Annotated in this window: 63 protein-coding genes, 1 tRNA gene and 4 pseudogenes (1 of these 68 running past the window's edge); 51 read left to right on the forward strand and 17 right to left on the reverse strand. The window is 44.8% G+C overall.

What is annotated here, in order from left to right:
- The first annotated feature begins 154 nt into the window (after positions 1–154).
- Positions 155–1,066 (forward strand): radical SAM protein, encoded by a 912-nt coding sequence (locus AB5916_RS08915; protein ID WP_368190392.1) that lies wholly within the window; start codon positions 155–157, stop codon positions 1,064–1,066.
- A gap of 268 nt (positions 1,067–1,334) precedes the next feature.
- On the opposite strand, the pseudogene AB5916_RS08920 reads toward AB5916_RS08915, so the two are convergent.
- The 11 genes and pseudogenes from AB5916_RS08920 to AB5916_RS08970 all read right to left on the reverse strand — a co-directional run bounded on the left by AB5916_RS08920 (position 1,335) and on the right by AB5916_RS08970 (position 11,037).
- Positions 1,335–2,773, reverse strand: a pseudogene (locus tag AB5916_RS08920) (TrkH family potassium uptake protein).
- A 15-nt stretch (positions 2,774–2,788) separates the two neighbouring features.
- Positions 2,789–4,147 (reverse strand): Trk system potassium transporter TrkA, encoded by a 1,359-nt coding sequence (gene trkA / locus AB5916_RS08925; protein ID WP_158421554.1) that lies wholly within the window; start codon positions 4,145–4,147, stop codon positions 2,789–2,791.
- Between the two features lie 210 nt (positions 4,148–4,357).
- A pseudogene (locus AB5916_RS08930) lies at positions 4,358–4,883 on the reverse strand (manganese catalase family protein).
- On the reverse strand, positions 4,840–6,408 hold the full coding sequence (locus tag AB5916_RS08935; RefSeq protein ID WP_368190394.1) for a recombinase family protein: 1,569 nt from the start codon (positions 6,406–6,408) through the stop codon (positions 4,840–4,842). The pseudogene AB5916_RS08930 and the gene AB5916_RS08935 overlap by 44 nt, the downstream one beginning before the upstream one ends.
- A 176-nt stretch (positions 6,409–6,584) precedes the next feature.
- Entirely contained in the window at positions 6,585–7,598 is a 1,014-nt protein-coding gene (locus AB5916_RS08940) for an Abi family protein (RefSeq protein WP_368190396.1), read from the reverse strand.
- Positions 7,599–7,708: 110 nt separating this feature from the next.
- Positions 7,709–8,107 (reverse strand): hypothetical protein, encoded by a 399-nt coding sequence (locus AB5916_RS08945; protein ID WP_368190397.1) that lies wholly within the window; start codon positions 8,105–8,107, stop codon positions 7,709–7,711.
- Between the two features lie 109 nt (positions 8,108–8,216).
- A complete protein-coding gene (locus AB5916_RS08950; RefSeq protein ID WP_368190399.1) occupies positions 8,217–8,777 on the reverse strand; it encodes a Uma2 family endonuclease in 561 nt (186 codons plus the stop codon).
- Entirely contained in the window at positions 8,777–9,679 is a 903-nt protein-coding gene (locus AB5916_RS08955; protein ID WP_368190531.1) for a restriction endonuclease, read from the reverse strand. The genes AB5916_RS08950 and AB5916_RS08955 overlap by 1 nt, the downstream gene beginning before the upstream one ends.
- Positions 9,680–9,825: 146 nt before the next feature.
- A pseudogene (locus AB5916_RS08960) lies at positions 9,826–10,023 on the reverse strand (DNA translocase FtsK); the annotation flags it as partial.
- 169 nt (positions 10,024–10,192) lie between these two features.
- The gene (locus AB5916_RS08965; RefSeq protein ID WP_368190400.1) at positions 10,193–10,612 is read right to left on the reverse strand and encodes an ImmA/IrrE family metallo-endopeptidase; all 420 of its coding nucleotides are present in this window, start codon (positions 10,610–10,612) and stop codon (positions 10,193–10,195) included.
- Positions 10,613–10,617: 5 nt separating this feature from the next.
- On the reverse strand, positions 10,618–11,037 hold the full coding sequence (locus AB5916_RS08970; protein ID WP_368190401.1) for a helix-turn-helix domain-containing protein: 420 nt from the start codon (positions 11,035–11,037) through the stop codon (positions 10,618–10,620).
- 231 nt (positions 11,038–11,268) lie between these two features.
- On the opposite strand from AB5916_RS08970, the gene AB5916_RS08975 reads away from it, so the two are divergent.
- Both AB5916_RS08975 and AB5916_RS08980 read left to right on the forward strand, forming a co-directional pair.
- On the forward strand, positions 11,269–11,457 hold the full coding sequence (locus AB5916_RS08975; RefSeq protein ID WP_368190402.1) for a helix-turn-helix domain-containing protein: 189 nt from the start codon (positions 11,269–11,271) through the stop codon (positions 11,455–11,457).
- A gap of 19 nt (positions 11,458–11,476) precedes the next feature.
- Positions 11,477–11,704, forward strand: a complete 228-nt coding sequence (locus tag AB5916_RS08980; RefSeq protein ID WP_368190404.1) for a hypothetical protein — start codon at positions 11,477–11,479, stop codon at positions 11,702–11,704.
- Between the two features lie 29 nt (positions 11,705–11,733).
- Here AB5916_RS08980 and AB5916_RS08985 read toward each other — a convergent pair whose 3' ends face one another.
- Positions 11,734–12,054, reverse strand: a complete 321-nt coding sequence (locus AB5916_RS08985; RefSeq protein WP_368190406.1) for a hypothetical protein — start codon at positions 12,052–12,054, stop codon at positions 11,734–11,736.
- Positions 12,055–12,210: 156 nt separating this feature from the next.
- On the opposite strand from AB5916_RS08985, the gene AB5916_RS08990 reads away from it, so the two are divergent.
- From AB5916_RS08990 to AB5916_RS09200, 43 genes are all read left to right on the forward strand, one after another.
- A complete protein-coding gene (locus tag AB5916_RS08990; protein ID WP_368190407.1) occupies positions 12,211–12,366 on the forward strand; it encodes a hypothetical protein in 156 nt (51 codons plus the stop codon).
- Positions 12,329–12,559 carry a hypothetical protein gene (locus tag AB5916_RS08995; protein ID WP_368190409.1) on the forward strand — a complete coding sequence of 77 codons (231 nt, stop codon included), beginning with the start codon at positions 12,329–12,331 and terminating at the stop codon, positions 12,557–12,559. Before AB5916_RS08990 ends, AB5916_RS08995 begins: the two co-directional genes overlap by 38 nt.
- Positions 12,560–12,646: 87 nt before the next feature.
- Positions 12,647–12,862 carry a hypothetical protein gene (locus AB5916_RS09000; protein ID WP_368190410.1) on the forward strand — a complete coding sequence of 72 codons (216 nt, stop codon included), beginning with the start codon at positions 12,647–12,649 and terminating at the stop codon, positions 12,860–12,862.
- Positions 12,852–13,307: a hypothetical protein gene (locus AB5916_RS09005; RefSeq protein ID WP_368190412.1), complete on the forward strand. Its 456-nt coding sequence runs from the start codon at positions 12,852–12,854 to the stop codon at positions 13,305–13,307. The genes AB5916_RS09000 and AB5916_RS09005 overlap by 11 nt, the downstream gene beginning before the upstream one ends.
- Positions 13,304–14,500: a DUF2800 domain-containing protein gene (locus AB5916_RS09010; RefSeq protein WP_368190413.1), complete on the forward strand. Its 1,197-nt coding sequence runs from the start codon at positions 13,304–13,306 to the stop codon at positions 14,498–14,500. Before AB5916_RS09005 ends, AB5916_RS09010 begins: the two co-directional genes overlap by 4 nt.
- Positions 14,501–15,139, forward strand: coding sequence for a DUF2815 family protein (locus tag AB5916_RS09015; RefSeq protein ID WP_368190415.1), 639 nt, complete (start codon positions 14,501–14,503; stop codon positions 15,137–15,139).
- Positions 15,140–15,183: 44 nt separating this feature from the next.
- The gene (locus AB5916_RS09020; RefSeq protein WP_368190417.1) at positions 15,184–17,151 is read left to right on the forward strand and encodes a DNA polymerase; all 1,968 of its coding nucleotides are present in this window, start codon (positions 15,184–15,186) and stop codon (positions 17,149–17,151) included.
- Between the two features lie 9 nt (positions 17,152–17,160).
- Positions 17,161–19,584 (forward strand): VapE domain-containing protein, encoded by a 2,424-nt coding sequence (locus tag AB5916_RS09025; RefSeq protein ID WP_368190419.1) that lies wholly within the window; start codon positions 17,161–17,163, stop codon positions 19,582–19,584.
- 257 nt (positions 19,585–19,841) lie between these two features.
- A complete protein-coding gene (locus tag AB5916_RS09030) occupies positions 19,842–20,162 on the forward strand; it encodes a VRR-NUC domain-containing protein (protein ID WP_368190420.1) in 321 nt (106 codons plus the stop codon).
- Positions 20,163–20,173: 11 nt separating this feature from the next.
- Positions 20,174–21,562 (forward strand): SNF2-related protein, encoded by a 1,389-nt coding sequence (locus AB5916_RS09035; RefSeq protein WP_368190422.1) that lies wholly within the window; start codon positions 20,174–20,176, stop codon positions 21,560–21,562.
- Positions 21,559–21,777 carry a hypothetical protein gene (locus AB5916_RS09040; RefSeq protein WP_368190424.1) on the forward strand — a complete coding sequence of 73 codons (219 nt, stop codon included), beginning with the start codon at positions 21,559–21,561 and terminating at the stop codon, positions 21,775–21,777. Before AB5916_RS09035 ends, AB5916_RS09040 begins: the two co-directional genes overlap by 4 nt.
- A 13-nt stretch (positions 21,778–21,790) precedes the next feature.
- Entirely contained in the window at positions 21,791–22,375 is a 585-nt protein-coding gene (locus AB5916_RS09045; protein WP_368190426.1) for a hypothetical protein, read from the forward strand.
- 2 nt (positions 22,376–22,377) lie between these two features.
- Positions 22,378–22,554, forward strand: coding sequence for a hypothetical protein (locus tag AB5916_RS09050; RefSeq protein WP_368190428.1), 177 nt, complete (start codon positions 22,378–22,380; stop codon positions 22,552–22,554).
- Positions 22,551–22,745, forward strand: coding sequence for a hypothetical protein (locus AB5916_RS09055; protein WP_368190429.1), 195 nt, complete (start codon positions 22,551–22,553; stop codon positions 22,743–22,745). Before AB5916_RS09050 ends, AB5916_RS09055 begins: the two co-directional genes overlap by 4 nt.
- On the forward strand, positions 22,738–22,956 hold the full coding sequence (locus tag AB5916_RS09060; RefSeq protein ID WP_368190431.1) for a hypothetical protein: 219 nt from the start codon (positions 22,738–22,740) through the stop codon (positions 22,954–22,956). The genes AB5916_RS09055 and AB5916_RS09060 overlap by 8 nt, the downstream gene beginning before the upstream one ends.
- Complete coding sequence (locus AB5916_RS09065; protein WP_368190433.1) at positions 22,886–23,299, forward strand: hypothetical protein; 414 nt, start codon at positions 22,886–22,888, stop codon at positions 23,297–23,299. The genes AB5916_RS09060 and AB5916_RS09065 overlap by 71 nt, the downstream gene beginning before the upstream one ends.
- Positions 23,300–23,425: 126 nt before the next feature.
- A tRNA-Ile gene (locus tag AB5916_RS09070) sits at positions 23,426–23,497 on the forward strand.
- Positions 23,498–23,614: 117 nt separating this feature from the next.
- On the forward strand, positions 23,615–24,463 hold the full coding sequence (locus tag AB5916_RS09075; protein ID WP_368190435.1) for a ParA family protein: 849 nt from the start codon (positions 23,615–23,617) through the stop codon (positions 24,461–24,463).
- Positions 24,456–24,842, forward strand: a complete 387-nt coding sequence (locus AB5916_RS09080) for a hypothetical protein (protein WP_368190436.1) — start codon at positions 24,456–24,458, stop codon at positions 24,840–24,842. Before AB5916_RS09075 ends, AB5916_RS09080 begins: the two co-directional genes overlap by 8 nt.
- On the forward strand, positions 24,842–25,525 hold the full coding sequence (locus tag AB5916_RS09085) for a hypothetical protein (protein WP_368190438.1): 684 nt from the start codon (positions 24,842–24,844) through the stop codon (positions 25,523–25,525). The genes AB5916_RS09080 and AB5916_RS09085 overlap by 1 nt, the downstream gene beginning before the upstream one ends.
- Positions 25,515–25,982 (forward strand): hypothetical protein, encoded by a 468-nt coding sequence (locus AB5916_RS09090; protein WP_368190440.1) that lies wholly within the window; start codon positions 25,515–25,517, stop codon positions 25,980–25,982. Before AB5916_RS09085 ends, AB5916_RS09090 begins: the two co-directional genes overlap by 11 nt.
- A gap of 2 nt (positions 25,983–25,984) precedes the next feature.
- A complete protein-coding gene (locus AB5916_RS09095) occupies positions 25,985–26,626 on the forward strand; it encodes a DUF4417 domain-containing protein (protein WP_368190441.1) in 642 nt (213 codons plus the stop codon).
- Positions 26,616–27,029 carry a hypothetical protein gene (locus AB5916_RS09100; protein WP_368190443.1) on the forward strand — a complete coding sequence of 138 codons (414 nt, stop codon included), beginning with the start codon at positions 26,616–26,618 and terminating at the stop codon, positions 27,027–27,029. The genes AB5916_RS09095 and AB5916_RS09100 overlap by 11 nt, the downstream gene beginning before the upstream one ends.
- 112 nt (positions 27,030–27,141) lie before the next feature.
- A complete protein-coding gene (locus tag AB5916_RS09105; RefSeq protein ID WP_368190445.1) occupies positions 27,142–27,660 on the forward strand; it encodes a terminase small subunit in 519 nt (172 codons plus the stop codon).
- The gene (locus AB5916_RS09110) at positions 27,644–29,023 is read left to right on the forward strand and encodes a PBSX family phage terminase large subunit (protein WP_368190447.1); all 1,380 of its coding nucleotides are present in this window, start codon (positions 27,644–27,646) and stop codon (positions 29,021–29,023) included. The genes AB5916_RS09105 and AB5916_RS09110 overlap by 17 nt, the downstream gene beginning before the upstream one ends.
- Before the next feature lie 5 nt (positions 29,024–29,028).
- Positions 29,029–30,393 (forward strand): phage portal protein, encoded by a 1,365-nt coding sequence (locus tag AB5916_RS09115; RefSeq protein WP_368190449.1) that lies wholly within the window; start codon positions 29,029–29,031, stop codon positions 30,391–30,393.
- A complete protein-coding gene (locus AB5916_RS09120; protein ID WP_368190451.1) occupies positions 30,390–32,063 on the forward strand; it encodes a phage minor capsid protein in 1,674 nt (557 codons plus the stop codon). Before AB5916_RS09115 ends, AB5916_RS09120 begins: the two co-directional genes overlap by 4 nt.
- 238 nt (positions 32,064–32,301) lie before the next feature.
- Positions 32,302–32,580 (forward strand): hypothetical protein, encoded by a 279-nt coding sequence (locus AB5916_RS09125; RefSeq protein WP_368190453.1) that lies wholly within the window; start codon positions 32,302–32,304, stop codon positions 32,578–32,580.
- Between the two features lie 181 nt (positions 32,581–32,761).
- A complete protein-coding gene (locus tag AB5916_RS09130) occupies positions 32,762–33,298 on the forward strand; it encodes a phage scaffolding protein (RefSeq protein ID WP_368190455.1) in 537 nt (178 codons plus the stop codon).
- 3 nt (positions 33,299–33,301) lie between these two features.
- Positions 33,302–34,498, forward strand: coding sequence for a phage major capsid protein (locus tag AB5916_RS09135; RefSeq protein ID WP_368190457.1), 1,197 nt, complete (start codon positions 33,302–33,304; stop codon positions 34,496–34,498).
- A gap of 17 nt (positions 34,499–34,515) precedes the next feature.
- Positions 34,516–34,905: a hypothetical protein gene (locus AB5916_RS09140; RefSeq protein WP_368190459.1), complete on the forward strand. Its 390-nt coding sequence runs from the start codon at positions 34,516–34,518 to the stop codon at positions 34,903–34,905.
- Positions 34,906–34,907: 2 nt separating this feature from the next.
- Positions 34,908–35,324, forward strand: a complete 417-nt coding sequence (locus AB5916_RS09145; RefSeq protein WP_368190460.1) for a DUF6751 family protein — start codon at positions 34,908–34,910, stop codon at positions 35,322–35,324.
- Between the two features lie 3 nt (positions 35,325–35,327).
- On the forward strand, positions 35,328–35,774 hold the full coding sequence (locus AB5916_RS09150; RefSeq protein ID WP_368190461.1) for a minor capsid protein: 447 nt from the start codon (positions 35,328–35,330) through the stop codon (positions 35,772–35,774).
- Positions 35,761–36,204 (forward strand): hypothetical protein, encoded by a 444-nt coding sequence (locus AB5916_RS09155; RefSeq protein ID WP_368190462.1) that lies wholly within the window; start codon positions 35,761–35,763, stop codon positions 36,202–36,204. The genes AB5916_RS09150 and AB5916_RS09155 overlap by 14 nt, the downstream gene beginning before the upstream one ends.
- Before the next feature lie 29 nt (positions 36,205–36,233).
- Positions 36,234–36,731, forward strand: a complete 498-nt coding sequence (locus AB5916_RS09160; protein ID WP_368190463.1) for a hypothetical protein — start codon at positions 36,234–36,236, stop codon at positions 36,729–36,731.
- 20 nt (positions 36,732–36,751) lie between these two features.
- Positions 36,752–37,162, forward strand: coding sequence for a hypothetical protein (locus AB5916_RS09165; RefSeq protein WP_158420563.1), 411 nt, complete (start codon positions 36,752–36,754; stop codon positions 37,160–37,162).
- Positions 37,162–37,746, forward strand: a complete 585-nt coding sequence (locus AB5916_RS09170; RefSeq protein ID WP_368190465.1) for a Gp15 family bacteriophage protein — start codon at positions 37,162–37,164, stop codon at positions 37,744–37,746. Before AB5916_RS09165 ends, AB5916_RS09170 begins: the two co-directional genes overlap by 1 nt.
- A gap of 16 nt (positions 37,747–37,762) precedes the next feature.
- Positions 37,763–41,752: a hypothetical protein gene (locus tag AB5916_RS09175; RefSeq protein WP_368190467.1), complete on the forward strand. Its 3,990-nt coding sequence runs from the start codon at positions 37,763–37,765 to the stop codon at positions 41,750–41,752.
- Between the two features lie 13 nt (positions 41,753–41,765).
- Positions 41,766–42,146: a hypothetical protein gene (locus AB5916_RS09180; protein ID WP_368190468.1), complete on the forward strand. Its 381-nt coding sequence runs from the start codon at positions 41,766–41,768 to the stop codon at positions 42,144–42,146.
- Positions 42,143–45,346, forward strand: a complete 3,204-nt coding sequence (locus AB5916_RS09185) for a tail fiber domain-containing protein (RefSeq protein WP_368190469.1) — start codon at positions 42,143–42,145, stop codon at positions 45,344–45,346. The genes AB5916_RS09180 and AB5916_RS09185 overlap by 4 nt, the downstream gene beginning before the upstream one ends.
- A complete protein-coding gene (locus AB5916_RS09190) occupies positions 45,330–45,830 on the forward strand; it encodes a hypothetical protein (RefSeq protein WP_368190471.1) in 501 nt (166 codons plus the stop codon). Before AB5916_RS09185 ends, AB5916_RS09190 begins: the two co-directional genes overlap by 17 nt.
- 467 nt (positions 45,831–46,297) lie before the next feature.
- Positions 46,298–46,756 carry a holin family protein gene (locus tag AB5916_RS09195; protein WP_368190472.1) on the forward strand — a complete coding sequence of 153 codons (459 nt, stop codon included), beginning with the start codon at positions 46,298–46,300 and terminating at the stop codon, positions 46,754–46,756.
- Positions 46,757–46,786: 30 nt separating this feature from the next.
- The gene (locus AB5916_RS09200; protein WP_368190474.1) at positions 46,787–47,746 is read left to right on the forward strand and encodes an N-acetylmuramoyl-L-alanine amidase; all 960 of its coding nucleotides are present in this window, start codon (positions 46,787–46,789) and stop codon (positions 47,744–47,746) included.
- 60 nt (positions 47,747–47,806) lie between these two features.
- On the opposite strand, the pseudogene AB5916_RS09205 reads toward AB5916_RS09200, so the two are convergent.
- The 5 genes and pseudogenes from AB5916_RS09205 to AB5916_RS09225 form a co-directional block, all read right to left on the reverse strand.
- Positions 47,807–48,013 (reverse strand): annotated as a pseudogene (locus AB5916_RS09205) (manganese catalase family protein); the annotation flags it as partial.
- A gap of 6 nt (positions 48,014–48,019) precedes the next feature.
- Complete coding sequence (locus AB5916_RS09210; RefSeq protein ID WP_173726401.1) at positions 48,020–48,295, reverse strand: spore coat protein CotJB; 276 nt, start codon at positions 48,293–48,295, stop codon at positions 48,020–48,022.
- Positions 48,292–48,624 (reverse strand): spore coat associated protein CotJA, encoded by a 333-nt coding sequence (locus AB5916_RS09215; RefSeq protein ID WP_317258452.1) that lies wholly within the window; start codon positions 48,622–48,624, stop codon positions 48,292–48,294. The genes AB5916_RS09210 and AB5916_RS09215 overlap by 4 nt, the downstream gene beginning before the upstream one ends.
- 202 nt (positions 48,625–48,826) lie before the next feature.
- A complete protein-coding gene (locus AB5916_RS09220) occupies positions 48,827–49,576 on the reverse strand; it encodes a nitroreductase family protein (protein ID WP_173726402.1) in 750 nt (249 codons plus the stop codon).
- Complete coding sequence (locus tag AB5916_RS09225; RefSeq protein ID WP_158420574.1) at positions 49,573–50,199, reverse strand: TetR/AcrR family transcriptional regulator; 627 nt, start codon at positions 50,197–50,199, stop codon at positions 49,573–49,575. The genes AB5916_RS09220 and AB5916_RS09225 overlap by 4 nt, the downstream gene beginning before the upstream one ends.
- A gap of 328 nt (positions 50,200–50,527) precedes the next feature.
- Between AB5916_RS09225 and AB5916_RS09230 the strand changes: the two genes are divergently transcribed.
- From AB5916_RS09230 to gltX, 5 genes are all read left to right on the forward strand, one after another.
- On the forward strand, positions 50,528–53,569 hold the full coding sequence (locus tag AB5916_RS09230; RefSeq protein ID WP_368190476.1) for a hypothetical protein: 3,042 nt from the start codon (positions 50,528–50,530) through the stop codon (positions 53,567–53,569).
- A gap of 122 nt (positions 53,570–53,691) precedes the next feature.
- Positions 53,692–54,894: an FtsW/RodA/SpoVE family cell cycle protein gene (locus AB5916_RS09235; protein WP_368190478.1), complete on the forward strand. Its 1,203-nt coding sequence runs from the start codon at positions 53,692–53,694 to the stop codon at positions 54,892–54,894.
- A gap of 73 nt (positions 54,895–54,967) precedes the next feature.
- Entirely contained in the window at positions 54,968–55,201 is a 234-nt protein-coding gene (gene acpP / locus AB5916_RS09240; protein WP_158420577.1) for an acyl carrier protein, read from the forward strand.
- Between the two features lie 229 nt (positions 55,202–55,430).
- Positions 55,431–56,174, forward strand: a complete 744-nt coding sequence (locus AB5916_RS09245; RefSeq protein ID WP_173726405.1) for a Sir2 family NAD-dependent protein deacetylase — start codon at positions 55,431–55,433, stop codon at positions 56,172–56,174.
- Positions 56,175–56,282: 108 nt separating this feature from the next.
- Positions 56,283–56,753, forward strand: the 5' portion of a protein-coding gene (gene gltX / locus AB5916_RS09250; protein ID WP_368190480.1) for a glutamate--tRNA ligase. Its footprint extends 996 nt past the window's final position; 471 of the gene's 1,467 nt are visible here — the first part of the coding sequence; its start codon is at positions 56,283–56,285; its stop codon lies off the right edge, out of view.

Raw genomic sequence — 56,753 nt, forward strand, 5'->3', positions numbered from 1 at the left:
CCAAAGGATGTCAGCATGTATGTGGTTTTGAAGGTACAAAAGCATTTGAGCAGTGGACTTGGTTCATTGCTTTTTTTGTATATAAAAATTAATTAGTTTGTAATTGTTTAGTACCCTCACCTGTTACTTCTGTTTAATAAAGAAAGAGGAAAATATGGTAGAAGACAGAATCAAAACATTGACGTCATGCAGGTTGTGCCCAAGGAAGTGTGGCGTGGATCGTATACATGGGAAAAACGGATATTGTGGGATGGATGGTCAAGTGAGAGTGGCCAGGGCTGCTTTGCATATGTGGGAAGAGCCTTGTATTTCAGGAAAGAAAGGTTCTGGAGCAGTATTTTTCACTGGTTGCGGACTGCGATGTTGTTTTTGCCAGAATCATAACATTGCTATTGGAAAAAGTGGAAAAATAATTACAGTAAATCGTTTAGCTGATATTTTTCTGGAACTGGAACAAAAAGGTGCAGCAAATATCAATCTTGTAACAGCCACGCAATATGTTCCGCAGGTCATAGAGGCATTGGAAAAAGCCAGGGATAAGGGATTTCATTTGCCAGTAGTATATAATTCCAGCGGATATGAAAGTATTTCTACAATAAGAAGTCTGGAAGGGTATGTGGATGTATATCTGCCGGACTTTAAGTATGCAGAGGAAGAACTTGCAGCAGATTATTCCAATGCACCAGAATATCCAACAACAGCTAAGCTGGCATTAAAAGAGATGGTAAGACAGACTGGTGACTGCGTGTTTGACAGAGATGGGTATATGATCCGGGGTACAATGGTCAGGCATTTAATATTGCCAGGGCATACAAAAAATGCCATAAAAGTGGTGGAGTATCTGAAAAAAACATATGGAGATCATATATTTATCAGTATTATGAATCAATATACACCCGTGTTCAAACAGGAAAAATATAAAGAGTTGAATCGAAAAGTAACTGTAAGAGAATATGAAAAAGTATTAAATGCTGCGTTGGAATTGGGAATAAGTAATGGATTCTTTCAGGAAGGTGATACAGCAAAAGAAAGCTTTATTCCAGATTTTGATTATGAAGGGGTATAATAAAAAAAGATCTTATAAATGGAAGGAGGCCGGTACTTTCGTACCGGCGCGTATGAAAAAGAAAAATATTAAATTAAGAAAGACATAATGCTTTCTACGAATATCAATATACATTAAAGATATGTCTATATAATGACGCTAATATGAACAAAATATGAATAATTAGAATTTTTTAAAACCATGAAAAAATTTTTTTATCACATCACCATCGTAGTCATTCTTTCTGAGTATTGTCATTTGGTAGATTTCTGCACGTAGTACAAGCTAATCAGAATTTTTTCCAGGTATCTTTTTTAAAGAGAATAAGAAGAGGGAAAATCTCAAGTCTTCCTGCTAACATATCAAAAATAAGTACACATTTGGAAAAATGGGAAAACAATCCAAAGTTCTGCGTTGGCCAACCATTTCCAGGCCTGGACCGATATTATTAAAGGTTGCTGCCACTGCAGTAAAATTCGTAGTCAGATCAAAATTATCTATGCTGATCAGCAAAACAGATAATCCAAAAACTAACACATAGACGAAAAGAAAAATATTGGTAGTTCGTACCACTTCATGAGGGATTGCTTTTCCGTCCATTTTGACCTTTTTGACTGCATTGGGATGTAGACAAAGGGTTAATTCTTTACGGGCAGTTTTACACAATATGATAAGTCGGGATACCTTGAAGCCACCACCGGTACTTCCTGCACAGGCACCGATAAACATAAGTAAAACCAAAATAGTTTTCGACAGGGCAGGCCATTGATTGAAATCAGTAGTGCCATATCCGGTTGTGGTTATAATTGAACCCACTTGGAAAGCTGACTGTTGAAATGCAGTGCCTATGTTCTGGAACAGATGTTTTGTGTTCAGGGCAATTATAATAGTAGAAAATGCAATGATCCCTAGATAATATCTTACTTCTTCGTGTTTGAAAGCCTGCGTAAATTTGCGTGTGAGGAGTAAGAAATACACATTAAAGTTAATACCAAACAGGATCATGAAAATGGTAACAATCACCTGGATGTAAGTACTATAGCCAGCTATACTGCTGTTTTTTATGCCAAAACCTCCTGTACCTGCAGTTCCAAAGGTAATACATAAGGTATCAAATAATGGCATTTTACCAATCAGTAAAAGAAGAATCTGTAACAGTGTCATGCCAAGGTAAATAGTATAAAGGATTTTGGCAGTAGACTGTACTTTGGGAACCAGACGGTTTACGGAAGGACCAGGGCTTTCCGCTTTCATAAGGTTCATATGATATCCTCCGGTTAAAGGGAGCAGGCATAGTATAAATACAAGTACGCCCATGCCACCGATCCAGTGTGTAAAACTTCTCCAGAAAAGCATACAATGGGATAAAGCTTCCACATCAGAAAGAATACTGGATCCTGTTGTTGTAAAGCCGGAAACTGTTTCAAACAATGCATCTACAGGATCTGGAATGCTTCCACTTATAACAAAGGGAGCGGCACCTGCAATACTAAGAATCAGCCAGCTTAGAGCTACTGTAACAAAGCCTTCTTTTGCATGGAACACTCTATTTCCTGTCTTTTTTATAGTAAGCAAGAAACCAATGATCAGACAGATGACCATTGTGATCAGAAATGCAAATCCGGACTGCTCTTGATAGATCAGTGCTGTGATGCAGGGAAGCAGCATAAAAACGGCCTCCAGCTTCAGAATAGAACCGATAATGTAAGCAATGATTGAATAATTCATAACAGCTGTACTCCTTTACCGATCCAGGATGTCACTGATATCGCAGAGACCTTTATTAGTTGTTACAATGATTACAGTATCACCAATCTGGATCGTATCTTGACCTCTTGGAATACGAACCATGCCGTTTCGATGAAGACAGCCTACAAGAAGATTCTTTTTAAGATTCAGTTCAGACAGAGTCTTGCCTAAAACAGGACAATTTTCACGGATCACAAATTCCAGGGCTTCGGCTTTACCATCCAGAATATGATAAAGAGTTTCTACATTACTGCCAATGGAATTTCGCATAGCGCGAACATACTGTAGAATATGATCAGCTGTGATATATTTGGGATAGATCACACTGCCGATTTCGAGGGAATCTATTACATCATCAAATGCCAGACGGTTTACTTTTGCTACAAGCTTCCCATCAGAAATACTTTTAGCAAAAAGAGACAGAAATACATTTTCTTCATCAAAATTGGTAAGTGCTACAAAGGATTCCACATCAGCAAGTCCTTCTGACATAAGAAGTGGCTTTGATGTCCCGTCTCCATTGATGATCGTGGCATTGGGTAAAAGATCACTGAGTACTTCACAACGTTCTTTGTTCTGCTCAATAATTTTTACATTGATCTTCATAGAAAGTAGTGCTTTAGCCAAATAATAGGAAATTGTGCCACCACCTACAATGATAGTATTTTTTACCTGATGTGTTTTTAAACCAATCTTTTTGAAAAACATGGCTGCATTTTGAGGAGTTGCCAGTATGGATACCATGTCTCCATCATGAATCACATGATTACCTCCGGGAATGGCCATGCCTGAACGGCTTTCAATAGCACATATCAGGATATCACAGCGAAATGTATCAGCAAAACGTGAAATCTGCATTCCGTCCAGTCCAAATTCTGGAAGGACTTTGAATTTTAGAAGTTCTACGCGGCCACGTGCAAAGGTATCAATCTTGATGGCTGAAGGAAAGCGCAGCAGTCTGTAGATTTCCTGGGCTGCAGCTAATTCCGGATTAATGATCATGGTAACACCGAGACGTTCTTTAATGAAGCTGATCTCATCACTGTAGATAGGATTACGTACACGGGCAATGGTGTGGCAATGTCCGGTTTTCTGGGCAATTAGGCAACAAAGAAGATTCAGTTCATCAGAAGCCGTAACAGCGATAAGAAGATCGGCTGTTTCAATACCTGCTTCCATCAGGGTATTAATGCTGGCTCCATTACCAATCACATACAATGCATCAATATCATCAGATATTGAGTTGATCTTGTCAGCAGAAATATCGATCAGTGTTAGGTCTGTATCTTCTTCTTGTAATTGTTCAGCAAGGGTGCGTCCTACTTTGCCGCATCCAACAATAATGATTTGCATAATTCCTCCATATTTGTATCATGTAATATGATATTTTGAAAATACCCACTTTATTATATCACTGTTGCTGTGGTTTTGAAACCGTATTTTTATAAGTCGGGTAGTATATAACAGTATACTATAATTTTGAGAATGAGTGCATCAAAGCAAACAGCACCGCAGGTGCGATGCTGTTTAAAATAAGAATAAGATATGACGGAGTATCCTGATTTATGAATTGCATTCCTTACATGAAGCAGTACAAGGGTTGTCAAAACTTGGATTAAATGCATAGAAATTTTTTGCATCCAGGTTTTCTTGAATGGAACGAAGTGCTTCACCAAAACGCTGAAAATGCACTACTTCTCTTGCACGAAGAAACCGAATCGGATTTGCGATTTCAGGCGTGTTACCTACAACGCGAAGAATGTTGTCATATGTGGCGCGTGCTTTTTGTTCCGCTGCAAGGTCTTCAAAAAGATCGGTGATAGGATCTCCTTTACTTTGAAATTCGCAAGCATTAAAAGGGATTCCGCCAGCTGCTTGCGGCCATATGCCTACGGTATGATCAATATAATATGCTCCTAAACCGCACTTTTCGATTTCTTCCATAGTAAGATCTCGAGTGAGCTGATGAACGATGGTGGAGACCATTTCTAAATGGGCCAGTTCGTGCTCCCATATAGGTTATCAGTGGTTTGAAAAGCCCGTATTTACTGGATTTTCGGGTATAGATCCAGGGTAAAAGTGATTTCATTTCCCTTTCGGAAAGCATTTTTCGTATCTTTTGTGTATTCCACCCGGTCAATCAGCTCTTTCAGCACATCATTTTTTGTTTTTACATCCCAGTCCCAGTAATTGGACAACAGATTTTCACAATGAGGGATAAAAACATTTTTCTGGGCAAGGAGCTGCCTGTCATGTTCCAGTTCCTTTTCAAGATCCTCAATGCTCTGTGTACAATCTATTATCTGCTGTGCATTTCTTCCAGAGCGTTCCAGGAAAACATCCGGTGAGTATATACCCTGTTCCAGCAGATCATACTGTTTCAGCTTCTGGGCGTTCAGCCGTTCCAGTTCTTCCTGTTTGGCTGTGATCAGCGTTTCTTTAGCTGCTATTACATACGTACCGGAATCATCTTGCAGGGTATCGTTCAGCTTATACTTTTCCGTAAGCTGTGCAAGGGCTGCAACTACCGCCTTTTCTACCAGAGAAAGCTTGCTGCTGACTGTGCTGCAGGACGTATAAGGGCATAAAAGCGTATCTTCCTGTGCTCTTCCAGCGTATGGACGGCGTACCATAGCACGCCCGCACTTTTTACAGAAGATGATACCGGATAAGGGATTCTTAACAGTATTATGTATGGATACTGGTCTGGGTGGATTTTTTTTTCTTAAGGCAACGGCCTTCTGATAGAGATCCCAGGAGATCAGTGGCTGATGGCGTCCATCCACCAGGATGCAATCAGAGGATCGGGGGCGGCAGACGGTCACAGATCCGTTTTCTACCTTTCGCACAGTCTTACGGGCAAGCCAGCGGATCTTACCGGCATATACTGGATTCTGCAGGATACCGGATACACTGGCTACAGTCCAGTCACGCCCCTGTTGTGTCAGAATCCCCATTCCATTTAATTTCCGGACGATCTTAGACATCCCCAGCCGTTCCCCATCCGCACCATCCACATACCAGTGGAAGATCAGGCGGACAACATCAGCTTCCTGGGGGATTGGACGTAAGGAAAAGCCTTTTTCGTGTTCCAGCTTCACACGCTCATAGCCATAGGGTGGGCGATTTCCACAGTATTTCCCCTCTTTTACAGAAGAGATCCGTCCGGCATTCAGTCTGCGTTTGATGGTTTTGTATTCCCGTCTGCTCATGAAAAGCCCGAACTCGAAATACTCTTCATCAAATTCATTGTTGGGATCATACACCTTGGAAGGGGTGATGATCTTGGTATCAGAGTATTGGAATGCCCTGGACACAACACCCTGGTCAATGGTGTCACCTCTGGCCAGACGTTCCACTTCTACCACCAGGACACCATCCCACATACCGGATTCCACTTCGCGCAGGAGCTGCTGCATCACAGGTCTTGCGGAAATGGTTTCGCCGGAGACAACTTCTTTGTAGATGGCACCGATATGGCAGCCGCGCCTTTTGGCCAGATCCAGCAGGATCCGCTCATGTCTGGCAAGGGTTTCACCTTCGCCCCTGGCTTCAGCTTCCCGGTCTGCCCGGGATTTACGCAGGTAGATACAATCATTTTCGAGACTGTTCATTGCAATCACCTCACAGATAATTCAAATTATGTGAAAATGGGTACAAAAATAACAGGCACACAGACGTTCTGTCTTGTGCGACTGCCCCGAAGATGATACAATATTTTTGCTTATGGAGTATCTCTTCGGAGATCCTTATCCGCTCTGGTGCTGGTAACACTGGGGCGGTTTTTATTTTAATTAAATTTTTGAGCAATCAAATTGTCTAAGCGTTCGAATAAATTGTTCGGAAAATTGAAAATATCCAATATGCTCTGCTTATTAAAAAGAATAGATGAATAAGGAGAAAGCGTGTTATATAATTCTGTTTGAAAGTTGCTGATAAGGTATTTATCGGACAACATTACTATAAGAGCAAGTAGAACTGCAAAAGTATCATTTTGCCCCATTCGGTTATTATACTCTTCTTCCGAAATTATATTAAAGGTTAAGGCAAGGGTTTGGGCTTTGGGAAGCTGAGGTAAAGAGATCATACTAAATGTTCTATTGCCATGTGCAATTTTGTTTCTATATTCTTTTGTAAGCTCAAATGCTTTTCTCACAAATTCTTTTGACTGCTCATTAGAAAAAAGGCCGGGGGTAATGAACGAATCACATATAGCCTGTTTATCATCTGATTTTAAAATATTGTACCACTCTATTGTGAGACCGTATGGAATGCTAGTTGTCAAAATCCAAGGTGGAACATGATTCTTATCATTCAAATAGTGTTGCATAATTGGATTCTTGGTATCCCTAGAAATTCTTTCTTTTAAGCTTCTTAATACGTTGGTTCGCTTTCCTCCTGAAGTACTATAGTTCTTTTTATATAAATAATCATTATCTTGCAAACAGCGAAAATCTGATGGGTCAGTGTAAACACCGTATTTTTGGGCTACTAAATACGATAGCCGAGATTTTAAAGCTTTTTCCAAAAACAATATGTATTTAAAGATTATATTATTTAGCGCTGTATCTACAAGATGTAAAGTATACAATTCGTTAAAATTAGTGCCGGGAATAAAAGAATCAGAATTTGGAACTTGCAAAAAGGTGTTTTTATATCCGTTAATAATTCCATAATAAGAATAATTTTGAAGTACTTGAATAGCAAATTCTTTGTTTGGAATATCTATATGGCGTTCTTCCATAATGGATATAAGTTCATCATAGGTCTTGAATGGTTTATCAAAAATGATATTATTTTCCATAATAGAGAAAAAATCCCTCCTTCCGCATAACGGTAAGAGGGATTTTCGCTAGTCATCTCTACAACGACCATTTCTGTTGATCTCCATCTTACCATTATTATTTTGTTATGTCAAGCAAATTTAATAAAATCACCTACATGAACTTTTTTGTCGATATTTGGCATACGTTTTATCTCATCGTCATTGACAAACAAAGGCTCTCGCTCAGTATAAGTTTGTTCGAGCATTGGTGAAAGTGGAATGGCTAAATTTACTTTGTGCATTATTTTTTTATTTTTTCTACAAACAGAATAATTATCTTGAACGTCTATAACATCCAATGTATCTTTTATATATATAAAATCGCCCAGAGGTTTTTCGTCTAGTCCAACAAGAGGTTCGCCTATAGAATAGATTTGAACGATATCGCCCACAGAAAGTTTTGATTTTCCAACATCAACAATAATAGTATATTTGTCAGTAATTCTTATAACATGTCCGAGTAACGAGGTGTCATTTTTTTTCTTCATAATAGCTCCTTTCTAAACACTATTTATTCTTTGCCACCCTCAGCAAAATGTTCATATACATATTATTTGTACTATTTTGCCAAGCGATGATGGCACGTTCGATTATTTTTTAGTTGATTCCAAGATCCTGAAGCAGTTGTGAAATATTAATTTTAAGATCGCCATAAATTCCAACAGTAAGTGGCTGGTCAAAAGATACGATCATAGGCGCAGCATCTTCTTCATAACGGTATACGGTAGTCCGTTTCTTGTCGGGATCCACAATCCAGTATTCACGCACGCCAGCATCTGCATACAGTGCATTTTTCGTATTGTAATCCATCCGGCGGCTGCTGGGAGATACGATCTCAGCAATGAAATCCGGGGCACCATTAATTCCCTTATCTGTAACTTTGCCTTTATCGCAGATCACAGCCACATCAGGCTCCACATAAGTTTTATCATCAGCAAAAAGAGTGACCGCCAGCGGAGCATGCAAAACCTGGCACGCACCTTTCTTCCTGCGGATGTATTCCCGGATGGTTCCGGAGATCTCCATGGAAAGCGTCTGATGCAGGTAAGTAGGAGCACCCATCATATAGATCTGTCCATCAATCAATTCTGCCCGTTCGCCCTCTGGGAGCGAATAGATATCATCGATGGTATAAATGTGTTCTTTCGGTAGTGGCATTATAAAACTCCTTTCTGTTTATTTTGAGCTGTGCTGATTAGGGCTATTAATTTTTTTCTATCCCATAACAGCACTTTATTCGATTGAGCCAGTTCAATAGCACTTTTTGTAAAATATTGGTTAGTAAGTACGGCGACCACATGGCAATTATAAAAGGTTTTTCCGGCAAAGGCTTCTTGTACTGCTTTATTTCCGATATCTGAACTATAGCATTTACATTGTATACCATATTGTATGCCGTCTTTCTCTGCTAGTAAATCTATACCCTGGTCGCCACTGCCTTTTGTTGTTCTTAGATTTTGAAAACCATTTAATTGTAATATGTTTTTGCAAAAAAGCTCAAATTCTATTCCGCTCATAGAATCGAAATTATTCATATTAGTTTCAATTGTTGGCTGCTGTAAGAGTTTAAATTCCAAAGGTAGTTCTTCATGATAAAAGGCTACTAAATCTTCTATTTTTCCAAGAGAAAGGTTTTTTAAATCAAATTTGGAAAAGAAAATTATATACAGCCCCGCACGATTACAGTTTAGTAACAATGGAATTAGAAGATCAAGACTGCGAAAATCATTTTTTAGAAAAAAAATTTCATCTATGATACATACAATCTTGGGCATTTTTTCATTAGCGCATCTGTTAAATGCGTCCATATTTTTGGCCTTTTGTTCAAGAAGCAAGGTAGTTCTACTCTTCATTTCTGCAAAAAGCCACTCTAAAGCACTATAGGTTTTATCAATAGAATTTACGACAGGAATAAATAAATTTGGAATGCCATTGTATACCTCAAAACCTGATAAACCTAAGTCACAAAGTATAAGCTTTAAATCTTCTGGGGCATTTGTTTGTAATAAGTAGTTTATAAACCTGATTTGGTAATCTTGGGTGGAATGCGTAATTACAATGTTTTGTAAAAAAAAAGATTTTTTCCACTATTGGAGTAATCAAAATCTACACCAATAGATGAAAGATTTTTTATTTTATTTATATCACTAACATTGTCAGATGGTGATGCATAAGAAATAGTTTCTAATTCCACATTGCTTAAAAATTTTTCAAACTGATTCATTGACATGAGAACTTTTCGTGGTGCAGTACCTTTTTCGGCTCCTACTATTCCTGCATCAGTAAGTTGATCCATAATTTTTGCGGCACGACCGAATCCAATCTTGAACATCTTCTGAAGCATACCAATGGATGCTCTTTCTTTCTCAATGATCAGCTTTGCTGCTTCTGCAAAATAAGCATCAACTTTTAATATATTGGGGCATATTGGTTCAGAAATATCATGCTGGTTACTCGGGGAATGATATTCGGTTCCCTCTATTTGCTTCTGTAATTCCTCTATTTGTTGGTTTAACAAAATACTAGATTTATTCATTTTATTTCACCTGTCTGATTTCAGCTAAAATATCAAGTTAAATACGTAATTCAATTAATCGCTGATGATATCCAGTCAGCCTGGATATCTGCTCAACAGTAAAATCCTTGTATTCTTCCAAAAGAGAATCAGGAAGCAATAGGTCTATAGCAAAAGTATTTGCTTCCAGTTCAAATTTGTCCGTGTTGAATTGAGTACGGGTATCCATAAAAATGGCATTAGCTTTTTTATGTAAGAACATATGCCCCAATTCGTGAGCAAGGACAAAACGCTGTTCGTTTTCAGAAAGACGTTCATCCAAATAAATGATATTGTTTCTTTGAAAATATTGATAAAATCCATGTACACCTTCAAGAGGATAATATACAAGGATAACATTCATTCCTTTAATCATTTCAAATGGGTCACGAGTCCGATACTTTCGGACAATTTGCTCAACCCGTCTTTTTATACGCATAGGCATCAGTCCTTTTTATATTTCTTAGGCGTATATTTTTCCTTATTCTTTTTCTTAGCCATTTCCATACCGATCTGCATAGCTGCCAGTATAGAATCAACTGCTTCCGGAGAAGCAGGGTCACCGTCAAACATCAGCCCTTCCTGAGAGAGAAGCTGCTCTTTAGTATGTTCGAGAATCTTTTCAATATCTTTTTCATCTCGAGGAGTAAGCTCTGAAGTTTTTTCGTTAGTGTTTTTTCCAGTCATCAAAAAATCAATTGTTACGCCAAAATAATCGGCTATTTTTTGCAATGTTTTAGTAGTGGGCGTGCTACGTCCCGATTTCCAATTACTTAACGCTGTTTGTGTTACGCCTGCTTCTTTTGCAACCTTGTAAGGGGTAACACCATTTTTTTGTAGAAGCTGTTCAAATACTTCATACATAAATTGTGCTCCTTTCACAAAGATAGCATACTTTCATGAAAGTTAGTAAAATGACTTGACTACTAACGAGAAAAGATGTATTATGTACTTACGCAAACGAAAGCAAGCGTAAATAAAATACTTTCACATGTGATATGCTTTCTTTTATAGAATGTAGTGGTTTTGTAATTGAAAGTATATCACAGCACGAAAGTAAAAGCAAGACATATACTTTCAATGGGAGGTGTAAAATTGTACGAAAAATATAAAGCCTTATTAGACAAATCCAACAAAACGACTTATCAGGTATCAAAAGAAACTGGAATAAGTCAAACTGCGTTTTCAAATTGGAAGTCTAAAAGATCAGAGCCAGGGATTGAAAGCCTAAAAAAATTGTCCGACTATTTCAACGTGCCAATTGAGTATTTTCTGGAGAAGTGACTGAAAGGAGGGTAGAAAGATGAGTAAGATATTCGTACCACATGAGCTCAAGACGATTGAGGTAGACACAGAAAAGAAAATCTTTCGTATTAATGGAGAAGATTTTGGCGAAGGATGCACAGGATTCCTGATTAGTTGTGCACCGGGAGAATTCAAGATCAGGGTAGAAATAGACACAATAGTAGAATTCGCAAATTATTCTGGCAAAGGAAAATTGCAGGAACAGGGATCATATAAAAGGAATTGACCCTTGGTTTTCCAAGGGTCAAAAAAGAATTAGATAAAGATACTTGCAAGGTCAAATAATTTGGAAAGATCTTCAAAGAACTGATGAGGTTTATTTTGCATATAAGCAATGCCTGTTTCTGTAAGCTGAATATCTCCTAGAATATTTTCCTTTAGGTATTTGGCACTTTCTAATTCACGAACTGCATAATTAATGTCCGGTCGGAGCCACTTTTTAAAGGCAGTGATTTGATAGATTTCGCCATCTTCAAATTTAATAGAATCTGATTTAGTAAAGCCAACACTACGGCGCCGTTTACATTCACAATAAATGATTTTGAACGCCATTAAAGTTTCGTTTGATAATTCCATACATTTTCTCCTTTCATAATATTCAGGCATGGCGGTGCCTGTATTTACAGAATAGGAGGGCATATCAATAAAGTCAACAAGCATTGATCAGGATATTTATAAATGAAGTAACCCGGTACAACCATTATCCATACCATAAGTACAGGAGGTGATTGCATGGCTGTAGCACAGACAATTTCATTTGAAGGTGGTGGCAAGATCCACATCCATAATGATTCTACAAAGAATGAAAGTAAGGAGCAGTTCCAGGAACGTGTTGATACAGCTTATAAGTATGCAATTCGATTTTACAGACAGAAAGCTGCCGGATAAGGCAGCGGAAAGGAGACAAGCCATGAAGCAAATGACCAAAGACACCATCACGGCCGGTGTGATCGGCACACTGGCAACTTACCTGCCGTTCTGGCAGTGGGATGGAACCAGATGGATGGGCGCAATTGTGCTAGGGGTGGTTGCCTGGTGCGCCCTGGTGGCGATGGAACCAGAGCCTAAAAAAGGATCCTGAAGAGCTGGGAACTCAACAGGATCCGGTGTCCAAATGGACATAAACAGTTTAGCACTTTCATTGTAGATGTGCAGAAAGGAAAAGTCAATGATCAAAATTGAAAAAGAAGAAGGCACAATAAATGCAGAATTAAAGGGAAGTACGCATACGCTGGTGGTAGAATTTCAGACTGCATTACATATGCTGTACCAGATGCTCGATGAGAGTATTGAAAAGACAGGAAACATAACACCACGAGACTTTATGCACTCAATGGTAGATATTGCGGCGGATAAAGAAAGGAGAAATAAAGATGAAGATTGAAGTCACGTTTGACAGCCTTGACGAGGTAAGGAAATTTACAGAGATGGTGTTGGTGGGACAGGCCACTGCACAGCCATCCAACACACAGGCACCTGTGCAGCCGGCTCCGGCGGTACATAACACAGCTGTTTCAGTCCAAGCGGCGCCAGTTCAGACCGTACCTGCACAGACCGTATCCGCTCGGGCAGTCCCGGTGCAGACAGCACCTGTCCAGACTGCCCCCGTGCAGACAACGCCAGTGCAGACGGCTGTTCCGACAAGTACGGTGACCTATACCATGGATGAGCTTGCGCGGGCGGGCATGTCCTTAATGGACTGCGGGAAGCAGGCAGAACTTCAGAAGCTCCTGAAGGAAGGCTTTGGCGTGGATGCCCTGCCGCAGCTCCCGAAAGAGCAGTACGGTGCGTTTGCCACGGCACTTCGGGAAATGGGGGCACAGATATGACGGCCCATCAGGAACGGAAGCACGCACTTTTAAGTGCTTCCGGATCCGGGAGGTGGCTGCGGTGTACCCCGTCCGCAAGGCTGGAAGAACAGTTCCCGGATACCACTTCCGAAGCTGCCAGTGAGGGGACACTGGCCCATGAACTGGCAGAGTTGAAGGTAAGACACTATGCGGATACTACAAACTTTACCCGAAGAAAATACGCAGCTGCCGTGAACAAGCTGAAAAAGGATCCCCAGTGGAAGGACGAGATGGACCGTTACACGGAAGAGTACCTGGACTACATCAGGACAGCTGCCCTTGCCATGAAGTGCACCCCGTCCGTCCGTGTGGAGGAAAGGGTAAGGTTCGCCAGGTATACCCATGAGGATCCGGGAAACCAGGTGGAAGGGAGCGGCATTGCGGACTGCATTCTTGTTGGAGGGGACACCATCCATGTCATAGACCTGAAGTATGGAAAGGGCGTGCAGGTGGATGCGGACCATAACCCGCAGCTGATGCTGTACGCACTGGGCGCTTATGATGCCTGCCGGATCCTGTACCCTGTGACAAAGGTAAAGGTCACCATCGTACAGCCAAGACTGGACAGTATATCCGAATGGGAGTGCTCCCTGGAAGATCTCTTAAAGTTCGGGGAGTATGTAAAGCAGAGGGCGGCACTCGCCTGGGAGGGGAAAGGGCCGTATAACCCTGGGACAGACACCTGCAGGTTCTGCCGGGCAAAGGCCGTCTGCCGTGCAAGGGCTGACCATAACACGAAACTTGCCTTTGGGATCGGGGAAATGCCGCCCACGATCACTGCAGAGGAAGCTGGGAAACGTCTGCTGGCACTTGAGGATATCGCAAAATACCAGAAAGACCTGCAGGAGTGGGCGCTGGGGCAGTGCCTGGCCGGTAAGGAGGTACCTGGTTGGAAAGCCGTGGAAGGACGCGGATCCAGGGACTGGACGGACATGGATGCAGCATTTGAGACCCTGCAGGGGAGCGGCATTGACGAGGCACTGCTGTATGAGCGCCGGCCGCTTACCCTTGCCCAGGTGGAAAAGGTAGTAGGGAAAAAGGAATTTCAGGATACGGTAGGGGAATACGTCACCAAGAAGCCGGGGAAACCGGCACTGGTGCAGGAGAAGGACAAGCGACCTGCCATTACAAACAAGATCACAGCCGGAGAGGCTTTTAAGGAGGAAATATAAATGGATAACGTATGCAATGTAACAACCGGGGAAGTAAGGATGAGTTATGCACACCTGTTTAAACCGTATGTGGCAATGCCGGGACAGGAGGAAAAATACAGCGTGACCGTGCTGGTGCCGAAGACGGACATGGACACCATGGGACGGATCAATGCAGCCATTGAAGCTGCCAAACAGAGGGGGATTTCCGAGAAATGGAGCGGGCAGTGCCCGCCGATCCTCCCAACACCGGTGTATGACGGGGACGGGGTACGGCCGTCTGACGGCATGGCATTTGGCCCGGAGTGTAAAGGGCACTGGGTGTTTACCGCCAGCGCAAAGGCAGATTACCCGCCGGAGATCGTAGACCGTACCGGAAACCCGATCATCAACCAGTCAGAGGTCTACAGCGGCATGTACGGCAGGGTGAATGTAACCTTCTACCCTTATGTGTTCGGCGGGAAGAAAGGGATCGGCTGTGGCCTTGGCCCTGTCCAGAAATTAAGGGACGGGGAAGCCTTAAGCGGCGGCCATGTATCAGCAGCACAGGCGTTTGGGGCGCCACAGCCACAGAGCGTACAGCAGGGGTATCCCCAGCCACAGGTTTATGCACAGCCACAGGCAGCAGGGGTCAACCCGATCACCGGTTTACCATACTGACAGAGGGGGCACAGGCCCCCTGTTGAAAACGGAGGGGCAGAAAAATGGCACATTTGAGTATCGATATTGAAACAAAGTCAAGCATAGAGATAGGGAAGGCGGGGCTGTACAGGTACGCACAATCCCCGGATTTCGGGATCCTGCTGTTTGCCTACCAGATGGATGAGGGGCCGGTGGAAATCATTGACCTGGCTCAGGGGGAGGAGATCCCCCGGCAGGTTGTGGAAGCCCTTCAGGATTCTGGCATTACCAAGCACGCATATAATGCGGCCTTTGAGTGGTACTGCCTGAATACGGCAGGCTACAGGACACCGCTGGAGCAGTGGAGGTGCACCATGGCACACAGCCTGTACTGCGGGTATCCGGCAGGGCTGGATGCCACTGGAAAAGCGGTGGAGCTCCCACAGGACAAGCAGAAGCTGGCAGCCGGCAAGGCGCTGATCCGGTATTTCTGTGTCCCGTGTAAACCTACAAAGAACAACGGGAACCGGACGTGGAACCTGCCGAAGCATGCCCCCGAAAAATGGGAGCTGTTTAAGGGATACTGCAGGCAGGACGTGGTTGCGGAACATAACATCCTGCGGCGCCTGGAGCAGTTCCCTATGCCGGAAGAAGAGGAACGGCTCTGGCAGATGGATGTGAGGATGAATGCATTTGGTGTCCGTGTGGATGAGGAACTGACAGACGGTGCCTTATATATAGATGAACGCAGCCGGCAGGACCTGATGGGGGAGGCCATGGGGATCACAGGCATTGATAACCCGAACAGCACCGTACAGCTGATGGAATGGCTGGAAAAGAACGGCACGGAGACAGACAACCTGCGTAAGGCAACTGTAACAGATCTGCTGGCAGGACAGCCCGCGGATAACGTGAAGCGCATGCTTGAGATCCGCCAGCAGCTTGGGAAGACTTCCGTGAAGAAGTATGAGGCGATCCGGAAAGCAAAAGGGGAGGACGGACGTGTCCGGGGGCTTACCCAGTATTACGGGGCAAACCGGACAGGGCGCTGGGCCGGAAGGCTTGTGCAGATGCAGAATCTCCCCAGAAACTATATCGGGACGCTGGATGAGGCCAGGAAGCTTGTGGAACAGAAGAATTATGAAGGGTTGCGGATGATCTACGGGAACGTGCCGGACACACTTTCCCAGCTGATCCGGACGGCCTTTATCCCGTCTGAAGGGAACAAATTTGTCGTGGCTGACTTTTCCGCCATTGAGGCGCGCGTGATCGCCTGGCTGGCAGGGGAACAGTGGGTGAATGAGGTGTTTGCCACCCACGGGAAGATCTATGAGGCGACCGCCTCCCAGATGTTCCATGTCCCGGTTGAGAAGATCAAAAAAGGAAACCCGGAGTACTCCCTGAGGCAGAAGGGTAAGGTTGCAACCCTTGCACTTGGCTACCAGGGCGGTACGGCGGCACTGATCGCCATGGGAGCCCTGGACATGGGGCTGACGGAAGAAGAACTTCCGGATATCGTGGCCAGGTGGAGGAACGCCAACCGGAGGATCTGCGACCTGTGGTACAGGGTGGAGCAGGCAGCACTTATGGTAATGCAGACTGCACAGCCACAGGCGGTGAACGGGCTGGTGTTTTCCCTGGAAGGCGACCTGCTGTATGGGCAGACCTTCCTGACTGTGCAGCTGCCGTCCGGGAGAAAGCTGTTCTACCCGAAGCCGTTCCTGCAGGAAAACCAGTTCGGAAAACTGGCACTGCATTACTACAGCACCGGGAGCAGCAAGAAGTGGGGCGTGGAATCCACGTATGGAGGGAAAATGACTGAAAACATCGTCCAGGCGGTCGCAAGGGACTGCCTGGCAGAAACACTGAAGCGGATCGAGGACAGGGGACTGCATGTGGTCTTCCACGTGCATGACGAGGTGATCATAGATGCGCCGGAAGAAACAACCGTGGATGAGATCTGCGGGCTGATGGCAGAGCCGATCCCGTGGGCACCGGGACTTATCCTCAAAGGGGCCGGCTTTGAAGGACAGTACTATAAAAAGGACTAGGAGGGCACCATGCAGAATAACAGATTGCTGAAGATCAGCACGGCGGGGAGCCGCAAGGCAACACACTGGCAGGAGAACGCCATCCTCTGGTCCGAGTTCACGGAAAAGCTGAAAATGCCGGTACGCAGCACGGAAACCATGGAGGAATACCTTGCCATGCCGAAGAGCCGGCAGGCGGAGCTTAAGGATGTGGGCGGCTATGTAGGCGGAACCCTCGCAGGCGGCCGCAGGAAAGCGTCCTGCGTGTCCGGCAGGGACCTGATCACCCTGGACCTGGACAGCATCCCTGCGGGGCAGACCCTGGACATCCTGAAACGGGTGTCCGGGCTTGGCTGTGCAGCCATGGTATACAGCACCAGGAAGCACACAGGGTATGCGCCAAGACTCCGTGTGGTCATCCCCCTTGACCGGACGGCAACCGCAGACGAGTACGAACCGGCAGCCAGGAAGCTGGCCTCCCTGATCGGGATGCAGTACTGCGACCCCACCACCTTTGAGGCGTCAAGGCTGATGTACTGGGGGAGCTGCTGCTCTGACGGAGAATACGTGGCAGAGGTGTATGACAGCCCATTCTGCAGCACGGACGGCCTGCTGGCCATGTATGGGGACTGGACAGATGTTTCCCAGTGGCCCCAGGTCCCGGGCAGTGAAGCCATAGAAAAAAGGCGCCTGGCAAAGCAGGAGGACCCGACAGCCAAAAGGGGCGTGATCGGGGCATTCTGCCGTACTTACACAGTTACCCAGGCAATGGATAAATTCATCCCGGGGATCTATGAAGAGACAGACGTGCCGGGGCGCTATACCTACACAGGGGGATCCACACAGGGCGGCGCGGTGGTATATGACGGGGACCTGTTCCTTTACAGCCACCACGCAACGGATCCCTGTTCCGGTCTCCTGGTGAATGCCTTTGACCTGGTAAGGCTGCATAAATACGGGGACCAGGATGCAGATGCAAAAGAGGGGACTCCAAACAACAAGCTGCCGTCTTTCATGTCCATGAGCCGGCTTGCCCTGGATGATAAAGCGGTATCCGACCTGATGTCAAAGGAACGCTTCGAGAATGCAAAGGAAGCTTTTGCAGCAGGGAATACCCCGCAGACAGGGCAGGAGACGGACGGGGATATGGACACCAGCTGGGTCTACAGCCTTACCAAGGATGCCAGCGGGCGTTTTGAAAAGACCATCAACAATGCGGTCATCATACTGGAAAATGACCCCCTCCTGAAAGGGCGGATCGTGACGGACGAGTTCGCCAGCTGCGGGATGGTCCTTGGACGGGTGCCCTGGGACGAGAGGGACGAAAAGCGCAGATGGAAGGATGTGGATGATGCAGGCTTCTACCGGTACATGGAAACCTTTTATGGCCTGACCGGCAGGGACAAGCTTGACAATGCCCTTCTTTTAGTCAGTTCCAAGAACCGGATCAATGATGTGAAAAGGTATCTGCAGGGGCTGGAATGGGATGGCCGGAAGCGCCTGGAGGGTCTCCTGGCGGACTACCTTGGGGCAGAGGACAACGAATACACCCATGCAGTCATGCGGAAGTCCCTGTGTGCAGCTGTGGCACGGGCAGCTGCCGGCGGCGTGAAGTTTGACTATATGCCTATCTTTGTAGGCCCCCAGGGGATCGGCAAGAGCACCTTTTTAAGCGTCCTGGGGAAGGAATGGTTCTCTGATTCCCTGACAACCTTTGAAGGCAAGGAAGCAGCAGAACTGATCCAGGGCACCTGGATCAACGAGGTGGGGGAACTGACGGCTTTTACCAAGCAGGAAACCCAGGTGATCAAACAGTTTTTAAGCAAAACGGACGACATATACCGTGCAGCATACGGAAAACGGGCGGAGAAATACCCCCGGCACTGTGTGTTCTTCGGGACGTCCAATGACACGGAGTTCCTGAAGGATGCAACCGGAAACCGGAGGTTCTGGCCGGTTGACGTAGGTGTCCACAAGGCCACGAAATCTATCTGGGAGGATCTCCCGAAAGAGGTGGACCAGATATGGGCAGAGGCCTATATGTACTGGCAGATGGGCGAGAAACTGTTCCTGCCAAAGGAAATCGAACACCTGGCAGAGGCGGCACAGAAGGAACACAGGGAGTCTTCCGGGAAGGAAGGGCTTATCCTGGAATACCTGGAAAAACCACTGCCGGCAAACTGGAACAGCATGAAGCTGATGGACCGCAGGACATACCTAAATGGGAACATGAAAGTGCCGGAGGGAACAGGCCTTGTGCCGCGTATGAGTGTCTGTGCGGTGGAGATATGGGTGGAATGCTTCGGGGGCGACCCGAGGTATATGCAGCGCAGGGACAGCACCGAGATCAACAACATCCTGATGGGGATCCCCGGCTGGGAGAAAGAAAGATCTTCCGGGCGGCATGGCATTTACGGGACACAGAGGGGTTTCCACAGGTGTCAACAAACTTAGTCAACAAACCAGAAAAAGGCAAATTTGAGACTGTTGACGTTGACAGGGGCAAAAAACATTGTCAACGGCATGTGACACAGTTTGTAGACAGCTGAAAAGCCCGAAAATCCAATAAAAACTAATAAATGTCTACAATGTCAACAAACTCTCTATATAAATATAAAAATAGATATAGGTAGGATACCTAATAGCACCTAGCGCGCCTAAAAATAGACACATATACGCGCGTGAGAGTGTTGCAGACAGGAGGGGTAAGAATGCGGGAAAAAGAGATTGAGAAAATCCTGGTGGATGAGGTCAAACGTCTGGGGGGCAGGGCATACAAATGGACAAGCCCGGGCAATGACGGGGTGCCGGACAGGATCGTGTTCCTGCCGGACACCAGGGTGATCTTTGTGGAACTGAAAACGGATACCGGGATGCTGAGCCCCCTGCAGAAGATCCAGATCGACCGGCTGAAAAAACTGGGACAGTGGGTGGAAGTGGTGAAAGGCATCCAGGGAGTAAAAATGTTTTTTCAGGACCTGGGCTATACGGACACGGCTTCCAGGATCGCGGCAAGATACAGCCTGGAGTAAGGAGCTGGAAGATGATTTTTAAACCACACGCATACCAGCAGCACTGCATAGAAAAAGTCGTGGAGATCCCCAAGCTGGGGCTTTTCCTGGACATGGGACTTGGCAAGACCGTCACCACCCTGACCGCCGTCCGGCAGCTGATGTACGACCGGTTCCAGGTGAGGAAGGTGCTGGTGATTGCACCAAAGAAGGTGGCGGAGGGGACCTGGACAAGGGAAAAGGACAAGTGGGAGCACACGAAGATCCTAAGGGTGTCCCCCGTGCTGGGGAGCCAGGCAAAAAGGATCCGGGCATTAAACACACCTGCGGACATATACATCACCAACCGGGAAAACGTGTGCTGGATGGTGGACTACTACCGGAACGACTGGCCGTTTGACATGGTGGTCATTGATGAATCCAGCAGCTTCAAGAGCCACACGGCAAAACGCTTCAAGGCACTGGCCAGCATCAGCAGCCGGATCACAAGGCTGGTGGAGCTGACCGGAACCCCGTCACCAAACGGACTTGATGACCTGTGGGCACAGGTATTCCTCCTGGACGGAGGGGAACGCCTGGGAAAAAGATACACACAGTTCCGGGAACGGTATTTTGACCCGGGGCGCAGAGGTGCAGACGGGATGGTCTACGACTACAAAGCCAAACCGGGGAGTGAGCAGAGCATCCTGGAGCGGATCTCAGATATCTGCATCAGCATGAAAGCGGAGGACTACCTGCAGCTGCCGGATCTGGTCTACCACACAGTCCCGGTTGTCCTGGATACAAAAGCCATGAAGGCCTACCAGGAGATGGAGCGTAAGATGGTCCTGGAGCTTCCGGAAGACGAGGAGGAGATCAGTGTTACCAGTGCCGCGGCGCTTAGCAACAAGCTCCTGCAGCTGGCAAACGGGGCACTGTATGATGACGGCCACCAGGCACATGAGATACACGGCTGTAAGCTGGAAGCCTTTATGGAGCTGATCGAAAGCCTGCAGGGGAAGCCGGCACTGGTTTTTTATAATTTCCAGCATGACCGGGCGCGGATCCTGGAAGCACTTGGGAAAACAAAGCTGCGGATCCGGGAACTGAAAAAGCCCCAGGATGAGGATGACTGGAATGCCGGAATGATAGATGTGCTGCTGGCGCACCCTGCAAGTGCTGCATACGGACTGAACCTGCAGCAGGGCGGAAACCACGTGATCTGGTTCGGGCTTACCTGGAACTATGAACTGTACACACAGGCGAACAAAAGGCTTCACCGGCAGGGGCAGACGGAAAAAGTGATCATCCACCATCTGGTGTGCAGCGGCACCCGTGATGAGGATGTGATGCAGGCGCTGGAGAAAAAAGACGATGTACAGAACTGGGTAATGGAAAGCCTGAAAGCAAGGATACGGGCGATAAAGGAGGGCAAACGATGATGAATCTGGCGGCAAAGATAAGGGCCGCAGGAGAGTCCTGTGGCAGGATGGATGGCAGACTGGCTGTAAGAAAGGTAAAATGCCAGGGTTGCGGCGAAGAGATCTGTTCGGATGAAGACCTGACGGATGTGCAGTATGTGAAGACAAAAAGAGGTTCGGAACTGTTTTTCCATACAGGCTGCATGGAAAATGTGTGGAAGCACGGGATCTGTTGAAGGAGGATGAGTTATGTTCCAGGAAATGAAGTTTGAGGATGCGATAAAAAAATATTTAAAAGGCAGAAAGGTGCTGGCATTGACAGACCTGTCGATTGATAAGGACCACCAGGATTATGAGTTGGAGCCGTTAGAAGATGTGCTTGCGCGCATGCGGTATTTAGTAGACATACCGGCTGTGGAGAATCCGGACTTTAAGGAGATTGTGGGGCGGGTGGAAATTCCGGAAAAAATGATCCCCCCCCAGGAGCCTACCCAGGAAGAAACAGAAGTAGTGCTTATGGAGATCAATAAAAATCTGACGCGGGAGTTAAGAGGCTATACCGGATTTTTACATATCCGCTGCGAACACTGCGGAAAGACAAAGACCTTCTGCACCAAACATCAGCTTAGTCATTACAGCTGTAAAGAATGCGGCGAGAAGACGGAGTTAAAGGATTTAAAACTGGCGTTTATCAACTGTGAATGCAGCAGCCGGCTAAAATATTTTACGAATGAGACCGCGGATCTGATCGAACTGAACTGTATAAACTGCGGTATGCCTGTCGCACTGAAATACAACGCAAAAAAGAATCTGTATGAGACGATAAGGAGTTAGCCATGACAGAAAAATATAAAACCTGTAAGACCTGTAAAGACAATGACAATGGTTTATGTGACCGTACAGGACAGCTGATAGAAGAAGATGATCATTGTGACTGCTGGCACAGTGACTGGCGGGATGCGATGATGAGGACGTTCCTTGGACGGCCAGGAACGGGAAGGAGCACGAAATGATTGAGATCATTAAGATGGAGCAGAAGCCGGTAACGGATCAGGAAGCTACCGAGGCAATAGGCACGATTAAATGGTACTGTGGCACTAGACATTGTCTTGATTGTGCTATTCAGGAAGTATGCGAAGAATATTTTGATCGGAGTGATTACGATCCGGCTGAATGGCCAGAAGTGGAGGTGCCGGATGCTTGATGAAAAGAGAGTGCTGCAGGTTGCCAAAGAATTTAGCATGAACCCGGACAAGGCAAGGAAGCTCCTGGAGGATGCCAGATCGGAACCGGCAATCATGAAGCGGATACATAAGTATGAGCAGCGTGTAGGAGGTGGCAACAGTGGAAGTCAGGATAACCAGGGAGCTCCTGGACAACTACCGAAAAATAAAAAGGGAGATCCCCATTCTTGAGTACGAGCTGCATGAACTGTGGATGACAGACAAGGGCATGGGGAACAGCGTGATCCTGAACGGAAAGAATGGATCCAAGAAGCCGGAAACGGTTGTTGGGTTCGATCAGGAGAAATACAACCGCCGGAAGAGGACGCTGAATCTGAAAAAGATACAGGCTGAAGCTGTGGAGAAATGGATTGACGATATCCCAGATGGTCAGACCAGATGTGTGTTCAAGATGTTTTACCGGGATGGGATGTCATGGAATAAGATTGCTGCCAAGACTGGGTTTTCACAGAGCCCAGACTATCCAAGGCTTATGATCAGGGATAAATTTTTAAAAGATCAAGGCGTAAAATAAAAAAAGTTCGTTTTATTCGGTTTTTTCGGTTTATAATAACAATGAAGCCGAAGGCTCATAAGGCCGGAAGCACACTCCTTCACGTAAAGACGGCCGCCAGGTGTCACAGCCTGGCGGTTGATTTGCCGGAACATAGCGCAGTGGTAGAGCAGCTGGCTTATATCCAGTGTGTCCCAGGTTCAAGTCCTGGTGTTCCGATCGGCTTCGAGAGAAGCTATCCCAACTACATACATTTTTTTTGCAAACGTCCTGTAGAAATACGGGGCGTTTTGTAGTATGATGAAAAAAAATGTATGTGTGAAGGGGTAGGCGTGAATGAGAAACGTAATTGCGTTTTTGAACATGAAAGGCGGCGTTTGTAAAACAACGTTATGTAAAGAAATTGGATTTTATTTGGCGGAAAAGCGTGCAAAAAGAATTCTCATAATTGATGTTGATCCGCAAGCCAATTGCACGCAATCTTTTTTGGAACGGTATGATATTATTAACAGCGAGTTAATTAACAAAGATATAAATCTACCTTCGATACAAAAGATTTTTTCACCTGGAGCAGGAAGATTAGATGAGCCTAAAATTGAAGAAATAATACTAAAGCTTTCTGATAATCTACATATTGTTCCCGGCGAATTGCGTACAATATTCATGGAAAGAGAAACAGCAGGTGGCGCTGCTGAACAAAGGTTATATAATTTTATTGATGAATATAATATAAAAGGAGAGTACGATTATGTTTTAATTGATTGTCCTCCAACATATTCTTTTTATACGATTACAGCATTACTGGCGAGTGATTTATATTTGATTCCTGTAACTCCAGATGCTTATTCATTATTAGGTGTTGATCTTCTACAGCAAGTTATAGAGCGATTAAAATCAAACTATAGAGTGAATTTTCAGAATCATCCATTGGATAATTTGGGTATTATTTTTACTAAAATACCAAAGAAACCAGGAAGTGGTATAAGAAATAATATTGAGCAAATTATGGAAGCTTATGAAGATAAGGAGATGCCTTTTTTTCAAAATCAATATTTAAAAGCTGGCAAAATCCCAACATCTAAATTATCCACGTTTATATCGGATAGACAGGATGAAAGCCTGAAAAATAATATAGAAGTGATAAGCGAGGAATTTATGAATAAAGTGGGGGAATACAATGAATAAAGAAATTTGGGCAAAAAAAATAAGATATATTAGGAGTTTAAAAGACGAAGAATTGATAAGGCTGGAGAGCTTTTCTGTAATAGTTAGTTTTATGCTCTCAAAAGAAGTATTTAAGGTAAATTCTGAATTGAAAGAATTTATGAATGAGTTAGGAATGGATTGTAAACCGTATCTAGTGAAAAGTAGAACAGCAATGTTAGCTAAAACAGTTAGGGTATTTGAAAAAGCAGAAAAACAGCAATTGTTTTATTATATAGATATTATAAATAAAAGAATTGATGAGCTGCCAGAAGAAGAGAAAAATGTGCAAGTAAATAAAAAAAGCAAAAAGAATTATATGAAGGAAGTACTTGAACTTTACGGAAGAAAGGATAAGTAATGGGTGAATACGGTAAGTTCATAAATAAATATTTTCCTTTTTCGGCTTCAATGGAGAATGAAGAAGCTTTATATCGATTAATATGTGAAAGCAACTTGATTTCTCAAATTATGCTAAAATATATTTCATTAGAAGTTGAATATCTTACTGAATCCAAATTGATATTCTATAAACGCTTTAGAGATGGCGTAAACAAATTATTGATGTATTTGCCGTTAAATGAAGAGATTGGAATATATGCATGTATGAGGTACTCTATTGAACATTTTTTGAAATTTGTATATGCAATTTATTTTGATGAGGAATTAGAAGTAATTGGAAGAACAGGATATAGGCATATCAAGGAAGATATAAAACAGAATACTGTTATTGCAGATGATATAAAAAATAAGTTGCAAAGAATATATTCATATTACGCAAAATATTCTAATGATGTGCATGCCAAAGAAATTGATGAGAACGAAGAACTTGTTTCTTTGGGAAGGATAATTAGAGCCCAAAATGAATATTCAAAGGAAATTGAAAATGATTTGAGAAATTTTTTAAATATTTCATATAAAATAATGAATAGCATATTTCATATAAGGTATGAGATGTTGAATGCATCAGAGCGGATAAATATTGAAAAATTGCGACCAAAGCGTAAAGAAATTGTTTTAAAAATTTTAGAATATGCAAGCTAATATGTACACACCAACAGGGCAGCTCTTCGGGGCTGCTTTTTCTATACCATTTTTTTTGAAAGAAGGTGACAGTATGGGAGGACGTGGCGGAAGCAGTAGCTTTAAAGCTGGCGGTAATGGCGGCGGATTGGATGTAACCAGGGATGGACAGACTACGCGATACTATTTCACAAACCATAATGGCACGAATTATTACCAGCGTGGAGTTGATGGAATGCCGGAACCTACACCAAATAACATGACAGAGAAGGAATTTAAACGGCGAGTAGAGGCTAACGGTGCGGTTACAAAGGCCGTGTCAAGAGAAGAGCGTAGCAAGGATGAAAAGAGATACAAAGCTGATCGTAGAGCGACAAATGCTTTTCTGGACAGAGAAACGGCATCAAACAGAATGCTTTCCAGTGGATCCAGGGCTGATGCAAAAGTAAACAGGGTGAACCGCAGACGGAGGGGATAATCATGGGTGACCAAAAAACAAACATTGCTTATGAAAATCTTGGGCGCCGTATGTACGAAGGTGTGGGAGATTTTGACATTCCAAGGGTCAGACCTACACAGATTGATATGCCGCAGGAGTTCATTGGATTTAATTACGCTGCCAGCATACGGGAAAGATCAGATAAAGGGATCCATTTTTTCGTGGATGATTATCAATTTAACCGTTTATGGGTAAATCCTGATAAGTATCTATCCATGCTGCAACAGTTCCGGTGTGTAATGACACCGGATTTTTCCATGTACACAGACTTTCCTAAAGCGATCCAGATATACAACCATTACCGGAAGCATTGGATAGGGGCATACCTTCAGGAAAATGGAATACAGGTGATTCCTACGATTGGCTGGAGCACTCCTGAAAGCTATGACTGGTGCTTTGATGGAGAACCTACACAAAGCATTGTGGCAGTTTCTTCTGTTGGAACCCAGAATAGCAAAAGGACAAAGGAGCTTTTCATTTCAGGATACAGGGAGATGGTCAGACGGTTAGAGCCGGAAACCATAATTTTCTACGGAAATATCCCGGAAGAGTGCAAAGGGAATATTGTGAGAATTCGGGCATTCCAGGAGAAATTTAAAGAGGCTAAGTGCAATGGGTGGTAGAGGGGCTGCAAGTGGAGTGAGCAATAAAGGAAGATCATATGGTTCACAATTTCGTCCTGTTTTGGATAGACATGGGAAACCACTAGTTGATGGAAATATAAAGTTTATAGAATCAAATTCAAGAAAATCAGAAAGCTTATTTGAGACTATGACACACGGACGTGTCTATGCAGTTACAGGTGGAAAAGATTTAATTAAAATAGTGTATTTTGACAATGACAATAGGCATACAAAAGAAATTAATTTTGGACATATGCATGCTGGTATGGATCCGCATATGCATCATGGATATTATCACAATGAGAATGATGGTATAAAAGGTGCTACGGGACTTTCTACAAAAGAAAAAGCAATGGTAGAAAGAGTAAAAAAAGTGTGGTATGATCATATTGGTGGAAGATAGTTTAGGCTGGCAGAACATGTTGATAGACAAGGCATCGGTTCAATTCCGGTTGACCACCAGGAAGAGACTCAGAAATGGGTCTCTTTTTGTATGCAGAAAAGGAGGCGGTCAGATGGCTACAAACAGGTCGGTCGGAAGACCACCAAAGTACAAATGCAAAGAGGAAATTGAAGAAAAAATTGACGCATATTTCAAAGAATGTGAGGGGGAAATCCTGAAAGATGATGAAGGAAAGATTGTTTATAACAAATTTGGAAATCCGGTAATCATTAACCAGAAGCCCCCAACCGTGACCGGACTTGCCCTTGCCCTGGGGTTTACAACCAGATTATCCCTGATAAACTACCAGGGCAAAAAAGAATTCATGAACACGATTACGCGTGCAAAGACGATGATCGAGGCATACACAGAAGAAAGACTGTTTGACAGGGAGGGAAGCAACGGGGCTCAGTTCAGCCTGCGGAACAACTTCAAGGGCTGGAATGACCGGCAGCCATCCGAACTGGATCAGGAAGAGCAGCGTGCACGGATCGCTCAGATCAAAGCACAGACAGACAAGCTTACCGGCAACAATCAGGAGATTGAGGACCTGGATGAGATAGAGGGGGAGATCTATGGCGGCGATAAGTAACTTTGTCAGGAAGAAGACCATCCCTTACCGGTTCTCTGAAAAGCACAAGGATTATATCCGCAGGTGCAGGGAGTGTTCTTACAACGTGGCGGAGGGTGCTGTACGTGCCGGAAAGACTGTTGATAACGTGTTTGCTTTTGCACATGAGCTGAAGACCACACCGGACAGGATCCATCTGGCAACAGGGTCTACTATGGCAAACGCAAAGATGAACATAGGGGATTGCAATGGGATGGGTCTTGAATGGATCTTCCGGGGCCAGAGCCACTGGGGAAAGTACAAGGACAATGAAGCACTGTTCATCAAGGGTCCGGCAACACATTACAAACAGAAGATCGTAATCTTTGCCGGAGGTGCCAAAGAAGACAGCTACAAGAAAATCCGTGGTAATTCCTACGGGATGTGGATTGCAACAGAAATCAACCTGCATCACGATAATACGATTAAAGAGGCTTTCAACCGTCAGCTTGCAGCGAAACGCCTGAAAGTGTTCTGGGATCTTAACCCGGATAACCCAAGGGCTGCCATTTATTCAGAGTACATTGACAGATACCAGAAGCAGGAGGAAGAGGGCAACTTCCCAGGCGGCTATAATTACATGCACTGTACCATCTATGACAACATCAATATCACAGAGGAACGTCTTCATGAGATCGAGAGTCGGTATGATGTAAATTCCATCTGGTACATGCGTGATATCAAAGGGATGCGTGTGGTTGCCAACGGTCTGATCTTCCGTAGGTTTGCGGATGATATCAGCACGAAGAAATTCAGTTTTGCTATGAAGGAGAAGCCCAGGGATATCATGGAGATAAATCTTGGCATTGACTTTGGTGGATCTGGTTCCGGCCATTCCTTTACAGCCACAGCGATCACAAGAGGCTTCCAAATGGTAATCCCATTAGCATCTGAGTGGATCAGCTGCAAGGATGAAAGTGGTAATGCCATAGAGATTGATCCGGATATGCTTGGAATAATGTTCTGTAATTTTGTACAGAGGATCCTGAGCCGTTACGGATATGTGACAGTGGTCTATGCAGACAGCGCAGAACAGACCTTGATTGCCGGGATCCGCAGCAGTCTTAGGAAGAACGGCCTTGGCTGGGTCAGGGTTGAGAACGCACTGAAAACAGAAATCAATGACCGTATCAATGCAACCTCTATCCTGATGGCGCAGGGACGCTTTGCATACATGGATGGGGAGTGTGACAGCCTTGTAAATGCCCTGTGCACTGCAGTGTGGGATCCCAAGGAGCTGACAAGGAATGTAAGGCTTGATGACGGAACCAGTGACATTGACTCATTAGACAGTTTTGAATATACGATCGAGCGGCAGATCAGCCAGCTCATCAGATACGGGTGATGAATATGAATTATACAAATATGTATCAGGCATTGCGGAAGATCCTGGATAAGGATGAGCAGATTGATTATGCAATGAGCGGCAGGACTGCAGCACACATAGAACTGTGGTCAAAGATGTATGAAGGCAGACCGCCGTGGATCAACGAAACAACGCAGAGCGCAGGGATTGCGGCTGCTGTATCAGGAGAGATCGCCAGACTGACGGTCCTGGAAGTAAAAAGTGAAGTATCTGGAAGCGCAAAGGCTTCATACATGGACGAGGTTTACCAGAAAGTCATAGAGAAGCTGCGTATCCAGGTAGAATATGCAGATGCAAAAGGTGGCCTGGTCTTCAAGCCATATGTGAATGCAGATGGAATATCCATCCAGTACATCCAGGCAGATAACTTTTTCCCCCTGGAATTTGACACAGAGAAGATTACAAAGTGTGCATTCCTGGACCAGTTCCGGAAAAATAATGAGATATACAGCAGGATAGAGGTGCACACCCTGAAAGAAGGTACCTTGAATATCCGGAACAGGGCATTTGTTTCAAAGACGGAAGGCATGCTTGGGACAGAAGTGCCTGTGGAATCCGTTGCCCGCTGGTCAGACCTGGCGCAGGAGATCACGATTGCAGGAACTGATAAGCTGCCTTTTGGTTATTTCAGGGTTCCACTTGGAAACAATCAGGATTCTGAAAGCCCACTAGGTGCAGCTGTGTTTTCAAGGGCCGTAGAACATCTGCAGGAGGCAGACCGGAGGTATTCGCAGATCAACTGGGAGTACGAAAGTAAGGAGACAGCCGTACACATTGCACAGAGCCTGTTGAAGTACAGGAAGGACACGGACAGCTTTGAGTATCCTGCCGGCAAGAAAAGGCTGTACCGGGCAGTGGAGTATAATACCGGCGCAACAGATAAACCGTTTATGGATACCTTTTCACCGGATATCCGGGATACATCTTACTTCAATGGCTGGAATCATCTCATGAGGATGATTGAGTTTGACTGCAATCTGGCATATGGGACGATTTCAGACCCGAACAACACGGACAAAACTGCTGAGGAGATAAAGGCCAGTAAACAGCGGTCGTATTCTTTCGTACAGAGCTGCCAGACGGCACTGCAGCACGCCCTGGAAGATCTGGTGGATGCAATTGCTTTCTGGTGTGATCTGTATCATCTGTGCCCATCCGGGACATACCAGACTTCTTTTGACTGGGACGATTCCATCGTAACGGATGTGGAGTCAGAACGGCAGTCTGACAGGCTGGACGTTTCCATGGGAGCAATGTCCCTGTGGGAGTACCGTGCTAAGTGGTATGGGGAAACAGAAGAACAGGCAAAGGCAGCCATACAGCTGCCAGAGGATACGGTGGTTGAATGACGCAGGGTGAGATCGAAAAGCTTGCAGTGAAGACAGGCAATATATTTTCAAGCCTGGAAATCCGGATCATGACAGATATTGTACGGCGGATCCGTGAAGCAGGCTTTGCAACAGCTTCTGTTGACTGGCAGATCAGCAGACTGCAGAGGCTTGGGCTGGCCGAGAAGGATATCCGTGATTGGATCCAGGAGGCACTGAAAGCGTCCAATGAGGAAATGGAAAAGGTCTTTTCAGATGAAGTGTATGAGCAGTATTACAGCCACGAAAGGGCATATAAGCTGGCAGGCATGCAGCAGATCCCATTTGATGAGAATGTACCTTTACAGCAGCTGGTAAAGGCTGTGAAGGCACAGCTGCAGGGCGAATACAAGAATATTTCCGGATCTATGGGATTTGCGATCCGTGACCCAACATCAGGAAAGCTTCAGTATTCGCCGTTGATGGACTATTACAGATCCACAATGGATCAGGCTGTAGTGGATATCAAGTCTGGGGCATTTGATTATAACACGGTGCTAAAACGGACCGTCAATCAGATGACCGCTTCCGGAGTGCGGTATATAGATTATGATTCCGGACACCGGGACAGGGTAGATGTGGCTGCCAGAAGGGCGATCCTGACGGGTTTTAGGCAGGTACAGGCAAAGATCAATGAGCAGGTAGCCGCACAGCTTGGGACAGATACTTATGAGGTAAGTTACCACAGGGGCGCAAGACCTACCCATCAGCCGTGGCAGGGACGGGTATACACAAAGCAGCAGCTGATAGATGTCTGCGGTCTTGGCACTGGCCCAGGACTTCTTGGATGGAACTGCTACCATGATTACCGGCCATTTATCCCCGGGGTTTCTGTACGGAGGTATACGGATGAGCAGCTGGATCAGATGAACCGGGAAGAAAACACACCAAAGACATATAACGGAAAGCAGTACACCGTGTATGAAGCTCTCCAACAGCAGAGGAAGATGGAGCGTGTCATGCGTGCACAGCGCCAGAAGATAAAGCTGTTGGAAGAAGGCGGGGCTGATGAACAGGAAATCATTGCCGCAAAGGCCAGGTATCAGGGGCAGATGCAGACTTACAAGGATTTTTCTGAAAAGATGGATCTTCCGGAACAGAAAAAGAGGATCATGCAGGATGGTTTGCAAGGAAAGTTCATGCCGACAAAAGCAGAGGTTGCAAAAGCAGAACGGATAGTCGGGGAAAAGATAGCAATGCAAGAAAAACACGCCCGTCAATCAAAATTTTCAGAGCGTTTTACTGAATTCAATAATGGTCAGAAAGATACAATCACAACTAGACGACTCATGAATAATCTGAACAAAACGGAGATAGGAAAAGAAACGGTTTCTTATATTGCAGACCACCCCAATTTAAATATTCAGATGTGCTATAAGATAGATCATGATCCAAGTGTAAGAGGATACCAGGACGGAAATGATATTTATATATTTGCTTCTGAGACAAAAACAGTACAGAACACGGCAGAGACTCTTATACACGAGATAACTCATCATAAATATGACATTGGTGATTCTCAGTGGGCCGAATGCGTATGTTTTGCACAAGAGTTAAAGCACAGAACCGGCAGAAATAGTTTGACAGGAAATGAGTTGAAAGATATAATTAAGACAGTAAAAGAATTATATCCAAAGCTTCCGTGGAGGTGATTTTGTGAATCCGTATGAAATGAACGAGATAATAAAAAGACTGAGAAACGGGGAAAAAGTGACCTGCCATCATTGTAAAAAAGGGTATTTTGAAACACAAGGGGATTATAAAACCTCACCCGGATTTCAGTGCAATTATTGCAAAGCAAGAATAAATATTAATTAATACCACCAGTCAGAAAAGGCCGGTGGTATTTTTATACCCATTTTTAAGTTGATGGACGAGGAGGTGAGAACAATGAAATACCGAAAGAAACCTGTTGTCGTGGAAGCATTTCAGCTGACGGACGATCCGGAATATGAATCCCCTCCCTGGTTCACCCAGGTTGTGGCAGATGAAAAGGTATGGATAGACCGGAGCCTTAATGACGGCCATATATCCGTGTACGGCTGTACGATCCAGACGCTGGAAGGCAGGATGCACGCCAAACTGGGGGATTACATCATCCAGGGCGTGAACGGGGAGCTGTATCCATGCAAACCGGATATCTTTCTGAAGACTTATGAAGAAGCCTAGGAAGGAGGTGATCCTAAATATCTCGGAGCTGTCCGTTAAACAGTGAACCAGCACGCGGAATCTTCCGGGTGTTATTTTTATACTCAAAATTGGTCAGATGATAAGACCTAAAACAGTCAGCTGTCTGGTGGATGGTTACACACCTATAAATAACCTATGGGATGGCAGAGAAAGGAGAAACATGAAAACAGAAGATTTACAGGGAAAAGGTTTAAATCAGGAACAGATTGATTTTGTCATGGCTGAGTATGGAAAAGAGCTGAATGCGATAAAGGCAGAGCGTGATGGCTATAAATCACAGCTTGATACAGCACAGGCCTCTTTGAAAGCAATGGAGGGGATTGATGCAGCCGGACTGCAGACAAAAGTATCCGATCTGACAAAGCAGCTACAGGGCAAGGACGCAGAGATCGAGAAGATCAAATCCGATTATGCCTTTGACGCCTCTGTTAAAGACGCTATCCGGAAAGCGTCTGGACGGAATGAAAAGGCGATCATGGCCCTTTTGGATGTGGATACTTTAAAAGCATCCAAGAACCAGGCGCAGGACATTGAAGCAGCGCTTACAGCCCTGAAGAAAGACAATGATTACCTGTTCCAGTCAAATGTGCAGGTTCCCAGAGTGGTTTCATCCACTTCCGGGATTAACAATGATGTTCAGACTAAAAAAGAGCAGGCAAACGAAGCACTGAGATCCCTGCTCGGAAAAGGAGAGTAAAGAATGCCAGTAAATATTACAAACAGAGCCGATGCGGAGGCGATTATCCGCGAACAGATCGTATCCAGTATTTTCCAGGACGCGCCGAAAAATTCCGTGTTCATGAGCATGGCGAGAAAGCTTCCCAACATGACATCCAATCAGACCAGGATCCGTGTACTGGATTTCCTGCCAACTGCTTACTGGGTAGACGGCGATACAGGTATGAAGCAGACCACCAGACAGGCATGGGATAACGTATATCTGAATGCCGGTGAGCTGGCTGTAATCGCGCCGATCCCGGATGCAGTACTTTCTGACGCGGAGTTTGATATCTTCGGGGAGATCACCCCACGTATCATGGAGGCCATTGGCCAGAAGGTGGATGCAGCTGTTATCTTTGGGGATAACCGCCCAAGGGAGTGGCAGGCAGATATCATTACCCTGGCAAGGCAGGCCGGAAACAATGTGGCTGCCGCCACCGGAAAAGATTATTACGATCTGATTCTCGGAGATGGCGGCGTATTTGCCAAAGTAGAAACAGACGGCTTCGGCGTATCTGGAGCTGTGGCACCGATGAACTTTAAGGCAAAGCTTCGTGGTCTTCGTGACACCACAGGACAGCCGATCTTCAAAAACAACATGCAGGATGTGGCAAGGTACACCTTGGACGGTGCGCCCATCACATTCCCGGAGAATGGAGGCTTCTATCCGGAAATCGCTCAGCTTGTGGTTGGTGATTTCGGTCAGGCTGTGTACTCCATTCGTCAGGACGTAACTGTGAAGATTCTGGATCAGGGTGTTATTCAGGATCCGGTAACAAAGGAAATTGTGTACAACCTGGCACAGCAGGATATGACCGCACTTCGTGTTGTATTCCGTATGGGCTGGGCGCTTCCGAATCCGGCTACACGGATGAACGAAGACCGTACCGGCTGTGCGTTTGCATACTTGGAGCCGGGTACTCCTGCTACTACCCAGAAAGTTACTTTTACCGTAACGGATGGCGCAGAATCCAGCCCGAAAGCGTATGCAGGTGCACGAATTAACGTAGACGGTGCAATCCTTGTGACTGGAGCTGATGGAAAAGCAGAGTTTAACCTGCGTGCAGGTACATACACTGCGAAGATCAGCAAGAAAGGCTTTATCACAGTGACTGAAACCTTCACGGTAGCATCCACTGCGGTAACAAAGGCAATCACTCTTACAGCACAGTCCTGATAAAGGAGGGAACGTCCATGTACGCTGATTATGGTTATTATACTGACGGCTATCTGCTGGGGCGTTCCCCGGCAGTGCCAGAGGCAGTATTTCCATACTGGGAAAAACAGGCAGAGCGTGTGCTGAATCAGTACACCTTTAGCCGTCTGGCTTCTAATTTCGGGCTTATTACGGACGAGGTGAAAGATTGTGCCTGTGAGCTTGCAGAACTGCTGTATCAGGCGGACAGGACCTCACAGCAGGCATCTGAACAGGGCGGATTCCTTACATCGTTTTCCAATGACGGGGAATCCGGAACCTTTGACCTGTCCCAGTCAAATTTCACAGAAGAAGGGAAAGCCAGGAAGACGAAGGAGATCATTTACCGGTATCTGGGGAACACCGGGCTTTTGTATCAGGGGGTGTGAGCATGAACCAGAATTATACCCGCACAATTACCTTATACAATCGGATTCGTGCCGGTGACAGCACGGATAAAAAGGAACACTGGAACCGGACGGTGCTCCATAACTGCTTCTGGAAATCACAGGTAAATACAGGCTTTAACGGTACCCAGGCAAGCGTCCAGAATACCTATGTGGTGCGGATCCCAAAGGATGAACGGTATCTTGCCTATGCAGAATATGCAAAGGATCCGAAGGGGCATTTTACAGCTTCCCAGGATGATCTTGTTGTACTAGGGGAATGCAGCGAAGAGATCAACGGAACTGCAGGGCATACAGCTGCACAGGTGCTGAACAGACGCAAGCCGGATGCATTTAAGGTGACAGCCTTTTCAGATAACACAGCATTTCCGCTGGCAAAGCATTACAGACTGGGGGGATGATCCTTGGACGCGAAGGTTGAATGGAACAGTACACCGGAGGAGATTGTAAAGAAGAAGCTTGGCGGCAGACAGGGAATGCTGTTTCTTGCCAATCAGGCAGCTGCTTTAATGGATCCATATGTGCCGGCCGATAACCTGGTACTTGCCCAGAACGTGGACATTACGGCTGATGATGATACAGGATATATCACTTATAACAGCCCTTATGCACATTATCAGTATATGGGCGAGGTATACGGCCCTAATATTCCAATCTATGACGGTGGGGAGCTGATGGGGTTCTGGTCACCACCCCATAAGACACCCACAGGCAGGAAGCTGAAATACAGCACATTCCGGCATCCTCTTGCAACAGATCACTGGGATCAGGCCATGATGACGGCAAGGAAGGACGAACTGGCAGCTGCATATACAAGGTATCTGAAGGAGGGCGGCCATGACAAAACATGATGCTGTTAAGGCATTTTTTGAACCAAAGGTTGAGGAATTGTGCGGGGACATCCTTAACTTTAACTTTTCCCCGGAATCCCCTGACAGTTTTTCACTGGTGACGCAGTATTCAGATAAGGTTCTGAAAAAATATGTGTGTGGGGATGAACAGAAGGCCTATGGATTTTCCATTATCATTGTAAAGGCCTATTCTTCCGGGCAGGACGACCTGAACCTGGAAGCTATGAATTTTGCGCAGGCTTTTATGGACTGGCTGGAAGACCAGGACAGGCAGAAGAATTACCCGGACTTTGGGGAAAAATGCAGGATCCAGAAAATGGAAAACCTGCAGAATATGCCTAACCTGTCCGGGGTGAATTACCAGGAAGGACTGGCGCGGTACATGATCCAGGCACGGATTGTTTACCGGACCATTGCAAATGATTTTTAAAGCCCTGATGGGCAGAAAGGAAGAAAAATATGATTGAAAGAAAATATCTGGCGCATTATCTGGATTCCAGTTTTGGAGGAGAAACAGCTGCTTATGTGCGGATTGGCAAAGACCTGGAAGAATATAACGAAGAACTGAATCCGGACGTTGAGTTGAAGAAAAATATCCTGGGTGAGCAGTCCGTGCACCATTCCGGATATGAAGCCCAGGCAGATGTGGATCCGTTCTATTATGAGGATTATGACGATGCTCTGTCCAATAAGATCCTTGAGCTGGCTAACACCAAGGCTACCGGTGATAAGTGCAAAACCACCATGGTGGATGTGCTGCTGAAACCGGGAGCCACGGAGGATGCAGCACCAACCAGCGTTTGGGCTTACAAAGAAGATGTATACATCATCCCTAATTCTGTGGGCGGTGATACATCTGGTATCCAGACACCGTTTACTGTGTATAAGGCAGGCAACAGGGTAAAGGGAACCTGGAATGTGACTACAAAAGCGTTCACAGCGGATGCAACTGCGTGATCATAAGGAGGGCATAGACCATGGCAAAACAGATAAAAACCAATATTTCCATTGAGGAATATGAGTTTCTTGACGCAAAAGGAAACCATCTGTTTACCATCTCCTTTAATCCGGCGGACATTGATATTGCCCGCCGGTATGACAAGGTGGTGGAATATCTGAATGAGGCGGCGAAAAAGAAATTGGAAACCCAGGAGGCACTGTTTGAGCTGGGGGACGGTTTGAAGGAGAAGCTGGATGGGCTGTTTAACGCTGACATTTCTACCGCTATTTTTTCCGTGATGAATCCGTTTACACCGCTTGCAAACGGGAAGCTGTATGTGGAGGAGATTGTGGAACAGCTGGGTAAAGTAATCGAAGCGGAGATGAACATCCGGCTTAAAAAGGTACAGAGCCGCCAGAACAAATATACGGCAAAGTACCATAAGTGATGAATGCCTGGGAGCTTCCCACTTCTCTGCATGTAGGCGATACGGATTATAAGATCCAGACAGATTTCCGGGTAGTTCTGGACATTTTGGAAGCCATGAACGACCCGGATCTTTTTCTGCCAGATGCATCAGAAGAGGAGATTGCCTTGGTGAGGAGTGACACCATGGTACAGATCCTCTATGAAGATTACCAGACAATACCGCCGGAAGACTTGGCAGAAGCCTGTGAAAAGGCATTGGACTTCATTGATATGGGAATGAAGGATGATGGGAAGAAAAAGCCCCATACCATGGACTGGCAGCAGGATGCCCAGATCATCATTCCTGCTATCAACCGGGTTCAGGGGTGTGAGATCCGTGCGCTTCCCTATCTTCATTGGTGGACATTCCTGGGGGCTTATATGGAGATTGGTGACTGCCTGTTTTCACAGGTGGTCAATATCCGGCAGAAGAAGGCAAAACACAAGAAGCTGGAAAAGTGGGAAAAGGAATTTTTGAATGCAAATAAGGATCTGATCACCTTGCAGAAGAAGATCAGTGTGGAACAGAAAAAAGAAATGGACAATCTGGAAAAATGGCTGTAGGAGGTGAGGTGTAAATATGGCTGATGGAAAACTTGTAATCGATGTAACCGTGAATCAGGTGGGGGCAAAGGCCGGTATGCAAAAGCTGGAAGCATCTCTGCGAAAAATGGCCGAAAGCGTAAAAGGAATTGGGGAGACTGCCGAGTTGGCTATCCGAAAGCAGATAGATTCTTTTTCCAGATTAGGTTCCCAGTATGATAGACAAACACAGAAAGTAGAAAGCCTGAAACAGAAGCTGACGCAGCTGTCCGAGGTGAAGGTTGAGACAGATGAGTATAAAAAACTAAGCTCCGAACTGGAAACATTGGCGGATAAAGGCGCTGAGGTAGAAAGTAAGCTGTCTGAGTGGAAGGAACTGGGCGTTCCCGAAAATGAATCAGGTAGTTTTAAGGCGCTTGAGAAAGAACTGGATCAGCTTGAAGAAAAAATGGATGTTATCCAAAACAAGCGGGCAGAAATGAAACAGAATGGAACCGCTTATAATAACCCTGAAAGTTCACAGGAGTACAAGGATACAGCTGACCAATTAGTGGCGGAACAGGAAAAACTGGATCAGATGAACTCACGCCTGGGAACTTCATACGATACCATCAAGCTTAAGATTGATGAATACCGAAAAGCTTTAAATGAAGCGGATAGCTCTGTCCAGAAAAACTCACAAAGTACCGGTATCCTGTCGGCAGCGCTTAACAGTTTAAAGAAAACATTTTCCTTTATACTGAAAAAGGCGCAGGCTCTTGCATCTGCATTTGGCGGAACAGTGGTGAGGGGGCTGAAGAAAATGTCAGCAGGTATCCTGGGAATCCACAAGTCTGCAAACAAAACGACTCTGACGCTAAAGAACCTGTTGAAGTACGGCCTGGGGATCCGCTCCCTGTTTGTGCTTTTCAATAAGCTACGTTCAGCAATCGTTGACGGGTTCAAGAACCTTGCACAGTACAGTGGATCCACCAACAACAGTATATCAGCACTGACAACGGCACTTACCCAGCTGAAAAACAGCTTTGCCACAGCGTTTAATCCGATCCTGTCCGTGGTGTCACCGATCCTGGTTACATTTATCAACCAGATTTCCAAAGCCTTGACCTATGTAGGAATGTTCATAGCGGCGCTTTCCGGGCAGAGCACATTTACAAAGGCCGTGGCTGCACAGGAAGATTATGCTGCCAGTCTGGACAAAACCTCACAGAATGCGAAAAAGGCTAAGAAATCCCTGACTGGGTATCTCAGTGGCCTTGATGAGATCCAGCGGTATGACGATAAGAAAACGGATGATACTGGCTCCACAAAGTATAAAGGACCGTCTCCAAGTGAGATGTTCGAGGAAACGCCAATTAATTCTACAATCAAAGATCTGGCAGATAAGATCAAAAAGCTTGTGGAAGAGCAAGATTGGGAGGGACTTGGAAAATTTGTTGCAGATGGCATTAATACCGGCCTGCAGTACGTATACAACGTGATCAGTTGGGACAATGTGGGGCCGAGGATCACGGCGTTCACAACCGCATTCACGACTGCATTTAACAGCCTTGTAGCAAATATTGACTGGCCACTTTTAGGGCGGACACTGGGAGCCGGACTGAATACTGCTGTATATACCCTTAATCAGCTGATCGGAACAGGCGGAATTGATTTTGCACAGATCGGAAGAGGTCTGGCAAAGGCTCTGAGAGGGATGATCGGAGAGATTGACTGGAAAGCCCTTGGAACCCTGTTAGGAAATAAGTTTATGATCCCGTGGCGGATGCTTTCTGGATTCGTAAAGGAAATGGGGCAGAAAGACGGCGCAGGGATCACCGGATGGAGGGCTCTTGGAAACGGTATCGGGAAAGCCATGACCGCCATGTTCCAGACCATCAGCATGTCTGATATTGCAGATGCTATTGTTGGTGTGATCAACGGGGCGTTCGATATCCTTGCAGGCTTTAATGAGGAATTTGACTGGGATGGCTTTAAGGAAAACCTGAAAACCGGATTTGAAAAGCTGATCAATGGGATCAAGTGGGAAGATAATGGAAAAGTTTTTGGCGATTTCTTAAATAACCTTTGTGACTGTATAGAGGCCGGCCTTGATGATAACACGTTCTATGATCTGGGAGAGGGTATTGGTACCTTTATTGCACGGCTTCCCTGGTTGAGACTTTTGAAAGATGTGGGCCGTGCGATCATTGATGGTATTGGCGGTGCGTTATCAGGGCTTTGGAATGGTGAAGATGGGCTTTCTGGGAAGATCCTGGCAGGAATTTTACTGGCCATGACTGTAATAAAAATCAACAGCATTACCGGTGCCGGAGATCTTGCATGGACTATCACCAAAGCACTTGCATCAAAGTTGGGTGAAACGGAATGTGTAAAGCATTTGACCGGAGCAATCAAAAGCCTGCTGACTGGAGGGCTTTCCGGAGCAACAGAGGCGGTCGAAACTCTTGGTGAAGCGGCTGCAGGTGCCAGCGGAAGCGGCGGTGTTGGCGCTCTTGCAAACAGCTTAGGATCCTTCATTGGAACCGCCGGCATACTTGCCCTGATTGCTGCAGGGATGGGCGAAGGAACAAGAAAGCTTGCCGCGTGGGGAGATGAACTGCAGGGTGGAGATGGAAAAGTGTCCCACTATGGCACAACCATGCAGGAACTGGCAAAGAACCTGCAAGATGCAGGAACAATCTCCGGTGATACCAGGCAGGATCTGTTTTTTCTTAATGAGCAGCTGGAGGATACATCAACCCCGGAAGAATATGGGAAGAAGCTTGGGGATGCATTGTACAATGCCGGTGTTAATGCTTCTGAGCTTGAAGGGGCATTTGGTACGCTGCAGACCCAGACAAGCCTGACGGATGATGAAATTGATGCTATTACAGCTGCTATCGGGTATCTGAAAGATAAGACGACAGAAGCTAAGGATGTTACAAAGCTGTCTGCCGATCAGTATCAGGGGATGCATGACAAGTTACAGGAGCTTGGTATTGAACTTGGACTGACAACGGATCAGCTCAACGGTATCGATACAGCCCTGAATACACAGAAAGCATCCGGAGCAACTGCGGAAAAGGCTTACAAAGCTGTGAAAACTGCCATTGAAAATGTGGGTACTTCTACAGAGAATGTGGATAAGATCCTGGACACTCTGTTTCCACAGTCTTTAATGACAGCATCCGATTCAGCAAAAGAGCATTCCAAGGATATCAGTGAATCTGCAGATGGAGCCATTAAGAAAGTAAATGATTCTGTGGAAACAGCTTCTGAAGGGATTGGCACAGCGGCAAAGAAAACAGAAGAGGCAGCTGAAACAATCGGTACCTCTGCTGAGAACATCAAGAAAGATACAGATGACGCATTTGCGGATGTGGAAACGACTTCCTCTGAAAAGTGGGGTGGAGCATATAAGTCCGTATCTGACAATGTGGGTTCCATGTCTTCCGACACCAAAAGGGAAATGGACAGCGTAAAGTCCACCGTCCAGAGAAGCTGGGGTGATATATCCAGGAATACCGGAACCTATTGGGATAGGATTGCCAAAAAGGTTACAGATCATCTGGAGGACATGGCAGAGGCTGCAGGGACAGCAGCAGACCGGATTGCCCGAGAATTAAATGGTGTGGTTGACCGGATCAATGGCACAGTTGGAAACATCAACAATGCGTTGGCTTGTGTGGAAAACGCTTTTACGTTCACCTACAATTACGAAAACCCGGTAACAAAACAGAGCCAGAGGTACAGATCCTGGCTGAATCTGCCAAGGATCAACACGATTCCATACCTTGCTACCGGTGCAGTTATCCCGCCAAGGTCAGAGTTCCTTGCGGTTCTGGGTGATCAGAAGCAGGGAAACAATATTGAGGCACCGGAAGGACTGCTCCGTAAGATTTTCCGGGAGGAATCTGGCGGGAACCAGGGTGGCGGTAATATGCATTTTACAGCCCAGATCAACCGCAGGACGTTATTCGATGAAATGATCAGCGAAGCAAAACTACGCCAGATGAACAGTGGCAGCAACCCATTTGATCTTTAGGAAGGAGGTACACATGGCGGCAAAAGAAAGGTTTACGCTTAATAGTCAGATCATATGGCAGCCTGACAAAGATCTGGGGTATTCCCTGGAAACCACGTATACAAAAGATAGTACCCGGTCCCAAGGTGGGACTGGGCATTTTACGCCTATGTTTACAGTGGAGCAGTTTGCTTATACGGCATCCAATGTTCCCGTTGCAGAAGTCACAAAGATCCTGCAGATTATAGGAAAGGGAAAATCATTTACCCTGCACGCATTCAGTCCTTATTACGGAGCGTGGAGGGATGCACCTTTCTATGTTGGAAAGGGAAACCTATCCATTGGGATTTTATCAGAGGATCAGAAAACAATAAGCAGTCTGACATTTAACATGCAGGGGGTAAAACCGTTATGATCAATGTAACCAATGAATTTAAAGAGCTGATGAAGACCAGGACTGACTTCAAGGAGAATGCACAGATTACGTTTGCGGATGGGAGCACACTGAATCTGTCTGAAGATGATTTCTCCATGTCAAATAATGGTGTGGTGGACAGTGCAGGGGCAAATTCTATTCCCCTGGGCTGTGCAATCTGCCGGAATATCCAGATAGAACTTCTGAATGATGACGATCATCTGAAAGAGTATGACTTCTACGGAGCAAAGATCCGGCTATACCTCACCTTTGAACTGTCCGAAACTACAGAGAAAATTGAATACGGCACTTACACAGTGATCACGCCGGAAACTTATGGGACGACTGTTCTGGTGACGGCAGTTGATGATATGTATAAAGCGGATAAGGCATATACAACAGCACTTCCTTTTCCGGCAACAGCTGCGAACGTGCTGGCAGATGCCTGTACGATCTGTGGGATTACTTTGGGGAGCATCAGCTTCCTTCATAGTGATTACGTTATCCAGGAAAAGCCGTTTGATAAATACACCTACCGACAGGTCATCGGCTATATTGCAATGATCGCTTGCGGAAACGCAAGGATAGACCGGACCGGCCACCTGCAGATCATGACATACAGCTTTGACTGGACGAATGCCCATAAGCTTACTGAATGGTCAAATCTGACTGTTGATACCAGCGATATAACCGTCACAGGTATACAGATGGAGCGCACAGTAAAGCGGACGATTGACAGAAAGGAACAGGACGTAAAAGAAACAGTGCTTGCAGGAACGAAGAGATATGTACTGACTGTTGCAAATCCCCTTGTCGCAGGCAATGAGGGAACTTTGATCTCATGGATTTATGCAGTTTTTAAAGATGTGTCTTTCCGTAAGTTTGAAGGAGACAGCTTCGGGTATCCGATCGCTGAATTTATGGATATGGCGAAAATCACAGACTGGAAAGGGAATGAATACAACACTTTTCTGACGGATGTAAATTTTAACTTCTTTGGATTTACAACCATGAAGAACAGTGCAGAATCCGGACTGAGGCTTGCCAGTCAGTACAGTAACGGAGAAACCAGGGCAGATATCAAAGCAGCTGATCTGGTGAGTAGGGAGAGAACAGCAAGGGAAGCGGCTGTGCAAGAGCTTCAGGATGCAGCTGCCAATGCCAGCGGTATGTATGAAACCAGGGTGGAACTGGAAGACAAAAGTGTGATCACTTACCTGCATGACAAACCAACACTGGAAGAATCAATGGTTGTTATCAAGATCACTGCAGAAGCGGTAGCAGTTTCCAATGACGGAGGGAAGACATATCCATACGGTATGATCCTGACCGGTGATATGATCACCAAGATGCTGTATGCAGAAGGAATCAATGCAGATTATATCGATACAGGTACTCTTGTAGTCAGAGATAAAGATGGAAATGTAAAATTTCTGGTAGATCTGACTACAGGGCAGGTGGTCATAAATGCAGATTCCATCAAGATCGGTGGGCAGACTGTGGGGGATCTCATTGATGAGAAAACCAAAAGTCTTACAAGTAACCTGGTCATGAGCCTTACCAGCGATTACAGGGCTATTTCCGTGGACAGCAACGGGGATTATGGTACTTTTCCAGATGATATCATTACTGCACCTGCAGTTATGTATGGATCAGAAGATGTTACAGGGCAGTGTACTTATACTGTTGCCAAGTCTGACACCTTGACTGGTGCCTGGGATTCTACTAAAAGACAGTACACAGTTACAGGATTGACTGATGACACCGGATGGGTGGATATCACGGCTGTATATCTGGACAACCTAAGGGTCACAAAGAGATTTTCCGTTGCAAAGGTGTACGGCGGTGAAAGTGGCAGGACGTACAGCCTGATTAGTTCCAGCCAAATCATTAGAAAAACTGCTCAATCAGAACTGACACCGACATACGTTGATTTTACAGCTTACTACACAGTAGGAAAAGATATAACAAAATACCCTCTGAATGGTCGGTTTGTCATAGAGGAGGTGTTGAATGATGATGGTGTCTGGAGGACTGTATACACCAGTACGCAGGACGAATCAGAGGTGCGCAGGTCACTGTATACGATACTGACCACCAAGAATGGAAAGGTTCCCGTATCAAAAGACGGAAAATACGCTTTTGGATACCCAAGGGATGTTACCTCTATCAGATGCAGGTTCTATGCAGCAGGCGGTACTACTCAGCTTCTGGGAGAACAGACTTGTGCTGTTGTAGCAGACGCAACCGCACAGCTGTCCCAGTCAGATATCGTGGAGATCCTTAGTGATGGCGGCAGATGGAATGGACTGTATTACATAGATGGCAAGTTGTATATTTCATTCAGTGCGATGCTTGGTGGGGCGCTTACACTTGGAGGAATCGGAAATGGAAATGGTAAATTAGTAATCCGTGATAGTTCAGGAAAACAGATTGGGTACATTGATAATACAGGTGTAAATTTTGAAAAAGGTAAATTTTCTGGCTCACTTGAAGCTGCAATAGGAACATTTGCAGGTGAATTAACTGCACCTACTGGAAACATCGGCGGTTGGAAGATTAGTAATAATCCCCAGTGTATTTATTCAGGTGATGAGCCTGGAGATCCCGGAATAACATTGTATGCTTCTGGAAGAATGTTAATACAGTACATTGATACATCATCTGGTGTTATAGAAGCTGGGACTGGTCTCGATGTAATAGACGGTCGAATACACACGTGGCAGCAAACTCTGGAATCTGCAACATTGACTGATTGTGATCTGTCAAACCCAACAAGACTTTTAGATCCTCCAACTGTATCATCAGGTGGACATATTGTTTTCGCAGAAGATGGAAAGACGCTGGCATATTTAGGCAGTTCTTCCAAACGATACAAAAACCATGTAAAAGACATATCCGAAGAAGATGTGCAGAAACTATTTGAAATTCCGGTTGTGTACTTCAAATACAAACCTGGATATTTGGAAGATGATGATTCCAAAGTTGATACTCCAATTCCAGGATTTTATGCAGAAGATATGGAACAGGCTTTCCCAGATGCCGTCCGTTACGAAAACGGAAAGGTTGAGGACTGGAATTACAGAACATTAATCCCGGCAATGGAAAAACAGATCCAGATTTTATATAAGCAGAACCAGGAACTTATGAAAGCAATAAAAGAATTAAAGGAGGCACAGAACAATGGCAACAAGCTTTGAACCAATTAAATTTGCAAACTTAACAGAAAAGACAACTGCACCGTCAGACGCAGACATTATCGTGATTGAGGATTCCACAGCAACCAAGAAAGCAAAATGGAGCAACCTGATAAGCTGGATTAAGTCCAAGTTGAATATCGGGTCCGCTGATATTTCCGGTATCGGTGATGGAACAATAACCGGAGCAGTTAGTACACTAAACACGAAGATAGATCTAAAAGGAACTTATCGCGCAAATGTGCCTGCTGTTGTTGCAGGGAACTTTGTAGGATTCCTGTTTATCACAATTCCAAACGCTGATTCTTATTCTATCGAAATTACAGATGTTACCGTATTTGGAGGGACGGATAAAGCGTCATTTGCATGGACGATAGCTAAAAGTAAACTAGGAATCAATGTTCAAATAAATAATTCTGACGCTGCATATTTCTTCGGAACGGCACATCCCAATAGGTTGTGGACATTGACCATTAAGATATCATAGTTATTGAACCCCATATACAGTTATCTGCCGCCCAGAACCACCGATATACAACCCAACCTGCGTGTCGCTATTGTAGCAAGCATAACATTTGATTGTACCGTACTCACTTAACATTGCAGTGCGGTTTGTACTATTACAAGTTTTAAAAACGCTGATCGGATAGATTACGGGTGGAAATTGAGACATATTTCCGTCATTGATGCAGAATATAATGTATCTGTACTGTGTTAATGATGGAACATTAAAATTCATCCATGCACCAGCAGTAGTTGTGGCAACTAACTGTACCATAGATGCATTTATCTTCGTGTTTTATCAATCAATTCCATCTGAGTCCCTGAAAATCAGGTGTTGAGCTGACATTGATTGCGAAAGGAGAAAATTGCATGAATGAACCCAGAGCAAGACCGTAGCAGGTCTTATTTTTGTGCCATAAAATATCATATAAGAAAAGGAGAACATAAATTATGAAGGTGATTGATACGTATAATGCTATTGTTGGGAGCATCGTAGCAGTGCTGTCCTATATCTTTGGAGAGCATTGGATCTTGTTTGCACTGTTCTTGGCGTTCAACCTGGCGGACTGGATTACCGGCTGGATGAAGAGCCGGATCGCACACAAGGAAAACTCCAAGGCAGGGTGGAAAGGTGTGCTTAAGAAGCTGGGTTACTGGATCATGATTGCGGTTGCTTTTGGTGCATCTGCGGTATTTGTAGAGATCGGCAAGACAATTGGCGTTGACCTGGGAATTACAACTTTGCTGGGCTGGTTTGTCCTGGCTTCCCTGCTGGTCAATGAGATCCGGTCCATCTGTGAGAATTTCGTAGAAGCTGGGTATAATGTGCCACAGATCCTGATCAGAGGCCTGGAAGTAGCCGACAAAGCAATTAATAAGGAAGCAGATACGGGTTCAGGGGACGAGTGATCGTCCTCTTTTTCTTTTGGAGGGAAAATTATGAAAATCATTAAATCTATCCTTACAAAAAATCCCTGCTATACAGCAGGACGAAAAATAACAGTCAAAGGCCTGATGCTCCATTCCGTTGGATGTGCTCAGCCGTCCGCAAAGGTTTTTGTGAATATGTGGAACAGCCCATCTTATGGCGCTGCCTGCGTCCATGGGTTCATTGACGGAAATGATGGAACTATCTATCAGACACTTCCCTGGAATCACAGGGGCTGGCATTGCGGATCCGGCCGGAACGGATCTGGAAACAACACACATATCGGCGTGGAGATGTGTGAGCCTGCAACGATCCGGTATACAGGTGGCAGTACATTTACATGCTCCAATCTGGCAGATGCAAGAGCCTGCGCGAGACGTACATACAACGCTGCTGTAGAACTGTTTGCCTACTTGTGCAAAGAGTATAGCCTCAACCCGATGAAAGACGGCGTGATCCTGTCCCATGCGGAGGGCAATGCAAGGGGAATTGCAACAAACCACGGAGATCCGGAGCATCTGTGGAGAGGTCTGGCATTACCGTATACCATGAATACCTTCCGAAAAGCCGTCAAGCTGAAAATGGAAGGGAAAACCGGAACCGTGCAGGAACCTGCAAAAGCCGATACCGGTCAGAAAACCGACACTCAGAAGCCAGCCACAAAGAAATACTACCGGGTTCGGAAATCCTGGGGAGACGCCGCTAGTCAGTTGAGAGCGTTTGAGAGCCTGGAACTTGCCAAGAAACGGGCAGATCAGTCCAAGGGTTATAAGGTCTACGATTCCAACGGCAAGCAGGTATATCCAAAGACAGAGACTACGAGCACCACTAAAAAGAAGTCTGTAACCGCACTGGCCAAAGAGGTAATTGCCGGCAAGTGGGGAGTAGGAGAAGACAGAAAAAAGAGGCTGACGGCAGCAGGATATGACTATGCAGCCGTGCAGAAGAAAGTGAATGAAATGCTGAAATAAAAAGTCCCGGCAGGTACCCCATCTGCCGGGAATATTGTATCATCTGAACCATTGATAACCTAAATGGGCCAGTTCTTCAGTTCCAATATCGTTTAAAACGGCTGTTGCCATTCGATTTGGCATTGTAAAGCGCTGGGACAAATATCTAAGTGATGCACCAATTTCTCCATCCGGGCCACCATATTGACTCATGATATACTGCGCAGCCTTGGCATTTGGTGTGGTAATGTTTACAGGGTACTGTAGTCTTTTTTCATAATTCCACATACTTGCTCACACTCCTTCCTTTTCCCATGGGAATGGCTGATCCATCCAGTTCCAGACAGTGCTGGTGTCCATAGAAGCATCATCTACTGTGAGGGGGCCGTAGGTCCGAGCATATTCTGCCATTAAATTTTTACGACATGAAACTGCCTCTTGGTAATAAGAAAGAGCTTTCTGGTCATGAGGATGGGTATCCAGATAAAGAAGAATATCGTTTACAGTAAAACTGTTTTCGTTAATTTTGTTTAAAAGCCTGGATCTGTCCTGATTTTTAGAACAATTCATCTGCAGCCACCTCTCTTTCCGCAAAATGGTTTGCAAAGTTGTGGGAAAATGGTACCTGCTTGTAAAGCATACCCTGGTTCATAAACAGAAGACATTTGTTGATCAGGAACATAAGCCATTGTAACTGGAAGATGTTGAAGATGCTGAAACATTTCACAAATGTTTTCTGAAGGTTTGGGCATAGGGCAGGATTTTTTGAATGAAGGTGTATTTGAACAGAAATTATTGTTGGAATCATCTGAGTGAATGGGCATAGGCGTCTGGTTCATCATTCCACAGGTTCGCTGGTAGGGACGACAGCAGGGACGCATAGAAGAATTTCGTTCCATATAGATGTCCTTTCTGAATAATAAGAACGGTTACCATATAGCTTATGAGAAAACATGAAAAATGGTTATTAAGCAACAGAATGGTCATACTTCAGGAAAGACAGATATGGAACGAAAAAAGATGGTAGTGAACAGCTTCTTCTGGCACAGCTGCATTGGCTGATTGCTGATGAATATGATGAGATGAATATGATTAATAATTTTAATTGCTTTCTTTCAAAGACTGATCCATAAAATCTTTCAGGTAAATTTTAGCAGAACGGTTCATTTCCCTGGAAAAATCGGATTCATATTTACGTGTGCAAAAAGCAGACATCCAGTCCTGATAATTTTTGGCACCGGTATGACCAGTGAACATATCCTGAATTTCTTCACTTGTTTTATCCTGATATCCGTTTTCGCACACCATATGGGAAAGGGAAAAACGATCAGGCTTTGGCCTGGTCTGCTGCTGTGCAGTTGGATAACCAAGAACAAGCATGCATGCAGGATATACATATTCTGGGATATTAAGCAGGGCTTTTACATCCTCGGCATTTTCCATAATATCACCAATATAACAGGAGCCAAGGCCCAGGCTTTGGGCAGCAGTTACTGTATTTTGAGCAGCAATGAGCGCATCCTCAATAGAAAGGAAAAGATCTCCAGGTCCTGGATCTCTTGGGATAAGTCCGGCTTCTCTATAGAAAGACAGCCATTTGCGGCAATCTGCACAAAAAATCAGAACAACAGGTGCATTGGCAATAAATGTCTGATGATCGCAAAGAAAGGAAAGCCGTTCTTTTTTTGCTTGATCTGTGATATCCAGGATGGTGTACAAAAGCTGGCAACCTGCAGAGGGAGCCTGCAGAGCTGCATTTAAGATCAGCTCTTTTTCCTTTTGGGAAACTGGCTGATCTGTAAATACACGAACAGATTTCCGGGAATAAAGAGCTTTTATGATTTCGTTCATGGACAGACATCTCCTTTTTCTGAAAAAGTATTAAGAAGAGCATCAATTGAATCATGAAGATATGGCTTATATTCCTCCAGAGTAACTGGCTGAGAATACAGGATACAGCTATAGCAGGTAGATCCTACCAGTTCGATGATCGTAAAGAGGACAAGCTCCGGAGAGCGAAATGTCCTGCCGCTTAAAGCAAGCAGATCAAGAAAAGACTGATAAAAATGATAGTCTTCATCGGTTTCGGTTGTTATTTTTTCTTCAAAGGCTCCTTTAAAAATTCCCCATGCCAGATTTTTGGAAATGAAAACAAGAAGGTTATGATCCTTTTCAAGCTGTGTAAGGATATAATCTACAATAAAATGAATCTGGTCATTAAAATCTGTAAGGTGTGCCTGAAGAAGTGCTTCATGTGCATCGTAAAAAAGCTCTCCGGTTTTGTGAGAGATCAGTTTGTTGCGGATATCATATTTATCTTTAAAATAAAGATAGAAGGTACCTTTCGCAACACCAGCGCTTTCTACGATATCTGAAATCGTAGTCTTTGCAATTCCTTTTGTGGTGAAAAGATCAAAAGCTGTGGTATACAATGCGTTTTTCTTTTTTTTCTTATTTGATTCCAGTTTACCCATAAAAAAACCTCCTGGATCGGCAGATATGGAGGGAACAAAGTATATTAGGTTTGAGATGAATTCCACCTGTACAGGTAGTAAGCGGCAAAATACTATCAGTTGTTATGAATTTAAGCTGTTAGCAAGTGCCCTTATCCTTATTTTAAACAATAATGACTAAAAGTCAATAAACATAAGGGAAAATATTGGAGAAAAAGATATTGACTATTGGTCATTTCTGTTATATAACATTCCATAGATTAAAACATGACCGTTGGTCATAAAGATAAAAAGGCAGATAAAGACAAAGTGATTAGCAGAAACAAAACAGAAAGGAAGTTGTAGAATCATGAATCGTAATAGAAGAATTGCAACAGTAACCGTAGCAGCAGGAATGGCAGCTGTACTTACTGCAGGAACTGTAATGGCTGCACAGGAAACAGGTGATCAGATTAGCAAAGAAGAAACAGTATATGTAAATGCAGGTGCAGATGGAGCAGTTACGGATGTAACCGTATCTGACTGGCTGAAGAATTCAGGAACGACAAAGGGCGAACTTACAGATACTTCTGATCTGTCAGATATTAAAAATGTAAAGGGTGATGAGACTTTCCAGCAGGATGGAGAGAATGTGACCTGGAATACAGATGGCGATGATATTTATTATCAGGGTAAATCAGATAAAGATCTGCCGGTTTCCGTGTCTATTAAATACTATTTGGATGGCACAGAAATTAAGCCTGAAGAACTGGTCGGCAAGACAGGACATCTTCGCATGGAAGTAACTTATACTAATAATGCAAAACAGACAAAAAAGATTGATGACAAAGATGTTGATATTTATTCACCTTTTGTTATGATGACCGGCATGATCCTTCCTGGTGATAATTATACGAATATAACTGTAGATAATGGAAAGGTTATCTCTGATGGAGATAAAGAAATGGTTGTAGGTGTGGCAATTCCTGGATTAAAGGAAAGCCTGGATTTGTCCAGTGATCTGTCTGACAAGATTAATATTCCGGAAAGCTTTACAATGGAAGCAGACGTAACAAATTGTCCGGTAAAATCTACTTATACCGTTGCGCTTACTGATCTTCTTAAGGATTTTGATTTCAGTGACAATGAAGATCTGGATGAATTAAAGGATAACCTGAACGATCTTGATGAAGCAGCATTGAAGCTGGTAGATGGAACAAGTGATCTGTTCGATGGAGTTGATACACTGGATGAGAAATACAAAGATTTTGCAGATGGTATTTCTACTTTGCAGGATGGAGTAGGAGAACTGTCAGAGGGGGCTGGTACACTTTCTGATGGCATCAGTTCTTATACATCTGGTGCAGATACACTGGCAAGCGGTGTACAGCAGTATACCAAGGGAACGAACACATTGGCAAGCGGTGTACAGAAGTATACAAAAGGTGTGGATACTGTAAACGATAATATGGGAGACTATGCAAAAGGCATAAAAACACTTACAAAAGGTGTGAATGCTTATGTAAAGGGGGGTAATCAGCTGGCTTCAGGTGTAACTGCTTATGTTAATGGAGCACAGACACTTACAAAAGGGGTTTCACAATATACAGAAGGCGTGGATACCCTTGCAAATGGAACAAAGGCTTATGTAGGCGGTATCAAACAGCTGGTACAGGGAATCGGACAGCTGGTACCTGGAATTAATACAGCAGTACAGGGCATTACGAATGCAGCACAGCTGTTAAACAGTGTTGCAGAGGATGTGGCAAAGCTTGAAAATCCACAGGCAATGATCCAAGGATTGGAAACTTATGTATCTGGTGCAGCTGGGGTTGCAGCAGGAACTACAAACTACATGAATAATGCAGGTGCTGTTGCAGATAATCTGGCGAATCTGCAGCAACAGAGTGCAGGACTTGGCACCACTGCAGATACTGCAAAAAAAGCAATTGGAACTGTACAAAGCACATTGACAGACGTAATGACAGAAAGCGGTAAAGCTGCCAAGGTAATGGCTGATGCAGCAAGCCAGCTTTCCGCATCTGGTGCAGCAGGTCAGTCTGCCGCTACTGTAGATACACAATCAGTAACGGCCAGCACAGCAGCTGTCAGCCAGGATCTGGGAAATGCACAGACGCAGATTGCTAGTCTGCAAAGTGCTCTTGCTGGAGCTGAGATGGACGAGGCGACTAAGGCCAATCTGAATGCTATCTTAAGTGGAATTAGTGGCAGTGTTGGAAGTGCACAGACCAATCTTGGAGCTGTAGATCAAAATGCCCAGGCAGTAGCTGCAAGTGCAAATGAAGCTGTTAATTCTGCCAATGCCCAGACCACATCTGCCAATGCGGCTGCATCTACAGTAGCAGAACTGGCAGGTCAGCTGAGTACAGAAGCAGGTAATCTGAACAAGAAGATATCTGATGCCAAGACAACTATTTCAGGACTTGGTCTTGAGAACATGACATCACAGCTGGATAAGCTGAAAACTCTGGAGACAGGTATTGATACACTTGCAACAGAGGCACAGGGCCTGAAGAATAGTACAGATGCTGCTAAATTAAGTGCCGGAGCAGCAGGCATTACGGCACAGGCATCGGCTGTAGAGTCAGGCGTCAGTGCACTGGGTGGTCTTCTTACCAAAGCAGGAGATCTTTCTTCTGTATCGGCAGATGTAGCAAAATTAAATGCCGGTGTGAAAGATCTTACAGAAGGCAATACCAATCTGCAAACTGGATATGATACTCTTGTAAAGGCTGACACAGAAAAACTTCTTGCAGGAGCAGACACATTGCTGCAGAAAAGCCAGGAAGTAAATGCAGGTATCACACAGCTTCAGGGGAAAGATGATGCAAATGCAACACAGCTTCTTCAGGGAGCAAAAGCATTACAGAATGCAAAGAAGACCCTGACTGACGGAACAAAACAGATCAATAAGGCAACCGGAAAGCTTCAAAGCGGTGTAAGCCTTCTTGCATCTAATAGTGGAGCACTGTACAGCGGAGCAGGACAGCTTCTTGCTAACAGTGGTACTTTAAGCAGTGGAGCAGGACAGCTTAGTGCAAACAGCAGCAAGCTGAACAGTGGAGCACAGGAGCTTACAAGCGGTATCGGTACCTTATCTGAGGGCACTGCTGATCTGAAGGATGGAAGTGATCAGGTTCAGGATGGTATTGGTGAACTGAAGGACGGTGCAGAAGAACTGAAAGATGGACAGCAGGAATTTTATGATGAGGGTATCACTAAGCTGAAAGATATGGTGGATAAAGATCTGCAGGATATCCTGGATCGTCTGGAAGCAATCCAGTCGGATGAGGTTTCTTATGATTCCTATTCAGGAAAGGATTCTTCCATGAACGGAAATGTTAAATTCATTATCGAAACCGCATCCATTGATGCACCAGATGCTGAATAATCTAGTTGTTATATGCATTGCCTAAAAAAAAAGATTCTGCTATAATAAAGGAAATTTAAAGAAGAGGCTGCCGCAGGATGCGTTCTGCGACAGCCCCCGTTTTGTATGTAAAGGGTGATCTTATGGAACAATCAAAAGCAGGTACAAAGGCAGGCAGGCGCAGCAGGTCTTCTGTGCGGCGGAAAAAAAGAGCGGATTATTATGATTACAGCCTGGTTGCAGTGATCATTCTTCTGATCTGTTTTGGACTGATCATGCTGTATAGCACCAGTTCTTATATAGCACAAATGAATTATAATGATGACATGTTTTATTTTAAGAAGCAGGCATTGATCAGTGTGGGCTGTATTGTGATGGCTATCGGGATTTCTATGCTGGATTATCATCTGCTTATCAAATTGACCATGCCTCTTTATGGAACTGCCATCGTTTTGATGGGGCTTGTTAAGACGTCTCTTGGGCATGAATCACATGGCGCTAAAAGATGGATCCAGATTGGCTCTCTTCCGCAGTTCCAGCCGGCAGAAGTAGCCAAGATCGCAGTGATCGTGTGCCTGTCCTATATGATCGTACAGATGGGCAAAACTGTTAAAACTTTAAAGGCCTGTATGGTTCTGGCTGGACTTGGAGGTCTGCAGGGCCTGGCTGCCTATGTACTCACCAGTAACTTAAGTACAGCCATTATTATTTTTTGTATTACAGCAGGTCTGATTTTTGTTGCACATCCCAAGACACGGCCGTTTATGATCGGCCTTGCCCTTATTGCTGCACTTGCAGTGATTGGTGTAATGATCCTTTCAAAAACATTGGAGACCAGTTCAAGCTTCCGTATCCGACGTATTCTTGTATGGCTGCATCCTGAGGATTATGCCAGCGGTGATGGGTATCAAACACTTCAGGCACTTTATGCCATTGGATCTGGTGGGATTTTCGGACGTGGCCTTGGTAACAGTATTCAGAAGCTGGGGAGTGTACCTGAGGCTCAGAATGATATGATTTTTTCCATTATCTGCGAGGAACTGGGGCTTTTTGGGGCTTTACTGGTATTGGTCCTGTTCGGATATCTTCTGTATCGTCTGTTTTTCATTGCACAGAATGCACCGGATCTTTTCGGAAGTCTTCTTGTAACAGGCATTTTTATACATATTGCATTGCAGGTTATCTTTAATATTGCAGTTGTGCTGAATCTGATGCCGAATACAGGAGTTACGCTGCCTTTTATCAGCTATGGGGGAACCTCCATTATGTTCCTTATGATAGAGATGGGACTGGCCCTTGGCGTGGCCAGAAAGATCAGGTTTCTGGAACCGGAATTTATCATGTAAAAAGTCTTGACATATACTATCACAGATTATATACTCCATGCTAAAGGCAATATCTTTTAAAGGAGACAAAGAAATGTTAGAAAGAATGAGAGAAATGATCGCTGAGCAGCTGAACTGCGAGGCAGAGACAATTACTGCTGATACCTCTTTTAAGGATGATCTGGGAGCAGATTCACTGGATCTGTTTGAACTGGTGATGGCACTGGAAGATGAATACAATCTTGAGATTCCTGCAGAAGAGCTGAATGATCTGAATACTGTAGGCGATGTGATAGAATATCTTAAAGACAGAGGCGTGGATGCGTAATTTATTTAATCTCCCCGAGGCGTAAGGCTTCAGGGAGAATTTTTGTGTAACAGGCAATTACTCTATAATGCTCCTATTACACAGTAATGATCATATTACACAAAGCATAAAAAAAGCCTGGTGACAGGAAACTTTTTTGCAGGTTCGCTAATTGAAAAATGATACTTCTCTGGTTATAATAAGGACGCAGCAATGAGAAGACAGATCCTGGAAGCAGGGAGGTAATTTTATGAATGGTTCATACGAAGAAAAGATTGGTTTCCTGAGAAATGTAGTTGACAGGAGCAAATACATGGTATGCCTATTTGGTGTTGGTATCGGCTCTGGCTGTGGCTGCACAAATTACCGTAATGAGGAGGATGCTTATGATATTGAGGCAAAATACGGGTATTCTCCTGATGAGATGTTCAATGTGACTTTTTTCAATACAAGGGTAGAACAGTTTTACCAGTTCTATAAGAAGGATATGATCAGTAATCTGGGTACTATGGACGAAGGACTGTACTGTCTGAAAAGACTGGAGGATGCAGGGAAGCTGAAGTGTATCATCACCAGAGATATTTTTTCGCTTGCCAGACGGGCAGGATGCCAGAATGTATATGAACTCCATGGTAGTGTATATAAGAATACATGTCCCCATTGCGGCAGGGAGTATCCGCTGGAGTATATCCGTGATTCTAAGGGGGTTCCGGTATGCGAAGACTGCGGATCTGTGATACGCCCGGGAGTGTCTATGGTAGGAGAGATCGTTGATAATGGGCTGATCTCACTGGCAGCAGAGGAAGTGCGTAAGGCAGATACGCTGCTGGTATTGGGCTGTAACCTGAAAGCATCCCTTACAAATACGTTCCTTCGGTATTTCCAGGGAAATGAACTTGTTCTGGTAAATGACCGTGAGCACTTTGCAGATAATCGGGCAGACCTTGTGATTCACGGAAATCCTATGGACATTCTAAAGCATTTGGGAGTATAATTTAAGATGCCGGAAGGCATTTTCGGAATATTGTGTAACTGTTTGGCGTGCATAAATAGTCACAGTGTCAGGCGGTTACAATATCATTAAGAAAACAGGAGAAAAAACATGAGTAAGATTCGTACCAGATTTGCACCAAGCCCTACAGGAAGGATGCATGTGGGTAATTTAAGAACCGCATTATATGCATACCTGATCGCAAAACATGAGGGTGGTGACTTTATTTTAAGAATAGAGGATACAGACCAGGAAAGATATGTGGAGGGAGCTGTAGATATTATTTACCGCACCTTGAAAAAGACAGGGCTTCTTCATGATGAAGGACCTGATAAGGATGGGGGTGTAGGCCCTTATGTACAAAGTGAGCGACAGGCATCAGGACTGTATTTAAAATATGCACAGCAGCTGGTAGAACAGGGCGATGCATATTATTGTTTCTGCAAAAAAGAAGAACTGGAAAACATGAAACGTGTAGTAGCCGGTAAGGAGATTTCCATTTATGACAAACGTTGTCTCCGGCTTTCAAAAGAAGAGGTGGAGCGCCGTCTGGCAGCAGGAGAGCCTCATGTGATCCGTTTC

The sequence above is a fragment of the Blautia sp. 1033sp1_1033st1_G9_1033SCRN_220408 genome (genome assembly GCF_040929965.1).
GTDB classification, from domain to species: domain Bacteria; phylum Bacillota; class Clostridia; order Lachnospirales; family Lachnospiraceae; genus Blautia_A; species Blautia_A ammoniilytica.

What these genes read in the sequence shown, in the direction of transcription:
- AB5916_RS08915 (WP_368190392.1), top strand. Translation starts at nt 155, where the DNA reads ATGGTAGAAGACAGAATCAAAACATTGACGTCATGCAGGTTGTGCCCA.
- trkA (WP_158421554.1), bottom strand. Translation starts at nt 4,147, where the DNA reads ATGCAAATCATTATTGTTGGATGCGGCAAAGTAGGACGCACCCTTGCT.
- AB5916_RS08935 (WP_368190394.1), bottom strand. Translation starts at nt 6,408, where the DNA reads ATGAACAGTCTCGAAAATGATTGTATCTACCTGCGTAAATCCCGGGCA.
- AB5916_RS08940 (WP_368190396.1), bottom strand. Translation starts at nt 7,598, where the DNA reads ATGGAAAATAATATCATTTTTGATAAACCATTCAAGACCTATGATGAA.
- AB5916_RS08945 (WP_368190397.1), bottom strand. Translation starts at nt 8,107, where the DNA reads ATGAAGAAAAAAAATGACACCTCGTTACTCGGACATGTTATAAGAATT.
- AB5916_RS08950 (WP_368190399.1), bottom strand. Translation starts at nt 8,777, where the DNA reads ATGCCACTACCGAAAGAACACATTTATACCATCGATGATATCTATTCG.
- AB5916_RS08965 (WP_368190400.1), bottom strand. Translation starts at nt 10,612, where the DNA reads ATGCGTATAAAAAGACGGGTTGAGCAAATTGTCCGAAAGTATCGGACT.
- AB5916_RS08970 (WP_368190401.1), bottom strand. Translation starts at nt 11,037, where the DNA reads ATGTATGAAGTATTTGAACAGCTTCTACAAAAAAATGGTGTTACCCCT.
- AB5916_RS08980 (WP_368190404.1), top strand. Translation starts at nt 11,477, where the DNA reads ATGAGTAAGATATTCGTACCACATGAGCTCAAGACGATTGAGGTAGAC.
- AB5916_RS08985 (WP_368190406.1), bottom strand. Translation starts at nt 12,054, where the DNA reads ATGGAATTATCAAACGAAACTTTAATGGCGTTCAAAATCATTTATTGT.
- AB5916_RS08990 (WP_368190407.1), top strand. Translation starts at nt 12,211, where the DNA reads ATGGCTGTAGCACAGACAATTTCATTTGAAGGTGGTGGCAAGATCCAC.
- AB5916_RS08995 (WP_368190409.1), top strand. Translation starts at nt 12,329, where the DNA reads ATGCAATTCGATTTTACAGACAGAAAGCTGCCGGATAAGGCAGCGGAA.
- AB5916_RS09000 (WP_368190410.1), top strand. Translation starts at nt 12,647, where the DNA reads ATGATCAAAATTGAAAAAGAAGAAGGCACAATAAATGCAGAATTAAAG.
- AB5916_RS09005 (WP_368190412.1), top strand. Translation starts at nt 12,852, where the DNA reads ATGAAGATTGAAGTCACGTTTGACAGCCTTGACGAGGTAAGGAAATTT.
- AB5916_RS09010 (WP_368190413.1), top strand. Translation starts at nt 13,304, where the DNA reads ATGACGGCCCATCAGGAACGGAAGCACGCACTTTTAAGTGCTTCCGGA.
- AB5916_RS09015 (WP_368190415.1), top strand. Translation starts at nt 14,501, where the DNA reads ATGGATAACGTATGCAATGTAACAACCGGGGAAGTAAGGATGAGTTAT.
- AB5916_RS09020 (WP_368190417.1), top strand. Translation starts at nt 15,184, where the DNA reads ATGGCACATTTGAGTATCGATATTGAAACAAAGTCAAGCATAGAGATA.
- AB5916_RS09025 (WP_368190419.1), top strand. Translation starts at nt 17,161, where the DNA reads ATGCAGAATAACAGATTGCTGAAGATCAGCACGGCGGGGAGCCGCAAG.
- AB5916_RS09030 (WP_368190420.1), top strand. Translation starts at nt 19,842, where the DNA reads ATGCGGGAAAAAGAGATTGAGAAAATCCTGGTGGATGAGGTCAAACGT.
- AB5916_RS09035 (WP_368190422.1), top strand. Translation starts at nt 20,174, where the DNA reads ATGATTTTTAAACCACACGCATACCAGCAGCACTGCATAGAAAAAGTC.
- AB5916_RS09040 (WP_368190424.1), top strand. Translation starts at nt 21,559, where the DNA reads ATGATGAATCTGGCGGCAAAGATAAGGGCCGCAGGAGAGTCCTGTGGC.
- AB5916_RS09045 (WP_368190426.1), top strand. Translation starts at nt 21,791, where the DNA reads ATGTTCCAGGAAATGAAGTTTGAGGATGCGATAAAAAAATATTTAAAA.
- AB5916_RS09050 (WP_368190428.1), top strand. Translation starts at nt 22,378, where the DNA reads ATGACAGAAAAATATAAAACCTGTAAGACCTGTAAAGACAATGACAAT.
- AB5916_RS09055 (WP_368190429.1), top strand. Translation starts at nt 22,551, where the DNA reads ATGATTGAGATCATTAAGATGGAGCAGAAGCCGGTAACGGATCAGGAA.
- AB5916_RS09060 (WP_368190431.1), top strand. Translation starts at nt 22,738, where the DNA reads ATGCTTGATGAAAAGAGAGTGCTGCAGGTTGCCAAAGAATTTAGCATG.
- AB5916_RS09075 (WP_368190435.1), top strand. Translation starts at nt 23,615, where the DNA reads ATGAGAAACGTAATTGCGTTTTTGAACATGAAAGGCGGCGTTTGTAAA.
- AB5916_RS09080 (WP_368190436.1), top strand. Translation starts at nt 24,456, where the DNA reads ATGAATAAAGAAATTTGGGCAAAAAAAATAAGATATATTAGGAGTTTA.
- AB5916_RS09085 (WP_368190438.1), top strand. Translation starts at nt 24,842, where the DNA reads ATGGGTGAATACGGTAAGTTCATAAATAAATATTTTCCTTTTTCGGCT.
- AB5916_RS09090 (WP_368190440.1), top strand. Translation starts at nt 25,515, where the DNA reads ATGCAAGCTAATATGTACACACCAACAGGGCAGCTCTTCGGGGCTGCT.
- AB5916_RS09095 (WP_368190441.1), top strand. Translation starts at nt 25,985, where the DNA reads ATGGGTGACCAAAAAACAAACATTGCTTATGAAAATCTTGGGCGCCGT.
- AB5916_RS09100 (WP_368190443.1), top strand. Translation starts at nt 26,616, where the DNA reads ATGGGTGGTAGAGGGGCTGCAAGTGGAGTGAGCAATAAAGGAAGATCA.
- AB5916_RS09105 (WP_368190445.1), top strand. Translation starts at nt 27,142, where the DNA reads ATGGCTACAAACAGGTCGGTCGGAAGACCACCAAAGTACAAATGCAAA.
- AB5916_RS09110 (WP_368190447.1), top strand. Translation starts at nt 27,644, where the DNA reads ATGGCGGCGATAAGTAACTTTGTCAGGAAGAAGACCATCCCTTACCGG.
- AB5916_RS09115 (WP_368190449.1), top strand. Translation starts at nt 29,029, where the DNA reads ATGAATTATACAAATATGTATCAGGCATTGCGGAAGATCCTGGATAAG.
- AB5916_RS09120 (WP_368190451.1), top strand. Translation starts at nt 30,390, where the DNA reads ATGACGCAGGGTGAGATCGAAAAGCTTGCAGTGAAGACAGGCAATATA.
- AB5916_RS09125 (WP_368190453.1), top strand. Translation starts at nt 32,302, where the DNA reads ATGAAATACCGAAAGAAACCTGTTGTCGTGGAAGCATTTCAGCTGACG.
- AB5916_RS09130 (WP_368190455.1), top strand. Translation starts at nt 32,762, where the DNA reads ATGAAAACAGAAGATTTACAGGGAAAAGGTTTAAATCAGGAACAGATT.
- AB5916_RS09135 (WP_368190457.1), top strand. Translation starts at nt 33,302, where the DNA reads ATGCCAGTAAATATTACAAACAGAGCCGATGCGGAGGCGATTATCCGC.
- AB5916_RS09140 (WP_368190459.1), top strand. Translation starts at nt 34,516, where the DNA reads ATGTACGCTGATTATGGTTATTATACTGACGGCTATCTGCTGGGGCGT.
- AB5916_RS09145 (WP_368190460.1), top strand. Translation starts at nt 34,908, where the DNA reads ATGAACCAGAATTATACCCGCACAATTACCTTATACAATCGGATTCGT.
- AB5916_RS09155 (WP_368190462.1), top strand. Translation starts at nt 35,761, where the DNA reads ATGACAAAACATGATGCTGTTAAGGCATTTTTTGAACCAAAGGTTGAG.
- AB5916_RS09160 (WP_368190463.1), top strand. Translation starts at nt 36,234, where the DNA reads ATGATTGAAAGAAAATATCTGGCGCATTATCTGGATTCCAGTTTTGGA.
- AB5916_RS09165 (WP_158420563.1), top strand. Translation starts at nt 36,752, where the DNA reads ATGGCAAAACAGATAAAAACCAATATTTCCATTGAGGAATATGAGTTT.
- AB5916_RS09170 (WP_368190465.1), top strand. Translation starts at nt 37,162, where the DNA reads ATGAATGCCTGGGAGCTTCCCACTTCTCTGCATGTAGGCGATACGGAT.
- AB5916_RS09175 (WP_368190467.1), top strand. Translation starts at nt 37,763, where the DNA reads ATGGCTGATGGAAAACTTGTAATCGATGTAACCGTGAATCAGGTGGGG.
- AB5916_RS09180 (WP_368190468.1), top strand. Translation starts at nt 41,766, where the DNA reads ATGGCGGCAAAAGAAAGGTTTACGCTTAATAGTCAGATCATATGGCAG.
- AB5916_RS09185 (WP_368190469.1), top strand. Translation starts at nt 42,143, where the DNA reads ATGATCAATGTAACCAATGAATTTAAAGAGCTGATGAAGACCAGGACT.
- AB5916_RS09190 (WP_368190471.1), top strand. Translation starts at nt 45,330, where the DNA reads ATGGCAACAAGCTTTGAACCAATTAAATTTGCAAACTTAACAGAAAAG.
- AB5916_RS09195 (WP_368190472.1), top strand. Translation starts at nt 46,298, where the DNA reads ATGAAGGTGATTGATACGTATAATGCTATTGTTGGGAGCATCGTAGCA.
- AB5916_RS09200 (WP_368190474.1), top strand. Translation starts at nt 46,787, where the DNA reads ATGAAAATCATTAAATCTATCCTTACAAAAAATCCCTGCTATACAGCA.
- AB5916_RS09210 (WP_173726401.1), bottom strand. Translation starts at nt 48,295, where the DNA reads ATGAATTGTTCTAAAAATCAGGACAGATCCAGGCTTTTAAACAAAATT.
- AB5916_RS09215 (WP_317258452.1), bottom strand. Translation starts at nt 48,624, where the DNA reads ATGGAACGAAATTCTTCTATGCGTCCCTGCTGTCGTCCCTACCAGCGA.
- AB5916_RS09220 (WP_173726402.1), bottom strand. Translation starts at nt 49,576, where the DNA reads ATGAACGAAATCATAAAAGCTCTTTATTCCCGGAAATCTGTTCGTGTA.
- AB5916_RS09225 (WP_158420574.1), bottom strand. Translation starts at nt 50,199, where the DNA reads ATGGGTAAACTGGAATCAAATAAGAAAAAAAAGAAAAACGCATTGTAT.
- AB5916_RS09230 (WP_368190476.1), top strand. Translation starts at nt 50,528, where the DNA reads ATGAATCGTAATAGAAGAATTGCAACAGTAACCGTAGCAGCAGGAATG.
- AB5916_RS09235 (WP_368190478.1), top strand. Translation starts at nt 53,692, where the DNA reads ATGGAACAATCAAAAGCAGGTACAAAGGCAGGCAGGCGCAGCAGGTCT.
- acpP (WP_158420577.1), top strand. Translation starts at nt 54,968, where the DNA reads ATGTTAGAAAGAATGAGAGAAATGATCGCTGAGCAGCTGAACTGCGAG.
- AB5916_RS09245 (WP_173726405.1), top strand. Translation starts at nt 55,431, where the DNA reads ATGAATGGTTCATACGAAGAAAAGATTGGTTTCCTGAGAAATGTAGTT.